A 57,671-nucleotide genomic window follows, 5' to 3' on the forward strand; every position below is an offset into this window, starting at 1 on the left:
GCGCAGCTGGCTGGCGTCGAAGACATGGGTCTGATTGCCAAACAGTGCATTAATGGTTTCATGCACGCCAATGTAGCCCAGCGAAATCGACGCCCGGCCATTTTTGAAGATGCCGGAAATATCGTCGTCGGCTTTCAGACGTACGCCGCACGCCCCTTCCATATACAGAATCGGCGCGACGCGGGCTTTAATCCCTTCCAGCCGTGCGATGCGGGTCATCAGCGCTTTTTTCGCCAGCAGTAAACGCTCGTCGAGCAGTTTCCAGAACGCGGCTTCATCCTGTTTGGCTTCCAGCGCAATGCGCGGCAGGTTCAGGCTGATCACGCCGATGTTGTTACGGCCTTCGTGGATCATCTCACCGTTTTCTTCGTACACGCCGAGGAAGCTGCGGCAGCCCATCGGCGTTTTGAACGAGCCGGTGACTTTAACTACCTGATCGTAATTCAAAATATCCGGGTACATGCGCTTGCTGGCGCATTCCAGTGCCAGCTGCTTGATGTCGTAGTTGGCGTCACCGGCTTTGTGATTTAGCCCGTCACGAATGGCGAATACCAGTTTCGGGAACACGGCGGTTTTACGATTTTTACCCAGCCCTGCAATGCGGTTGCGCAGAATAGATTGCTGAATTAAACGTGATTCCCACGTGGTGCCGAGACCGAAACCGAAGGTGACGAAAGGCGTCTGGCCGTTAGCGGTGTGCAGCGTGTTGACTTCATATTCCAGCGACTGGAAGGCGTCATAACACTCTTTCTCGGTGCGGCTGTGGGCGAAAGCCTCGACGTCGGCGACCTGCCATTCCTGCGCAATCGCGCGGTGTTTTTCGTAGCTGGACGTGACAAATGGCGCGAGCACTTCATCGATGCGGTTTATGGTGGTGCCGCCGTAAATATGGCTGGCGACCTGCGCGATAATTTGTGCGGTTACGGCGGTGGCGGTGGAAATTGACTTCGGTGTGTCAATTTCGGCATTCCCCATTTTGAAACCGTGATTCAGCATGCCTTTAAGGTCGATCAGCATACAGTTGAACATCGGGAAAAATGGCGAATAGTCGAGGTCATGATAGTGGATTTCACCGCGCTCATGCGCCAGTACCACTTCACGCGGCAAAATATGCTGTTTGGCATAATGCTTGGCGACGATACCGGCCAGCAGATCACGCTGCGTCGGGATCACTTTACTGTCTTTGTTGGCATTCTCGTTGAGCAGCGCCATGTTGCTTTGCTCAACCAGACCGCGAATTTCCTGGTTCAGGCGTCCGCGCATTTCACGTTTGACGTCGCGGTCGTGGCGATATTCGATATAGGCGCGTGCCAATTTTTTATACGGCCCGGCCATCAGCTGGTTTTCTACCGCATCCTGAATTTCGTGAATATCGACGCGCGTCTGGTCTTGCAGATTTTCAGCGACAATGCGCGCAACCTGCCCGCAATACTCCGCGCTGTCGATGCCAGCGGCAATGGCGGCGCGTTGCACCGCTTGTTTGATCAGAACTTCATCGAAAGGGACCTGGCAACCATCCCGCTTGATGACGATGGGCTGCATTTTAGGGGAACGAGCGGGAACGGATCCGAGTCTGTCTGCCTTCACAATGACACTCCTTTTGAGCGCATTCCGCGCCCCACAAGGCCTGCGGGCCTGTTGTGCGGGTTTTGCGTGAAATCGCTATATATTGGGTTGGGTGTGTACTATACACACTACATATAGGAATGGCGCGAGCGTTAATTCTCGTTTTATTGACCGGGGACAAAGAATTTTTTCGTCGGAAGAAACCATGACCAAATGTAAATTCTGGCCCGAATTTTGCCTATTGTTTTTAAAGGAGAGGCATTAAAAACAACCGGGCAGGGCGCCCGGTTGAGAGGAAGATTTTCAGACTATTCAGCCAGTAACCAGGCACATTCGTAAGGACGAAGGCGACCGGAAAGCGGCGCATCGGCATAATTACTCAGCAGCGTTTTAGCGTTAAATTCCGGCAGGCTGAGCGCCTGTTCCTGCGCGCTCAGGTTGGCTACAACGCGCAGTGTATGGCCGTTCGCGGAGCGGGAATAGCACCACAACTGCGGATGTTCCGGCAGCAAATCCTGATAATCGCCGTCGGTCAACACCGGCACGGTCTTGCGCAGCGTGATCAGTTGCTGATAGAGATAAAACACCGAATCCTTATCCGCCAGCGCCTGTTCCGTATTGATCTCTTGTGCATTGTGGCTGACCGAAATCCACGGCGTGCCGGAGGTAAAACCGGCCTGCGGTTCGGCGTTCCACTGCATCGGGGTGCGGCTGTTATCGCGGGATTTGCGCGCTAAAATGCGCAGCAGCTCCTCGTTACTGCGCCCGTCACTTTTCAGTTCGGCAAACATGTTCAGGCTTTCGACATCGCGATACTGCTCGAGATGTTTAAACCCCGGATTGGTCATGCCGATTTCTTCGCCCTGATAAATGTACGGCGTGCCCTGCAACCCGTGCAGCACCATGGCCAGCATCTTGGCGGAGGTGGTGCGCAGCGCGCCTTCATCACCGAAGCGCGACACAATGCGCGGCTGATCGTGATTACACCAGAAAAGCGCATTCCACGCGTGGCCGTGCATTCCCTGCTGCCATTCTCGGAAAATCTGTTTGAGCTGAACGTAGTCCGGTGGCGCGTCAGTCCACTTTTCACCGTTCGGATAATCCACTTTCAGATGATGGAAATTAAACGTCATCGACAGTTCGCTGCCGTCGTTGGCGGCGTAGCGGCGGCAGTGTTCCAGCCTGGTGGAAGACATTTCACCGACGGTCATCAGCCCCAGGGGTTTGAACACGTCGCGGCTAAATTCCTGCAAAAATTCGTGAATGCGCGGGCCGTCGGTGTAAAAACGGCGGCCATCACCGGTCTCGTCAGCGGGGAAATCTTGTTGCTTGGAGACCAGATTGATCACATCCAGTCGCAGCCCGTCGACGCCTTTATCTGCCCAGAACTGACAGACCTGTTTGAGCGCCTCGCGCACCGGCGGGTATTCCCAGTTGAGATCCGCCTGCTCAGTGGCGAACAGATGCAGGTAATATTGCCCGCTCTCTTCGTGCCACTGCCATGCACCGCCGCCGAATTTTGAGCGCCAGTTATTCGGCGGACCACCTTCAGTCGCGCCGTCGCGCCAGATATAAAACGGACGGAACGCACTGCCCGGATCCTGTGACTGGCGGAACCATTCGTGATGTGTGGACGTGTGATTGAACACCATGTCCATCACGATGCGCATCCCCCGCTGGTGGGCTTCGGCGGTCAGGCGCTCGAAGTCTTCCAGCGTGCCGTAAGCCGGGTCGATCGCGCAGTAATCGGCGACGTCGTAGCCGTTATCAATCTGCGGCGACAGGTACATCGGCGTCAGCCACAGCGCGTCAACGCCCAGCGTTTTCAGGTAATCCAGCCGCTGCGTGATGCCGTTGATATCGCCGGTGCCGCTGCCGGTGGTGTCCTGAAAACTCTTCGGGTAAATCTGGTAAATCACGCCGTTTTTCCACCACGGCAATTCGCTGCTCATCGCATTTTCCTTATTCAATTCTTTCATTCATGCACGTTCTTAAAATCTCAAACAATAGCCAGTTCATCGCGGCGTACTTTGCGTTTGTAGACAAACACGGTCAGCACCATCGGGACGACAATCGCCACCAGCATCGCCACCGCGTAGATGCTCCAGAACTGCGGTTTGATGGATAAAATGCCCGGCAGGCCACCGACGCCGATGCCGTTGGCGATCACGCCGCTCAGGCCACAAATCAGGCCTGCTATGGCCGAGCCTGTCATCGCGCACAGCATCGGGAAGCGGTATTTCAGGTTGATCCCGTACATCGCCGGTTCGGTCACGCCGAGAAACGCGGAGATCGCCGCAGGTACGGAAATTTCACGTTCATTGTGTTTTCTGCTGACGATAATCACACCCACCACGGCAGCGGCCTGCGCAATGTTGGAAAGGGCGATCAGCGGCCAGACCGGCGTACCGCCGGTGCTTTGTACCATCTGCATGTCGATGGCCAGCGTGGTCTGATGCACACCGGTGATAACCAGCGGCGCGTAGAGGAAACCAAACAGTGCGGCCCCGATGGGGGCGAGGCTGCCGGTCATGACGAATTTCACTGCGAACGCGACACCGTCGCCGATCATGCGGCCAAAAGGCCCGATCAGCGTATGCGCGAGGAAGACGGCAATCAGCAACGATGTCACCGGTACAATCACCAGATACAGGTAATTCGGCACGATACGTTTGATGGCGTTTTCGATCATTGCCAGCGCCATACCCGCCAGCACGGAAGGGATCACCTGTGCCTGATAACCGACTTTTTCGATGGTGAACCAGCCGAAATTCCACACTTCAGGAATTTGCTGGCCGAGGTTGTAGGAGTTCATCAGTTGCGGGGAAACCAGCGTGATGCCGAGGACGATACCGAGGATTTCAGTGCCGCCCATTTTTTTGACGGTGGACCAGCACACGGCCACCGGCAGGAACATGAAGATCGCTTCACCGAGCAGCCAGAGGAAGTCGTAAATGGACTGCCACATCGGATGCATCTGCGCCAGCGTCTGGCCGCCGCTCATCGGGATATCGCCGATGACGTTGCGGAAGCCCAGGATCAAACCGCCGCTGATAAGCGCCGGTAACAGCGGGAAGAAGATTTCAGCGAAGTGCGAAATCCCGCGCTCGAACCAGCTCATGTTCTGGCGCGCGGCGATTTTGGCCTGCTCTTTACCGGCTTCGCTTTTGCCGGTGCTGGCGATCAGCACTTTATAGTAATCGTCCACTTCCGGGCCGATGACCACCTGAAACTGACCGGCATTGGTGAAGCAACCTTTGACCATCGGCAACGTTTCCAGCCCTTTCGGGTCGGCTTTCGACGGGTCATTGAGGACAAAACGTAGACGCGTAATGCAGTGAGTCACCATCGCGATATTGTCGCTGCCGCCGACGAGGGCGATCAGGCGATCAACATCCTGTTGCTTTACTTTGCTCATGAAAAAACCTTCTTGTTTTTAAATGCCGGTGTAGGGAACGGCTAAAGCATAGCGAAGGCGATGGGAATTTGTCTGGGAACGTTCCCGGTTTTGCCGGGACGATCACAAAGTTTCTGTTTTCCATGCTCAGGGGAGGGGGTTCAGACCGCCAGTTTTCCGGGGACGATCAGCTGTTTTAAGGTCGCGGAGCCGTCGAGTTGCGCCAGCAATTGTGTTGCTGCCGCCTCGCCGCCCGCGCCGTAGCCGAGTTCGACCGAACAAGATTCCGGAAACAGGAAATGCAGAAGCGGGTTATTGCCGATGCCGCACACCTGCACGCCGGTGATCTGCTGCTGTTGCAGGTATTTTTGTGCGCCGATGGCGATGGTATCAGAGGCGCAGATCACCGCTTCAATCCGGCTTTCCAGTAGCTGCGGCAGCAGGTCGAAACCGCTCTGATAGGTCAGCTCGCCGAGCACCAAGTGCGGCGTCAGGCCGTTTTCTTCGCAGAATGCCTGATACGCCTGACTGCGCTTCTGGCCGGTGGTGGTGTCATGGGGGGATACGCCGATAAAGCCGATGGAACGGATGTTTTGTGCCAGCAGCTTTTGCATCAGCAACTGCACCGCACCCGCATCGTCGTAACACACCGAAGATAAGCCCGGCATTTCACGTGCCAGCATCACCAGTTTGTCTTTCCACGGCATCAGTATCTGCGGGGATAAACCGGTAAAACCAAACAGCACCACGCCGTCGATATTGCGCTGCCTGAGCACCTGCAAATGTTCTTTCACGCGCTCGGCGCTGAATTGGCTTTCCAGTACGATCGGGTCATAACCCTGTTGATAAAACAGCGGCAGCATGGCGCGTACCGCCTGATTTTCGGAGGGAGAATCAAGGCGCGAGACGATAATCGCCACGATTTTATCGCTGAAACCGCGCATCGCCCGCGCCGATTTCGACGGGCTGAAATGCTCCTGCTCAATGACCTGCAGCACCCGCTCCCGGGTCTGCGGGCTGACGTTGCCTTCGTTATTTAACACGCGGGAAACGGTGGATTTCCCCACGCCGCTCAGGCGGGCAATATCATTGATGGTCAGGCGATTTTGCATGGTTTGTATAATTATTTTGTATGGTTAAGTTGATCAGGTTTAAAAATGGTTGCAGTTCACAGGCGTATACTCCGCTCAAATATCGAAGTTGCGCAATAGCAAACCGATACCCTAACGGATTTTCCTGCCCGATGCGTATGAATTTCCAAACCGTTCCTTACCGGAGGTGAAAACCCATGGAACCCGACCCCAATTCAGTAGGTCCGTTGTGATCCGGTAAGCACCCGCATTTTTGCTACTGCTTACCGTGACATTAAAAGTTATCAGGTAAGCGGTGGCGCACGTCTTTCGTTCGCGCCGTTTTTGTAAACCCTTTTGCCATGTCTTCGGCAGCTTTGCCGTGGACGCAACAAAGGTGCGAATCATGTTCAAAAATTTCACTTCCCGGCTGCTCAGCGCGCTCAGCCGTAATTTACCGCGCCGCTTAGTCCGCCGTGATCCGATGCTCGAAAATGTGTCAGTCCGCGCCGCACAGGCTGTGCCTGCCGCGATGGCCGCGCATTGTCAGGCCTGCGCACGCGCTACTGAAGACCAGCTGTATCTGCAATTTGGCAGCCATCCCGAAGGGCTGACCGGACCGGAAGCGGACGCCATCCGTGAAGTTTCCGGCCTGAACCAGACCGGCGATCAGCAGCCAGCGCCATGGTGGGTGCATCTGTGGCACTGCTACCGCAATCCTTTCAACCTGCTGCTAACCGTGCTCGGTCTGGTGTCTTACGCCACTGACGATCTGACGGCGGCGCTGGTGATCGGTGCGATGGTGTTTATTTCCACCTTTATGCACTTCATTCAGGAAGCGCGCTCCAACAAAGCCGCCGATGCGCTGAAAGCGATGGTCAGCAACACCGCCACCGTACTGCGCAGCGACGCACAAACCGGGCGCAGCGAAACGGTGGAAATCGCCATCAGCCAGCTGGTGCCGGGTGACCTGATCAAACTCTCGGCGGGGGATATGATCCCGGCGGATCTGCGCATTCTTTCCGCCAAGGATCTGTTTATCAGCCAGGCCGCACTGACCGGTGAATCCCTGCCGGTGGAAAAGCACGCCTGCGAAAAGAAACCCATCGCAAACGATCCGCTGGAACTCAACACGCTGTGCTTTATGGGCACCAACGTGGTCAGCGGTACGGCGATCGCGATGGTGATCGCGACCGGCAGCAAAACCTGGTTCGGCCAGCTTGCCGAGCGTGTGGTGCAGGAAGACACTCAGCCGAACGCCTTTCAGGCCGGGATCAGCAAAGTCAGCTGGCTGCTGATCCGCTTTATGATGGTGATGACGCCGGTGGTGCTGGTGATCAACGGTTACACCAAAGGCGACTGGTGGGAGGCGGCGCTGTTTGCGCTCTCCGTGGCGGTCGGGCTGACGCCGGAAATGTTGCCGATGATCGTCACTTCCACGCTGGCCAAAGGCGCGGTGAAACTGTCGCGTCAGAAAGTGATCGTCAAACGTCTGGACGCCATCCAGAATTTTGGCGCGATGGACATTCTCTGCACCGACAAAACCGGGACGCTGACGCAGGACAAAATCGTGCTGGAACGCCACACCGATGTGCTCGGCGTGACCAGTGACGATGTGCTGCATCTGGCGTGGCTCAACAGCCATTATCAGACCGGGCTTAAAAATCTGCTCGATGTGGCGGTGCTGGATGCAGGCGATATCGCGACCGCGCATAACTCGCTGAAAGTGGATGAGATCCCGTTCGATTTCGATCGCCGCCGCATGTCCGTGGTGGTCGCTGAGAACGATCAAAACCATCGCCTGATTTGCAAAGGCGCGCTGGAAGAGATGCTGTCGATTTGTACGCTGGTGCAGCTCAACGGTGAGATTGTGCCGCTGACCGATGCGCTGCTGACGCGGATCCGCCGCATCACGGACGACCTTAATCAGCAGGGGCTGCGCGTGGTGGCCGTCGCGCACAAAGTGATGCCTGCGCGCACGGTGGGTTACGGCGTGCCCGATGAATCCAGCCTGATTCTGGCCGGATATATCGCGTTCCTCGATCCGCCAAAAGAGAGCACCGCTCCGGCGCTGGCAGCGTTACAGCGTAAAGGCGTGACCGTCAAAATTCTCACCGGCGATAACCCGCTGGTGGCGCGTAAAGTGTGCAAAGACGTTGGCCTTAAAGTCGATACGGTGCTGACGGGCAGTGATATTGATGAACTGGATGACGTGCAGCTGTTGCGCGTCGCCCGCGAAACCACCGTGTTCGCCAAACTGACCCCGATGCACAAAGAGCGCATCGTACGCGTGCTGCGTGGCGAAGGCCACGTGGTTGGATTTATGGGGGATGGCATCAACGACGCGCCTGCGCTACGAGCGGCGGATATCGGGATTTCGGTCGATTCGGCGGTGGATATCGCCAAAGAAGCGGCGGACATTATCCTGCTGGAAAAAAGCCTGATGGTATTGGAGCAGGGCGTGACAGAAGGGCGCAGAACCTTCGCCAATATGCTGAAATACATCAAAATGACTGCCAGTTCCAACTTTGGTAACGTGTTCAGCGTGCTGGTTGCCAGCGCCTTTCTGCCGTTCCTGCCAATGTTGCCGCTGCATCTGTTAATTCAGAACCTGATTTACGATGTCTCTCAGGTGGCGATCCCGTTTGATAACGTCGATGAAGAGCAGCTGGCGAAACCGCAGCGCTGGAACGCCGGTGATATCGGCCGCTTTATGGTGTTCTTTGGTCCGATCAGCTCCGTATTCGACATTCTCACCTTCAGCCTGATGTGGTGGGTCTTTAAAGCCAATACCGTTGAAGCGCAGACGCTGTTCCAGTCCGGCTGGTTCATTGAAGGGCTGCTGTCGCAGACGCTGATTGTCCACATGATCCGCACCCGTAAAGTGCCGTTCATCCAGAGCCGCGCCTCATGGCCGCTGTGCATCATGACGCTGATGGTGGTGGTCACCGGCATCGCGTTGATCTACTCGCCGGTTGCCGGATTCCTGCAACTGCAGGCGCTGCCGCTGAGCTATTTCCCGTGGCTGATCGCGATTCTGGCGGGCTACATGGTGCTGACTCAGTGTGTCAAAGGCTGGTTCGTGCGCCGCTACGGCTGGCAGTAACCACTGCGATGTCACAGAAAGACGGTGATTGTTAACTCAGTCACCGTCTTTTTTTTCACCACCGGCTATAGTTATTCCTTTGTATTTCATTCATCTACGATGCTTGTCTTAATCTGAGGAATTTCACCGATGTTATTGCCTTTCCGCCGTACCCTTCTTGCAACGTCGCTTTTTCTCACCGCGTCCGCTCTGGCTGCACCGGCCGGAAATTTACCGCTGATGCCGTGGCCGCAGCAGGTGGAGGTCACCTCCCCGGCGGGCAAATTTGTGCTGACGGATGCTTTGCAGATCCAGGTCAGCGGCGACCAGTTGATGCCCGAAGTAAACCGCTGGCGCGAACGGCTTGCCCGGCAAACCGGCTGGTATTTATTGCCTCAGGCCCAGGAAAACGCGGGCGGACAGGCCGCCGTTAACATCATCATCAAACAAAAAGTGGCTGAACAGCCTGAACCGGACAGCGATGAAAGTTATCAGCTGACCGTGACGCCGCAGGGCGCGACGCTTACCGCTAATACCCGTTTCGGCGCAATGCGCGGCATGGAAACGCTGTTGCAGCTGGTGCAGAACGACGGCGAGAATACTTTTATTCCGCTGGTCAGCATTCATGACCTGCCGCGTTTTGCGTGGCGCGGCGTTCTGCTCGATTCCGCCCGTCACTTCCTGCCAGTCCCCGATATCAAACGCCAGCTCGACGGTATGGCGGCAGCGAAACTTAACGTCCTGCACTGGCATCTGAGCGACGATCAGGGCTGGCGCTTTGAATCGCAGAAATATCCCAAATTGCAGGCGCTGGCGAGTGACGGACAGTTTTACACCGTTGCGCAGATGAAAGAGGTGGTGGCTTACGCCACGAAGCTTGGGATCCGCGTGGTGCCGGAAATCGATATGCCGGGCCACGCTTCGGCGATTGCGGTGGCGTATCCCGAACTGCTGAGTGCGCCGGGACCTTACAAAATGGAACGATCCTGGGGCGTGCATGAACCGACGCTCGATCCGGGCAATGAAAAAGTCTACGCCTTTGCCGATGCGCTGGTCGGCGAGCTGACGCAGATCTTCCCTGATCCGTACCTGCACATTGGCGGCGATGAAGTGGATGCGACGCAGTGGAAAAATTCGCAGCCGATTCAGGCGTTCATGAAAGAGAAGGGCATTGCCGATACGCACGCGTTGCAGGCCTATTTCAACACCCGGTTACAGGCGATCCTTCATCAGCATCAGCGCAAAATGGTCGGCTGGGACGAGATCTTCCACCCGGATCTGCCGCACGACATTGTGATCCAGTCATGGCAGGGGCCGGACTCCCTCGGCGCCAGTGCGCAGAAGGGCTATCAGGGGATTTTGTCTACCGGCTTCTATCTCGATCAACCGCACAGTTCGGCCTATCACTATCGCAACGAAATTCTGCCGCAGCCGCTCGGTGTCGATCAGAACGTCGCCGACGGCGAGAAAGCGCAAAGCTGGACATTCACCATGCCGCGCCTGAAAGGTAAACCGGTGGACGGCAGTTTCACGCTGATTGAAGGTAAAAACGGCTGGCGCGGGTTTATTGATTTCAAAGGAAAAACCCGCCGCGCGGTGCGTGATGTGGTGGTGAAAGACGACGGCAATGTCCGGTTTGCGGTCGATACCTGGATGGGCGATACGCAACCGGTGCTGACGCTCAAAGACGGCAAACTCGGCGGCTATTTCATCATCGGCAATGCGCGGTATCCGGTCACCGGCAGCCCGCTCAGCGCCGTGCCTGACGGCCAGCCGCCGGTCGTGCCGGATGTGGCAGGAATGAAGAATATCCTCGGCGGTGAAGCAGCGCTGTGGCAGGAAAACATCACCTCGCAGATTCTGGACATTAAACTCTGGCCGCGCGGTTTTGTGGTGGCTGAACGGTTGTGGTCGGCGCAGGACGTCAAAGATACGGGCAACATGTATCAGCGGCTGGCAAAAATCGACGCCTGGTCAGTGGTATCGGCAGGGCTGCAACAGCACGCCGAAACCGCGCGGCTGATGACGCGCTTGTCAAACAGCGCTGATATCGCGCCGCTTCTGAGCTTCTCCACCGCACTCGAACCGGCGCAGTATTACACCCGTCAGCACATCAAATTCCAGGCGGGACATTACACCCAGGCCGAACCGCTGAACCGTCTGGCCGATGCGCTACCGGCGGAAAGCAACGCGGTGCGTGAATTGGGTACTCACGTCAGCGCGCTGGTGCAGGATCCGCAAAATGCACAGGCGGCGCAGGCCGTGCGCTCTCAGCTTGAAAGCTGGCAGCGCAGCGCGGAGCAGGTGAAACCGGTGCTGGCGCAAAATTACGTGCTGAAACCGTTGCAGCCGGTAGCGCAGCAGCTCGGCGCATTGTCGGCAAATGGCCTGATCTGGCTGGAGAAACTGCAAAAAGGCGAAACGCTGAACGCGCAGGAACGCCAGCAGGCGCAGTCGCAACTCGACGACGCAGCCAAAGTGCAGGACGAAGTGGTGCTCGTGGTGGTGTATCCGCTGGAGAAATTACTGGCGGGTGTGAAGTAACGTGGTTGCGTAAAACAAAAAAGCGCGACCGGTGAAGCGGCCGCGCTTTTTATTCAATCTGTCGTTACGAATGACCGGCTTTCTGACGATCGTTGCGACGGTTCACCCAGGTATTAATGAGCAGGGTGACGATCAGAATCGTAGCGATCACGCCAAGCGACACGCCCACCGGAATGTGGAACACGTCGAGCAGCAGCATCTTGATACCGATGAAAATTAAGATCACTGCCAGACCGTATTTCAGCATCGAGAAACGTTCTGCCACGCCCGCCAACAGGAAGTACATCGCACGCAGGCCGAGGATCGCAAACAGGTTCGACGTCAGCACGATGAACGGGTCAGTGGTCACGGCGAAGATCGCCGGAATGCTGTCGACTGCGAAAATCACGTCACTCAGCTCGACCATAATCAGCACCAGCAGCAACGGTGTCGCAAACAAAATACCGTTGCGGCGCACGAAGAATTTCTCGCCATGCAATTCATCGGTCATACGCATTTTACTGCGCAGCCAGCGGATCATCGGTTTCTCACCGACCTCGCCGTCGTCTTCTTTGGTCAGCGCCATCTTGATGCCGGTAAACAGCAGGAACGCGCCGAAGACGTACAGGATCCAACTAAACTGACCGACCAGCCAGCTGCCGGCGAAAATCATACCGGTACGCAGAACAATGGCGCCGAGCACGCCGTAAATCAGTACGCGGCGTTGCAGGTTTGCCGGGATGGAGAAATAACTGAACAGGATCAGCCAGACGAAGACGTTATCCACCGCCAGCGCTTTTTCCAGCAGATAACCGGTCAGGAACATGGTCGCCTGCGCGTCCGCCACTTCGCGACCGACTTCGCCGTTGAGATACCACCAGAAGCCGAAGTTAAACAGCAGCGACAGTCCAATCCACACCAGCGACCAGATGGCCGCACTTTTCATGGTCATGACCTGCGCACCTTTGCGCCCCTGCAACAGCAGGTCGAAGGCGAGCATAATCACCACCACCACAGCAAACGCGCCCCACAACATCGGGTTGCCCACTGAATTCATCATTACGTTGTCCTCCGAAAAAACATCAAAAAAAAACGGCCAGCGTCGGAAGACGTTAGCCGCTCTCTCTGAGCTATAAGCAACCTCGCCTTCCGGCAAGGTCTCACTTACAAAAAATCCTCTTTTAAAAAGATTTTTTGCCCCGGTAACCGGGTGACTGAGACGGCGTTTTAACGCGGGTCCAGACACCGTAATGACGATTATCCGACGAAGAAGTTACTCCCCTTTGCAGGTTGAAAATTAATTCAAAGTGTTACTGCTGTCAACATTTTGACATATCTTTGCACATTAACCCGCCAGCGCCTGACGCTTACCCAGCGCGCCGACGAAGGCCAGCAGTAATCCCTGACTGAGCGGTGTTTCGCTAAGTTGCTGAGCCTGATGGGTAAAGTCCACGCTGTCGTCTTCGGCAATGGAGCCGAGCCACGACAGATAGGTTTTCATCACCGCCAGACTGAATTCAGGATGGAACTGCGTGCTGATAGCATTCGGGCCGTAGCGCAAGATCTGATGCGGATCGTGCAGCGTTTTCGCCAGAACCGTCGCCCTCGCCGGGGGCGTCACCACGGTTTGCAGATGGATAAGATTCGCGGCGAACTGCGCCGGCAGCTGCGACACCAGCGGATCGAGATGCCCGGCGGGCGTCAGCGTGACCTCGTGGGTACCGACTTCAATGCCCTGCGGATGGTAATCCACCTCGCCGCCCAGCGCGTAGGCCATCAGCTGGTGTCCGTAGCAGGCGCCAAACATCGGCAATTCCTGCAACATGCCCAGACGTACCCAGTCTGCAGCCTCCTCGCTCCACGCCAGATGCTCGGTCACCATGCTGCGCGAACCGGTAATAATCGCACCGCAATACTGGTCTGGCGGCAGCGGGCGTTCACCAGCCTGTAAATCGACAATCACCACCTGCTGCGGATCGATATCGCCCTGACGAATAAACATCTGCGGGAAATTATCGTGCGCACGACGGATAGGCTCCGGTGCGTGACCGGTTTGCAAAATCAACAACGGCTTCGGACTGGATGCAGTCATCGGTGACTCCCGAATTGCGACAAAGGTTAAGGCTGATGGTCAGCAGGGAATACCACACCGGTCTGACGGCGGATCTCCGTCAATACTTTGGCGGTGATGCGCGACACTTCCAGCCCCGGATGGGCGACAAACTGGTTATCCACCAGAATTGCAAAAGTTTCCGCTTCATACAGCATGGTATTGATGTGCTGCGGCTGCGTCAGATCCAGCTTCTGGCTGCCGCGCGGCGTCAGGCTGAGCGTCTGGCATTCGGACAGTTTTTCCATCTGCAAGGTGCCTTCTTCGCCCTGAATTTCGCTCGGCAGATGGGAATCGCTGATTTTGGAATGGTTGATAACCACTTCGAAGTCGTCGGCATACGCCAGGATCACCGTGCCCTGACCGTCCACGCCGCTTTCCAGCAGGGTCGCCGTGGCAGTGACCGACTCCGGCTCGCCAAACAGCGCGATGGTACTGGCCAGACAGTAATAGCCGATATCCATGATTGATCCGTTGGAAAACGCCGGATTAAAGGTATTCGGGTTCTCACCGGCCAGATAACGCGGATAACGTGACGAATATTGGCAGTAGTTGAAAATAGCTTTACGCAGCTTACCAATGCGGTTCAGCGCGCCCTTCATGTGCAGGAAATTTGGCAGATAGGCCGTTTTAAACGCTTCGAACAGCACGACGTTATTTTCTTTCGCGCAGGCTATCAGGCTTTCAGCCTCGGCCAGATTGGAGGCCAGCGGCTTTTCACAAATCACGTGTTTTTTATGGCGCAGGAACAACAGCGACTGCTGGCAGTGCAGGGAATTCGGGCTTGCGATATACACGGCGTCAATGACATCAGAGGCGGCCATTTCGTCCAGTGAATCAAAGAAGTGCCCGACCGGATAATCCTCACCCAGCTTTTTGGCACCTTCCAGCGTACGTGAATAAATCGCCGTCAGTTTCATCTTGCCGCTTTCGTGCGCAGCATCAATAAAGCGTTGGGTGATCCAATTAGTTCCGACTACCGCAAACCGAATCATGAGAAATCCCTATAGTTGGTAGTGAATTATTATTGGTACAACTTACCGAATATTTCCAGATGCGTCAGGTACATGCGCGTATCGAATTCTAACTGATGATAGTCTGGCGTCATATGACAGCACAGGCTGTAGAATGCTTTGTTGTGATCTTTTTCTTTCAGATGTGCCAGTTCGTGCACCACGATCATCTTCAGAAAGGCTTCCGGCGCGCTTTTAAAGACGGTCGCGACGCGGATTTCCGCTTTGGCTTTCAGCTTACCGCCCTGGATGCGCGATATGGCGGTGTGCAGCCCCAGCGCGTGTTTCATCACGTGGATTTTGTTGTCGTAGGCCACTTTACTTAACGGCGATGAACTGCGCAGAAACTGGTTCTTCAGGTCCAGCGTATACTGATAGAGCGATTTATCGGTGGTCAGCTCGTGCGGTTGCGGATATCGCGTCAGTAATACTTTACCTAAACGTTCCTGGTCGATTAACTGACGCACCTGAGCCTGAAGATGCTCGGGATAGCCTTGCAGATAGGTCAATTCAGGCATAACTGGTTGCTTTGTCTCTTATTGACGGGAAAAAGGTGCCGCAGCGATAAGCATGGATTTTGGCGCGATCGCAGGGATCCGGCAGATAAACCCCTTTTTAACTGAAAAAACATTTTACTGATAGCCCAATTTAGGGGATAAACAGCGCAAATTGAATATTGAGGAGGGCCAATGAGCCAATTCGAAACCGAAGTAGGTGGTCAGTTGCTGCAACTGAGTCTGGAACGTTATCCGCAGGACGAAGCGGCAACGCAGTTGCAGGCCTGGGAAGCGGCCGATGAGTATCTGCTGCAAACCCTGAACACCGCTGAGCTCAATGGCCGTCCGCTGCTGATTTTCAACGATGCGTTTGGTGCGCTGGCCTGTGCGTTACAGGAGTTCAATCCAACCAGCATCAATGACTCTTTCATGAGCCAGCTGGCGACGCGCCATAACCTGCGTCTGAACGGGTTTGATGAAGACGCCGTGGCCGCGCAAAGCAGCCTGGTGCCGTTGCCGATCAATCCGGGTCTGGTCATCATCAAAGTGCCAAAAACGCTGGCGCTGCTGGAACAGCAACTGCTGGCCCTGCGCGAAGTTGTAACGCCTGAGACGCAGATCATCGCCGCGGCGAAAGCCCGTGATATCCACACCTCGACGCTACAATTGTTCGAGAAAATTCTTGGCCCGACCAAAACCAGTCTGGCGTGGAAAAAAGCGCGTCTGATCCACTGTGAAGCGACGCTGCCTGCGCAGGCAGCCGAACCGGTGATCGCAGAGTGGGCGCTGGATGAAACCGAATTCCGCATTTCCAACCACGCGAACGTGTTCTCACGTGGCGGTCTGGATATCGGCGCACGTTTCTTTATGCAACACCTGCCGGAAGGTATTGAAGGGCGTATGGTGGATTTAGGCTGCGGTAACGGCGTGATCGGCATGACTGCGCTGGCACTGAACCCGGATGCCGAAATGCTGTTCGTGGATGAATCCTACATGGCGGTGGAATCGAGCCGCATCAACGTCGAAAACAATTTGCCGCAGGATGTCAGCCGCTGTCATTTCGAAGTGAATAACATGCTGGCCGGTGTTGAGCGCGAAACGCTGGACGCGGTGCTGTGTAACCCGCCATTCCATCAGGGCGCCGTGGTCAGTGATGACACCGCATGGCGTATGTTCTGTGATGCCAAACGTTGCCTGCAAACCGGCGGTGAACTGCGTATCGTCGGCAACCGTCATCTTGATTACTACCAGAAACTGCGCCGGTTGTTCGGTAACTGCACCACCATCGCCACCAACCAGAAGTTCGTGATTCTGCGTGCGGTGAAGACGGCGTCGCAGCATTGATTTGAATGACATTCTCAATAAAAAAGCCGCTCACGCGGCTTTTTTTTCGTCTGTACTTTCTCAGATTGCCAGCGCCAGCCGGGTGCCTTGTTCTATGGCCCGGCGGGCATCAAGTTCGAGCGCAACGTCGGCCCCGCCAATCAGGTGCACGGTTTTTCCGGCTTCCTGCAAAGGCTGATACAGCGCGCGCTGCGGTTCCTGTCCGGCACAAATGATGATGTTATCCACCGCCAGACACACCCGTTCGCCATTCATGATCAGATGCAATCCGGCATCGTCAATGCGCTCGTAGCTGACGCCATTTTGCATTTTCACGCCGCGCTGCAACAGGCTGGCGCGGTGGATCCAACCGGTGGTTTTACCGAGTCCTGCGCCGACTTTGGTGGTTTTGCGTTGCAGCAGCACGATATCCCGCGCTGCCGGTTCCGGCTGCGGGCCTTGTGGCGCAAGGCCGCCGCGCTGCGTGAGCGACTGATCGATTCCCCATTCATGACTGAACGCGCGGCTGCTGAGGCTTGATGACGGGCCGTTGTGGATCAGGTATTCGGCGGTATCAAAACCAATCCCGCCTGCACCGATAATCGCCACGCGGCTGCCGACCGGTTTTTTATCGCGCAGCACGTCGAGATAGGTCAGCACGCTCGGGTGATCGATACCAGGAATGTCTGGCAAACGCGGCGAGATCCCGCAGGCGAGGATCACCTCGTCATAGCCGATGAGCTTGTTGCCGCTGACGGTTTCGCCAAGGCGCACCGTCACACCGAGTAACGCCAGCTGGCGTGAGTAATAGCGCAGGGTCTGGTAAAACTCTTCTTTGCCGGGAATTTGTTTAGCAATGTTAAACTGACCGCCAATTTCACGGTGAGCCTCGAACAGCGTGACCTGATGTCCGCGGCTGGCGGCAGTCGTTGCGAAAGCCAGACCGGCAGGGCCGGAGCCGACCACGGCGAGGCGTTTAGGCGCTGCCGCGCGGGTCACCGGCATCTGCGTTTCATGGCAGGCGCGCGGATTAACCAGGCAGGACGTCACTTCGCCGACGAAAATCTGATCCAGACACGCCTGATTGCAGCCTATGCAGGTATTAATTTCATCCGCCCGACCCTGTGCGGCTTTCTCGACAAACGCCGGATCGGCGAGAAACGGGCGCGCCATCGAAACCATATCGGCGCAGCCTTCGGCGAGGATTTTCTCCGCCACATCAGGATCGTTAATGCGGTTGGTGGTGATGAGCGGAATGCCGACTTTGCCCATCAGCTTTTGCGTTACCCAACTGAATGCGGCACGTGGCACCATGGTGGCGATGGTGGGAATACGCGCTTCGTGCCAGCCGATACCGGTATTAATGATGCTCGCACCGGACTGCTCAATGCGTTGCGCCAGCATTTCGACTTCCTGCCAGTCCGACCCTTCCTCCACCAGATCCAGCATCGACAGGCGGTAAATGATGATGAATTCCAGCCCGCACGCTTCGCGCACGCGGCGCACCGCTTCTGTCGCAAAGCGCATGCGATTTTCCGCGCTGCCGCCCCAGCGATCGGTGCGCTGGTTGGTTCTGGCAGCCAGAAACTGATTAATCAGATAGCCTTCCGAGCCCATGATTTCAACACCGTCATAGCCAGACTCTTTAGCCAGCAGAGCGCAGCGGGCGAAATCTTTCAGCGTGGTGTCGATCTCTTCTTCGGTCAGCGCATGAGGCGTAAAGCGGTTAATCGGTGCCTGAAGGGCAGAAGGCGCAACCGGATTGGGCTGATAGCTGTAGCGACCAGCATGCAGAATTTGCAGCGCAATTTTGCCCCCGGCGGCATGCACCGCGCGAGTCACCATGCGGTGATGTGTGATGTGCTCCTGTTCGGCCAGAATCGAACCGCCCTGATAGACAACGCCCTGCGCATTGGGCGAAATGCCGCCAGTGACGATAAGCCCGACCCCCGCCGCCGCGCGCTCGGCATAAAACGCCGCCAGCCGCTCCGGCCCGTCCTCAAGTTCTTCAAGACCGGTGTGCATGGAACCCATCAGCACGCGGTTTTTCAGCTGCGTAAAACCTAAATCCAGCGGCGCCAGCAGGTGCGGATAAAACGGCGAAGCGCGTTCAGTCATGGAATTCTCTTAAGTGGTCGGAGGAGATGAATTCAATTTAGCGGGTGGCGGAAGAATTGGAAAGCGGCTGCGCAATGATTGTGACGCATATCACTCTGGCTAAAATCGGGAAGGTTTATTTACGCTTCCTCATATTATTAATCGGGTTTATTTAATTAAAAAGAATATTACTGAGGAGGCGAATTATTACGTTGTAGCAGAGAAATTGATTCTTTCACTGTTTTTACACAACATTGATTAGATGCAGGTTGTTTATTTTTAACATTTTTTTCCTGACTCATGCTCGTTAGGAATAATCTTATAAAAACAACTGGAATCGATTCAGTTCGGGTTAGAGCTGGACTAGGCTGGAGCTGCTTCACCCTAAATTTCAATTCTAACCTGGATATATACTATGAATCTTATTGACCATACAGCCTGCCGTCCGTTTACCGAAGCCGGGCATTTGTCGCAAATTGCTGCCTATTATGAAGAAGGCCGTAATGTCATGTGGATGATGCTCAGGTCTTATCCACGTCCTTGTTTTAATCAGGAGCTTATCGAAGACATCATGACGCTCACCTACGCCGCGAAAGCGTCCGGGCTGCGTTTCGATTTTTGGGTAACCGGTTCGTTGGTGCCCAACATGTATAACGTGGGAGGTGATCTCAGCTTCTTTGTGGATTCTATCGTCAATAATAAGCGCGAAGCGTTGCGTGCCTACGCCAGAGCCTGTGTGGACTGCGTACACGCCGCTGCGCGCGGATTTGATGTCGGTGCTATCAGTTTATCGATGATCGAGGGAACCGCGCTTGGCGGCGGGTTTGAAGCGGCGCTGGCGCACCATTACGTGCTGGCGCAGAACACGGCCCGCATGGGGTTCCCGGAAATCGCGTTTAACCTGTTCCCCGGCATGGGCGGTTATTCACTGGTGTCACGAAAAGCCGGCATGCGGCTCGCGGAGGAGCTGATTACCACCGGCGAATCGCATACGGCGGAGTGGTTTGAAAGCCGGGGGCTAGTCGATATCTTGTTCCAGCCCGGTGAGGCATTCAACGCCACCCGTACCTTTATGGATACGTTGCGGCCCAAGCTCAACGGGATCAGGGCGATGATCCGGGCGCGTCAGCGTGTGTTGCAGCTATCGCGCTCGGAACTGATGGATATCACGGAGGACTGGGTGGATGCCGCATTTACGCTGGAGGAGAAGGATCTGAGTTACATGGAGCGGCTGGTCATGCTGCAAAACCGGCATACGGCGTCCTTGCGTAAAACCGGCTAGCAGCAGGCAGAAAAAGCCCGTCACTGGCGCTATTTCTGTTTTGCTTTATGTTTAAAAACATTGGGTGAAGCAACGTTTTTATCATCAAGCCAGTGCTCCAGCTCAATCGCGGGCATTGGCTTGGCGTAAAGAAAGCCCTGTTTGCTGTCTACCCCGATTTCATCGATAAGCTTCTCTTCTTCCGCTGTTTCCACGCCTTCTGCCACGACGGTCAGTTGCAATGTTTTTGCCACCGCCACAATCGCCCGAACCAGCGCCTGCGAAACCGGATCGTCATTGATCCCACGAACAAAGCTCTGATCCAGCTTGATGCAGTCCAGCGGAATACGCGCCAGCTGTGACAGTGAAGAGTACCCGGTTCCGAAATCATCCAGATGCACCTGCGCACCCAGCTTGTGCAGCTGATTGATCATCGCCACGGCTGCATTTTCATCTTCTACCAGACAGCTTTCTGTCAGCTCAAAATCCATCAGGCAGCCCTTCATGCCCGAGGCTTTCATCGCTTCGGCGAGCGTGGTGATAAAGGAGCCGTTATTAAGCTGACGGCCTGAAAGATTCACCGCCACCCGCAGATTGAGGCCTTTTTTCTGCCATTCCGTTGCCTGACGTGTTGCGGTTTCGATCACCCATTTGCCGAGCGGTGTGATAAGCCCGGATTCTTCGGCGTAAGGGATAAAGCTTTGCGGCTGAATCAGCCCGCGTTCCGGTGACTGCCAGCGCAGCAGAGCCTCGACACTGTTGACCGCCCCGTACAGCGAGACTTTCGGCTGGTAATAGAGCACCAGCTGATCTTTATCGGCCAGCGCCTTTCGCAAATGTGTGTCAAGCCACATATATTCGGCGGCTTTCTGATTCATTTCCGGCGAGAAAACGCAGTAAGAGTTTTTGCCTTTTTCCTTCGCCACGTACATGGCGGTGTCTGCGTTTTGCAGCAGAGTATCGCCGTCGATGCCGTGTTCCGGGCAGAGGGCGATCCCGCCGGAACAGCCGGTATACACTTCGATAAGTCCGATGCGAAACGGCATACTCAGACGATGTAAAACCCGCTGGCTCAGCGATTCCAGCGTTTTGATTTCAGCGTGGGTACTGAGAATAATAAATTCATCGCCCCCGAGCCGGGCAAGCTTATCGTTGGTTGAGAGGCAATCCTGTATGGCATCGGATACCGCGCGCAGCAGGTGGTCACCAAACATGTGCCCGTAAGCATCGTTCACTTTTTTGAAGTTATCGAGATCAAGATAAATCAGCCCGACTTTATTCTCCCCCCGGTCTTTCAGCGCGGTGGCCAGAGATTCCTGCAACGCGTTGCGGTTGGCGAAGCCGGTGACAAGATCGGTATTGGCGAGAACGCGTAACCGTTCCTGCGCTTTACGTTCGTCGGTAATGTCAGACCCCGAGCAGATCAGATATTTTTGCTGCTTGCCGCTGCCACTGTGGACGAATTTATTGCGGAACAGAAACAGACGCTGGCCCTTAACGGTGTTGATCCAGCGTTCTACTTCATAGGATTGCTGATGCTGAAAGAAGCTGGTGATGTTCTGGCGTGAGGCCAGACCTTCTTCCATCGACATGAATAAATCGTATGCGCTGCGCCCGATGACATCGACTTCGCGCAGGCCGGTGTACTCTTCGCTCAGCCGGTTAAAACGGTGGATTTTGCCTTCCTGATCGATAATCACGATTACGGAATTCGCCTCAGAAACCACCTGTTCGGCAAACGTCAGCCCGACTTCTAAATCATGTGCGACGGATTCGGTGTCCTGATATGCCGATGCGGTGCCCGCCCAGACCTGACTGTCAATTTTGCGGCCCACCAGATACAGGCGAACGGAGGATCCGAACAGCGTAATGTCCAGCGTGAAACTTGAGGTGATCCCGGTCAGTTGTCGGATCTTTCCTGCCTGCCATTGCGTCAGGGAGATGGCGACGTTGACGATGCCTTTCTCAGCAGATAACTCCAGTGCATTGCTGTCTGAACCCAGTCGCCAGTATGGGCGGGGCGTACCGAAATGCAGGTACAGGATGGAGGCATCTTGTGAGTCGACCATGAATGTTTCTCCGCAAAGAACGCAAAACGCCGGCTTTGTGCGAACCTGGCGACAGTCAGCACAGACGGAGCTTACTCTGTTGAGCCCACTCGCAACGCTCCGCATCCGGCGGATAAAGGCAAAAGGGCATAACACATTGAAATTAAGGTTAGCAACTGTCCGTTATATATCCAGTCTGCGGACAGAAATTGCCATTGAGCACAGGGGCGCGAATTACCGTACGCCGTCAGTGCTCAACGGGCTTTTGACCGATTTCCGGGCCTGGGTTCCGACCCGGAAATCACTTTCGATAAATTACTTCAGCAGGAAACTGGTTTGCTTAACGTTCTGTGAATCCAGACCAATGAACACGTTGAATTTGCCGGGATCAGATGCCCATTTCAGCTGTTCGTTGTAGTAACGCAAATCCGGTTCATTGATAGTAAACGTCACGACTTTTTCCTCACCCGGTTGCAGTTCAACCTTTTCGAAGTTCTTCAGCTGTTTCACCGGACGGCTGATAGACGCGGTGACATCCTGCAAATACAGCTGCACGATGGTCGCTCCGCTGCGTTTACCGGTGTTTTTCACCGTCACGCTGGCGGTCAGCGGATGTTTGGCATCCATGGTGGTGGTCGACAGACTTACGTCAGAGACGCTGAAGTCGGTATAGCTCAGACCATAACCAAACGGGAACAGCGGGCCATTGGTGATATCGAAATAGCGGGTGGTGTATTTATCCGGGTGCTGCGGATTAAACGGACGGCCGGTATTAAGGAAGCTGTAATACAACGGGATCTGGCCGACTTCGCGCGGGAAGGTCATTGGCAGTTTGCCTGACGGGTTGTAATCGCCAAACAACACATCGGCAATTGCATGGCCGCCTTCGGTGCCGCTGAACCAGGTTTCGAGCATCGCGTCAGAAATTTCGTTTTCCCACGTCAGGGTCAGCGGACGGCCATTCATCAGAACGATGACCAGCGGTTTGCCGGTCGCTTTCAGCGCTTTCAGCAGGTCACGCTGACTTTGCGGAATGTTCAGTTCAGAACGGCTGGACGCTTCGTGCGCCATACCTTGCGCTTCACCCACGACGGCGACGACAACGTCTGATTTCTCAGCCGTTTTCACCGCTTCGTCAATCATGTCCTGCGGCTTACGCGTGTCGTTGATGACCTGTTTGTCGTAAGAGTTGAGGAAATCCACCATGGCCTGATCGTCGGTGACGTTAGCGCCGCGTGCGTACAGCACGTTGCCTTTATCGCCGAGGACGTCTTTCATGCCCTGCAGGACGGTCACGGCCTGCGCGGCTTTACCCGCCGCCGACCAGCTGCCCATTACGTCACGTTTGCTGTCAGCCAGCGGGCCAATCACCGCGATGGTGCCTGATTTGTGCAACGGCAAGGTTTGGTTGTTGTTTTTCAGCAGCACCAGCGAGGTACGCGCCACTTCACGCGCTTCGGTGCGATGCAGACGACTTTCGGCATTGGTATCCGCCGGGTCGCTGGAGGCCGGGCCTAAATGACGGTACTCATCCACAAACAGGCCCATGTCCCATTTGGCCGCGAGTACATCACGCACGGCACGGTCGATGTCATTCTGGCTGACCAGCCCGTCGGCGAGTAATCCTTTCAGATACTTACCGTACATGTTGTCGGCCATGTCCATATCGACACCGGCTTTCAGCGCCATGGCCGCTGCCTGACGATCGTCTTCTGCCACGCCGTGTTTGACCAGGCCGCCGATCGCGCCGTGATCGCTGACGGTCAGACCTTTGAATTGCCAGTCGTCACGCAGAATATCTTTCAGCAGCCAGGTATTGGAGGTCGCCGGTACGCCGTTAACGCTGTTGAGCGCAATCATCACGCCGCCCGCGCCCGCATCCACTGCGGCTTTGTACGGTGGCATATAGTCGTTGAACATGCGGGTCAGGCTCATGTCCACGGTGTTGTATTCGCGGCCGCCTTCAACAGCGCCATACAGCGCGTAGTGTTTGACGTTGGCCATCACGGCGTCTGGCCCTGACGGGTCTTTGCCCTGATAACCGGTGACCATCTCATGTGCAAGGCGCGACGTCAGATAGGTGTCTTCACCGAAACCTTCAGAAACGCGCCCCCAGCGTGGATCACGGGTGACATCCACCATCGGTGAGAAGGTCATGTTCAGGCCATCGGCGGCGGTCTCTTTGGCAGAAATCCTGGCGCTGGTGGCGACGGCGCTCATATCCCAACTGGCGGCGAGGCCGAGGCTAATCGGGAAAATCGTGCGCTGACCGTGAACGACGTCATAGGCATAAAAAGGTGGGATCTTCAGACGGCTGTTTTTCACTTCATCCTGAAGCCGACGGATATCGGGTTTGGTGACGGTGTTAAACACGCCCCCGACTTTGCCCGCGCGGATATCTGCCATGATGGCTTCTTTCGGATAATCCGTCCCGACGGTCACCAGATTCAACTGCCCGATTTTTTCATCGAGGGTCATTTTTTTCATCAGATCGGCAATGAACGCATTGCGCTCTTTGACCTGATTTTGGGGGATACCTGCCGTTTCAACCGCCAGTGCAGAAGCAGAGCTTACCAGTAATACAAACGCGCCAAGCATGTGATGCGTATTCATCGGAATTCCTTCAGCCATAAGCAGGGATGCCAAAACATTGAAAATTCAGCAGCCTGAAGCAAACAAATCAATGATCATTCTAAGAAAAGTATAGTGTGAGAATCTAATACGACCGTTCAACTATTAGCAATCAATAGTTTTGACCGGCCACACATTATCTTTTACTCGTGGAGACAGATCGCAATTTACAGGTAATCGGGCAGATGGCTACAAAAAGACGCTCGATATACCGCGCAATTTCAAACAATTAGGATTTGATGAAGATGCGGTGCTGGAATGAGCGATTAAATCGCGCAGGTGATAGGCTTTTTTGCACAGTGAACCGGGCAGAACACGGGGTTCTGCCCGAAAATAAGACGGGCGAAAGCGGGATTAATACAAAACGGAATTAATAGTAGAAAGGCATATCCGTCGGGGTTTTACTCATCACGTCAAAAAATACGTCCTTGGTCATTGACCAGAATTGCGCGATGGCGGCGGCGTTGTAGGTCATGCCCATCAGGCTCATGACAAAGAAACAGGTCACGGTCAGGCCGAGACCACTACAAACGAAAGCCATCGTATTGCGGCTCGACTGGCGGCAAACGATATTGAGCTGGCTGGTGCAGAACATCAGAAAAGCGCTCAGTAATTCCCAGCGCATCATGACGATGCCGGCGGTTAATGTACCCATAGATAAAATCCTTACTCACTACAGCCGGTTGCGCGACGCCAACATCAGCCGAAACGGCTGCAAAAACAGGAGGGCAATGGGCTTATCGAGGTATTAATTAAGTTGAATAGTGTGACTTGGGTCACATTATATCATTGGATTTTATTTATGAGCAGAGGGAATGAGCAGAAATTGTTCGCTAATACGTTTTATGTATAACGCACCGCCAAATCATGGCCGTGCGTTATCAAAGAACTGCATTTAAGAAAGTATTACGCGCCGTAGCCCATGACCTGCAGCAGATGCTGGGCCTGCTGGACCGCTTCCTGCCGGTGCGCGACGCCAAGTTTTTGATACAAATTTCGGATATGCGTTTTGATGGTGGTAGAGGCGACGTCCAGCTCACCGGCTATCTGATCGTTGCTGTAGCCGGAATAAATCAGGCCGAGCACCTGCCACTCGCGCTGGGTCAGCGGGCTGGTGCGGATAAGCTCTGGCACCTGCGGATGAGTCAGCAGTTTATTCACAAAACCTTCGTCGAAATGCGCAAACTTGTGGCGGTGATGCTGATTAATTTCGCGCAAAATCTGCTGCGCCCGGCGCTGTTCCAGCTCGGGCAACAAGTTGAGTTGAATCAGCTGACGCAGCTGTTGCGCCATCATTTCCCCTTCGATAACGAAATGGCTGACAAAGCCGGTGCGGTTCGCCAGCCCCAGCGCTTCAATCAGCACACGTTGTGCGTCGTTCTTACGGCCGGTGTGCCAGTAAAGCAGATTGCTCAGCAGCAGATTGCGGTTCAGATCGCTGGTCAGGCGCAGCTGGCGTGCGTTCTGATTGAGCTCGTCGAGCACCACTTCCGCTTCGTCAAATTTCTCCAACAGAATCTGCATCCGGGCAATATTACGCCACTGTCCCTGTTGGAAATGGTTATCCGCCATGTCCGGTTTTCGCGCCTGTTGCAGCCACTGGCGGGCTGCGGCTTTATCACCAATCATCTGCCAGTAAATCACGCGAGGTTTGTCGGTATTGGTCAGCCAGTCGATATGATACTGGCCAGTTTTGAGCAGGGTTTCACAGCGCTGTAAATGGTGATGGGCGTTGTCGAGCTGACCGCGCGCCAGCGAGCATTTCGCCAGCATCGCCAGACACTGTAATTGCTGCTGCGGCTGGAAATTGGTCAGCACGTCGAGGCCTTTTCGCGCGGCGTCTTCGGCATCATCAAGGCGCGACCATGACCACAACAGCTGTGAACGCAGGCGCAGCAGGAATTCATGCATTGGCAACTGTTCGAGATGCTGCTCGCGCACCAGTTCGAACGCGCGATCCTGCATCTCGTAGGCTGCCTGTAAAAAGCCCTGCGCAATCAGGATTTCGCTCTGTTGCAGCAGCGCCCATAAGGCATAGTGATAGGCTTCGTAGCGCCGTGCGATTTGTTCGGTTTGCTGCATCAGCGGCAGCGCGCGGGTTAAATCGCCTTTGCAGTGCTGAATTTCGCCGGTCACTGAGGTGGCGACGATGCGGCTGTAATAGCTTTCATAGGGCAGGAAACGCAGGGCGTCGGCGGCCAGTTTTTCCGCTTCATCCTGACGCCCATCGTTGATCGCCACCTGCGCGCGCAGGGCATCAAATTCGGCGGTCATATCCTGTTCCATTACGATATTGCGCTGCTGCATCTCGCTTTCGGCGCGCACCAGCAGGGCTTCGACTTCGGCATAGCGATGCTGACTCTGCGCCAGCCACGCCTGCAACAGTACCAGTTTAGGATTCTGTATCAGGCGTTCGTACGGCAGCGCGTTCAGGCACTCTTCAAGCAGCGCCAGTTCGCTTTGATTAAACAGCGCCCAGGCGTGCTGCAACAGAATATCGCGCAATAAATCAATGTCTTCCGCGCCCAGCGCGTGATGAATCGCTTCCGCCGGGAACCCCTGTGCCAGCCAGCCTTCAGCGGCGGCACGGTGAATTTCCGGCAGTTGTGCGGCCAGTTCCCACTGGCAACGCTGGCGCAGGAAAGTCGCGAATAACGGGTGGAAATTAAACCATTCGCCGGTGTCATCCATTCTGTGGATGAATAACCCCTGACGCTCTAATTCTTCAAGACGTTGCTGACCGTTTTCGCCGCCGGTCAGGCGCACGATCAGCGCATCATTCATCGAACGCAGTAATGAACAGCGCAGCAGAAAATCACGGGTCGGGGCATCCACACGATCCAATACTTCATCCACCAGATATTCCGACAGATGGCTGGCATTGAGCCCGGCGAGTTTACGCGCCGACTGCTGGGTGGATTGCTGTGTCGAGGTGGTGGACTGGCGTGCTGAGAGCGCGATCAGTTGCAGCGCGGTGGCCCATCCGGCGACGTCGTCACACAAACGGCTGCTGTCGGCATGATCGATCGGGTCTTTCAGACGGTTGTCGAAAAACTGCTGCGTTTCAGGGTGGGTAAATGCCAGATGCGAGGCATTGAGCTCGAGTAACTGGTCGCGCACGCGTAGATTGGCGATGCCCAGCGGCGGCAGAGTGCGTGAGAGCACCACCAGCGAAATATTTTCCGGCTGATGGCGCAGGAAAAAGCGCATGCCTTCATGGATGGCGTCGTTAGAAATCAAATGGTAATCGTCAATCACCAGCAGCAGCGGCCGGTGCCAGTCGGAAAGCTCCACGAACAGTTGCCCGAACAGCGCGGACAAACTGGCGTACTGATGCTTCTGGCTCAGCCCCTCACTTTTCACGCAGTGGCCGCCGCAGGCCTGCTGTACGGCAGCAATCAGATAGCTGGCAAAACGCTCCGGCTGGTTGTCGCTTTCATCAAGAGAATACCAGCCCAGATCGCTTTTCCCCGCCGCCCAGTGCGCCACCAGCGTCGTCTTGCCGTAGCCTGCCGGACTGGCGACCAGCGTAAGACGGTAATTAGGCGCAGTCGTGAGCTTCGTCAGCAAACGATCGCGAACCACTGTGTTTTGCTGCCGCACCGGGCGGCTGAGTTTTGACGGGATCAGCATTTTTTTCGATTCTTTTGACGGTAAGCAGAGGGGCGGTTTAATTATTTCACAGCGCGTAATTAATCACTTTTTCTAAAGTCCTCCTTTGAAACATTGATTGCAAGAATGTTACGTTTTTACATGCCGTTAAGTTGCTCTGTATCACAAATTTCAATCAGACTTTTCGTACGGCTACCCTGAGAGCCCGTCTCCTCCGACTACGCCCCGTTTCTCCTCCCTGTCTAATCTTTGGCGGGATGATGCTGCTCACAGACACAAGCGTCAGCATAGTGATTATCAATATTGTACTTCCCTACAAATTCCCGAATATAAAGAGGCATGTGATGCAGGTGACTTTGGATAAGACACAATTTTTGGCCGCACTAAAACGCCAGTGGCAGGGATTCGGTTTGCAGCAGGCACAGGACATGACGCCACATCAGTGGTGGCAGGCGACCAGTGGCGCGCTCTCCGAGCAGCTGAGCGCGCAGCCTGCGCCGGTGGCCGGGAAAACGCCACAGCGCCACGTTAACTATATTTCGATGGAGTTTCTGATTGGCCGGCTTACCGCCAATAACCTGATCAATCTCGGCTGGTACGACACCGTGCAGCAGGCGCTTAAGGAGCAGGGCGTAGAGCTTGCGGATGTGCTGGAGCAGGAAACCGACCCGGCGCTGGGCAACGGCGGTTTGGGGCGTCTGGCAGCCTGTTTCCTTGATTCAATGGCGACCGTCGGACAACCGGCGACCGGTTATGGTCTGAATTATCAGTACGGTCTGTTCCGCCAGTCGTTTAGCGAAGGCAAGCAACAGGAAGCGCCGGACAACTGGCATCGCGAAAGCTATCCGTGGTTCAGCCACAACAGTTCGCTGTCAGTGGACGTGGCGTTTGGCGGCAAGCTGACGAAGAACGATGCGGGCGCGGAACAGTGGCATCCGGCGTTCACCCTGCGTGGCGAAGCCTGGGATCTGCCGGTGGTGGGTTATAAAAATGGCGTCACTCAGCCGCTGCGTTTATGGCAGGCGACCGACGTGCATCCGTTTGATTTGACGTTGTTCAATGACGGTGAATTCCTCAAGGCCGAGCAGAAAGGGATTGATGCTGCGAAGCTCACCAAAGTGCTCTATCCGAACGACAATCATGAGGCCGGAAAACGCCTGCGCCTGATGCAGCAGTATTTCCAGTGCGCCTGTTCGGTTGCCGATATTCTGCGCCGCCACCATTCCTTGGCCGCAAAATTCAGGATCTGCCGAAGTTCGAAGTGATCCAGCTTAATGATACCCATCCGACCATCGCCATCCCGGAGCTGCTGCGTATTTTGATCGACGAGCATCAGCTGGACTGGGACGCCGCATGGGCGATCACCAGCCAGACGTTCGCCTACACCAACCACACGCTGATGCCGGAAGCGCTGGAGTGCTGGGATGAAAAACTGGTTCGCAGCCTGTTGCCGCGCCACTTCTCATTGATTAAAGCGATTAACGCCCGCTTTAAAAAAGTGGTCGAAAAACAGTGGCCGGGCGACAAAGCGGTGTGGGAAAAACTTTCCGTCCATCAGAACAAACAGGTGCGTATGGCGAACCTGTGCGTGGTCAGCGGCTTTGCGGTGAACGGCGTCGCGGCGCTGCACTCCGAGCTGGTGGTCAAAGATCTGTTCCCGGAATATCACCTGCTGTGGCCAAACAAATTCCATAACGTCACCAACGGCATCACGCCGCGTCGCTGGCTGAAACAGTGCAATCCGGCGCTGTCATCGCTTATCGACGAGACGCTGAAAACCGAGTGGGTGAACGATCTTGATGCGCTGAAAGGGCTGGAAAGCTACGCCGACGATAAGAAATTCTGTCAGCGTTATCAGGCGATTAAGCGCGAGAACAAAATCAAACTGGCGGACTATGTTCAGCACACAATGGGTCTGACGCTGAACCCGGACGCGATTTTCGATGTGCAGATCAAACGCCTGCACGAATACAAACGTCAGCATCTGAATCTGCTGCATATTCTGTCGCTGTACCGTCAGCTGCGTGATAACCCGGAAATGGACATGGTGCCGCGCGTGTTCCTGTTCGGCGCGAAAGCGGCCCCTGGCTATTACCTGGCGAAAAATATTATCTACGCCATCAACCAGGTCGCTGAAAAAGTGAATAACGATCCGCTGGTGCGCGATCGCCTGAAGGTGGTGTTTATTCCGGATTACCGCGTGTCAGTGGCGGAACTGATGATTCCGGCGGCGGATGTTTCCGAGCAGATTTCCACCGCCGGTAAAGAGGCGTCAGGCACCGGCAACATGAAGCTGGCGCTTAACGGCGCGCTGACCGTCGGCACGCTCGACGGGGCGAATGTCGAAATCGCCGAACAGGTCGGCGAGGACAATATCTTTATCTTTGGCAATACCGTCGATCAGGTCAAAGCATTGCTGGCTAAAGGCTACGATCCGCTCAAACTGCGTAAGAAAGACAAGCATCTGGATAAGATCCTCAAAGAACTGGAAAGCGGCTTCTTTAGCAACGGTGACAAACAGGCGTTCAGCCTGATGTTGGACAGTTTGCTGGACGGCGGCGATCCTTATCTGGTACTGGCTGACTTCGCGGATTACTGCGCAGCACAACAGAAAATCGATGTTCTGTATCGCGATCAGCAGGAGTGGACGCGTAAAACCATTCTCAACACTGCCCGCGTCGGGATGTTCAGTTCCGACCGTTCGATCCGTGATTATCAGCAGCGGATCTGGCAGGCGAAACGTTAAGGAGCCCCCATGGAAAATAAAGCACTGGAGCAGGCCGCCAGGGAGGCGGGGATTTCCTCTGGTTTTATTAATGCGCACGGCAAACAGCAGGCCATCGCGCCGGAAACCAAACGTGAGCTGTTGTCGGCGATGGGCTGGGTGGCACAATCCCGCCCGGCCATCACGCCGGTGCCAGCGGTTAAAGTGTTCGTCACCGGCAGCCGGCTGGCGCTGCCGGTCGGCGGTGACGGCGAATATGGCTGGACGCTGCGTCTGGAAAATGGCGGTACCACACAGGGTCGCGTCAGCGGCAAAATGACACTGGCGTTGCCGGGGAAAATTCCCACCGGTTATCACCAGCTGACGCTGACGCAGGACGCGCAGGAGTGGGCGTGCCGGATCATTGTCGCGCCGAAACGCTGCTATGAACCTGACGCGTTGCTGGCCGGAAAAAAACTCTGGGGCGCGTGCGTGCAACTGTATACGCTGCGCTCGGAGAACAACTGGGGCATCGGTGATTTCGGTGATCTCAACGTTTTGCTGAAAAACGTGGCTGAACGCGGCGGGGCGTTTGTCGGCCTCAATCCAATCCACGCGCTCTATCCGGCCAATCCGGTGGCCGCCAGCCCTTACAGCCCGTCTTCGCGACGCTGGCTGAACGTCATTTATATCGACGTAGCGGCAGTGGACGATTTTAAGCGAAGTGAAGAAGCGCAGATCTGGTGGCACAGGCCGTTGACGCAGCAGCGTTTGCAGGCGGCACGCGCCAGCGAGTGGGTGGATTACGCCGAAGTGATGCCGCTCAAACTGGAAGGTTTACGTCTCGCTTATGCCCATTTCCTGGGCCGTAAGGCGCAGGATGCGCAGGTGAAATCGCTGGCGAATTTTGTGAAGCAGGGCGGCGAAAGCCTGTATTTACAGGCGGCGTTCGACGCGCTTTACGAGCATCTGGCGAAAGAAACTGACGTGGCACTCGGCTGGAACCGCTGGCCGGAAAAATATCACGATGCACGCGGCAGGGCGGTTCGGGCATTCTGCGAGCAACATGCGCAAGACGTGGAATTTTATCTGTGGCTGCAATGGCTGGCGGAAACGCAGTTTGCCAGTTGTTATCACACCAGCCAGCAGCAAGATATGCCGATGGGCCTGTACCGCGATCTGGCGGTCGGCGTGGTTGAAGGCGGTTCTGAAACCTGGGGAGACGGTGAACTGTATTGCCTGAAAGCCTCGGTCGGTGCGCCGCCGGATATCCTCGGCCCGCTCGGCCAGAACTGGGATCTGCGCCCGATGGATCCGCATGTCATGGTCCGGCGTGGTTATCAGCCATTTATCGATCTTCTGCGTTCTAACATGACCAGCTGCGGCGCGTTGCGTATCGATCACGTCATGACGCTGCTGCGCCTGTGGTGGATCCCTGCCGGAGAAACGGCGGATAAAGGCGCTTACGTGCAATATCCTGTGGACGACCTGCTGGCGATTTTAGCGCTGGAAAGCCAGCGTCACCGCTGCATGGTGATCGGCGAAGATCTGGGCACCGTACCGGTGGAGATCGTCAGCAAGCTGCGCGAGAGCGGCGTTTATTCCTATAAAGTGCTGTACTTCGAGCGCGACGAAGAAAATAACTTCCGTGCGCCGCAGTCGTATCCGGTTCAGGCGATGGCGACCATCACCACGCACGATCTGCCCACGCTGCGCGGATACTGGCAAAGCGACGATCTGGCGCTCGGAAAAACCCTTGGTCTGTACCGTGACGAAGAGGTTTTACAGGCGCTGTACGCCGACCGCGCGCGTGCGCGACAAGGTCTGCTCGACGGTTTGCATCACTACGACTGCATTCCGAAGAAAACCGGACGCAAAGCGGCGCTGATGGAAATGACGCCGGTTCTAAATCGTGGGCTTCAACGCTACGTCGCCGACAGCGCCTGTGCGTTGCTTGGCCTGCAGCCGGAAGACTGGCTCGACATGGACGCGCCGGTAAACGTCCCCGGTACCAGTGACGAATACCCAAACTGGCGACGTAAGCTTTCTCATACGCTGGAAGAAATGTTCGGCGATGAGCAGGTGAATAAGCTGATTAAAGACCTCGATAAACGCCGCAGGAAAGTGTCAGTGAGCTGAAGTTGATGAAGGAAGTGAGAGAAGGGGCTCTGTCTGAAGGCAGAGCCCCTTTTTTATGCGTGAAGGGTGTGAACAGGCTGCTGCGTAAAGGGCGCATAAGACGATGATGTAAAGCTCATACCGCCGTTATGGGGTCGGGATAAAGCGATAATCCACCCGGTGTACGCCGTGCTGTTGCAAGACCTCGGTGCTCTGTGATGCGAGTTGCCGAAGCCGTCTTCATTGAATCTTTCAGAATGCAGGGCTCAGCGGATAAAAAAAAGGCGGCTTATTAAGCCGCCCAAGACACAGGGAATCAAACAAGTAGAACACCCATTGCTGGGATTAAGCGCATTAGCTTTTACATCAGTTACCCTTTCACTCCCCCCGCCGTCAGGCCACCGACCAGCCAGCGTTGAGCAATCAGGAAGACCGCCGTAATCGGTATGGCGGACAGAATCGCTGCCGCCGCGAAATCGCCCCACAGGTAGTTTTGCGGGTTGAGATATTGCTGCATGCCGACCGCCAGGGTGTAGCTGTTGACATCACGCAGCAGCAGGGAGGCGACCGGGACTTCAGTGATTGCAGCAATAAACGAAAGAATGAAGACGACGGCCAGAATCGGTACCGACAGCGGCAGGAGCACCAGCCGGAAAGCCTGCCACGGGCTGGCGCCGTCCAGCGCAGCCGCTTCTTCCAGCGAGCTGTCGATGGTTTCGAAGTAGCCTTTGATCGTCCAGACGTGCAGCGCGATGCCGCCCATGTATGCAAAAATCACACCACCGTGGGTGTTCAGTCCGAGGAACGGCACGTACATGCCGAGGCGGTCGAAGAGGGCGTATAACGCCACCAGTGACAGTACCGCCGGGAACATCTGGAAGATCAGCATCCCTTTAAGCAGCGAGCTTTTTCCGCGGAACTTCATGCGGGCAAAGGCGTAAGCGCAGGTGGTGGACAGGGCGACGATCCCGACGGCGGTGATCGCGGCGATTTTGATTGAGTTCCACAACCACAGCATCACCGGGAATGGCGGCGGCGTGATGCTGCCGTCACTGTTGGTGACGGCGATCCCCAGCGCCAGTTTCCAGTGATCCCATGAGACCTGATCCGGGATCAGGCTGCCGGTGGCGAAGTTACCGGGGCGCAGCGAAATGGCGAACACCATCAGCAGCGGGAACAGGATCAGTGCCAGAAAGCACAGCAGCAACAGGTGCGTCACCAGTAATCTGACTTTTTGCGACTTAGGTTTAACCATTGGCATTGTTTGTTTCTCCTCAGTCGAATTTCATGCGTGAAGCTTTCAGATTCACGATAGCCAGCGCGCCCACCAACAGGAAGATGAGCGTGGCAATCGCTGCCGCCAGCCCGAAGTCCTGCCCGCCGCCGCCTTCAAAGGCGATGCGATAGGTGTAACTGACCAGCAAATCGGTATGTCCGGCCGGTGTGGTGGTGCCGAGCATGTCCGGCCCGCCGTTGGTCAGCAGCTGGATGAGCACAAAGTTATTAAAGTTGAATGCGAAGCTGGCGATCATCAGCGGCGTCAGAGGTTTGATGAGCAAAGGCAGCGTGATACGAAAGAAGTTCTGCATCGGCGTGGCGCCGTCCATTGCTGACGCTTCGTAGAGATCGTCCGGGATTGCCTTCAGCAGACCCATACACAGGATCATCATGTACGGGTAACCCAGCCAGGTATTGACGATAATGATCATACTTTTGGCGGTCCACGGATCGCTGAACCACGCCGGTTTTATGCCAAACAGCGCGCTGAGCATCAGGTTAATTTCACCGAAGCTCTGGTTGAATAAGCCTTTGAAGATCAGAATCGAAATAAAGGCCGGTACCGCATAAGGCAGGATCAGCAGGATGCGGTATGCCGCTTTGCCTTTCAGCTCCTCCCACTGCACCACGCAAGCCAGCACCATGCCGACGGCGACGGTCAGCACCACGGTCAGTAGCGCGAAAACAATTGTCCAGACGAAGATCGACAGGAACGGTTTCTGAATGCCTTCATCGTGGAAGACGCGCAGGAAATTCTGCCAGCCAATGCCAACGGTAAATCCGGGGCTGAGTTTTTCAGCCTGCCATTCGCCCTGGGCGTTCACTGCCTGATAAAAACCGGTGTCCATGTTCGGGCGGTAGATTGTGCCGGTTTGCGCGTTGGTCAGCTGTTTGCCGTCGTCAGCCCGTTTGTACAGCGGCTGGGTGCCGGAGAACTGGCGCAGGGAACTCATGCGCAGGGTTTCGCCGTCGGGCAGTCTGGCAGCCAGTTGGCCGAGCGCCAGACGGTTTTGCGTCACCACGCGTAATCCGGCTTTGTCACCGGCGGGAACGGCCTGCGGCGTCATTTCCAGCGTTTGTGGCGCGGAGGCGTCGAAGGCAAACGGCGGGGATACCAGTGATTCGCTGCTGTCTGCGGATGTCAGCGCCAGCTGCCATTTCTCACCCGCAGGGAAGAGTGCAAAATTCAGTGCTTTTCCACCCTGAAATTCGCGGCCCATTAACACCGACTGCGCACGTTCAAAAGTCAGCTGGTTGGTGCTGCTGTAGTTAGTAAAGGCAATCGCGATGGTACACACCAGCGGGAACAGCACAAATAACGACATCCCGGCCAGACCGGGATAGACGTAGCGCCACGAATAGGCACGGCGGTTGCCATAAATATAGAGGCCGAGGCTGGAGAGGATCAGCGCCAGAACGGCAAAGAGGTATTCACCCTGCGCATACATCAGCACGATCAGGTAACCGGATAAGCAGGCGAGCAGGCCGATGGCCAGCCATTTTAACGCGTTGCCGAGCGGTCGTTTTTTGGCTACTGGCATAGGGAAATCCTTTTAGTAACGGTGCGGACTTCATCAGGCCGCACCGTTTATTTCATTACCTTAACTTCATTAACGACATCACAATCATTACTTGGTAATGCGTGTTTCTACGTCTTTCAGTGCCTGCGGAACGGTCTGACGGCCATTCACTGCGTTGATGATTGCGCTGCGTTCTGCGTACCAGAAGGCGCTCATCTGCGGAATGTTAGGCATGATTTCGCCGTTCTTGGAGTTCTCCATGGTGGCGGCGATACGCGGGTCTTTTTCCAGCTGTTCCTGATAAGACTTCAGCGCCACTGCACCCAGTGGTTTGTCTTTATTCACTACCGCCAGACCGTCGTCGGTGATCAGGTAGTTTTCGAGGAACTCTTTCGCCAGTTCTTTGTTCGGGCTGGCGGCGTTAATCCCGGCAGTCAGCACGCCGACGAACGGTTTAGACGGTTTGCCATGGAAGGTCGGCAGCAGCGTCACGCCGTAGTTGATTTTGCTCTTGTCGAGGTTTGACCATGCCCACGGGCCGTCGATGGTCATCGCGGTCTGGCCTTTGTTGAAGGCGGCTTCGGCGATGGAGTAATCGGTGTCGGCGTTGATGTGCTTGTTCTTCACCAGATCGATGATGAATTGCAGGCCTGCCTGAGAACCCGCGTTGTTCACGCCGGTGTCTTTAATGTTGTATTTGCCGTTTTCAAACTTGAAGGCATAACCGCCATCCGCGGCAATGATTGGCCAGGTGAAATACGGTTCTTGCAGGTTCCACATGATGGCGCTTTTGCCTTTAGCACGCAGCTCCTTGTCCAGCGCCGGGATTTCTTCCCAGGTTTTTGGCGCTTCTTTGATAATGTCTTTGTTGTAAATCAGCGACAGCGCTTCGACCGCGACCGGGTAGCCGATAAGCTTGCCGTTAAAGGTCACGGCGTCCCAGGTGAACGGGAACAGTTTGTCTTTGAAGGTTTGATCCGGGCTGATTTCAGCCAGCAAACCAGACTGTGCGTAGCCGCCAAAACGATCGTGCGCCCAGAAGATGATGTCAGGGCCGCCGCCGGTGGCTGCAACCTGCGGGTATTTTTCTTCCAGCTTGTCCGGATGTTCTACCGTGACTTTAATGCCTGTGTCTTTCTCAAATTTCTTGCCGACTTCCGCCAGGCCGTTATAGCCCTTGTCACCGTTGATCCAGATGACCAGCTTTCCTTCTTCTATTTTGGCAAAAGCGGAAGATGACAACACCAGCGTCGCCAGCGCTGAGAGTGCCAGTGTGTGTTTCACGACTTTCTTAATGAAAGGAACCTTAATGCTGAGGGTCATAATCCAATCCTTTTTATTCCTGTAGGGAGTCGGTTTTTCTAACGTCATAGACGGAAAAGACAGGGTACGACGCCAGTGTGGATTCAACCCGCCGGGGGTTCATCATCCCCCCCTCTACGCCCCCGCCTCTCAGAATGTGATCCCGCCGACACTCTCAGGCGTTATGTGGTTCATCACTCAAAAATATGGTTCGATTTTTGCCATTCAGATCACGAATTTGATTTTTGATGTGAACTTTCATCCGGTTGCGCGAACTCGTCATCCTCCCTGCTCCTCCCCCATGAAAAACTTTGTTACGGATGATTACGCTTTACGCCTAATCCTTCACTCTTCGTTGCATTGAGTTTCATCGCTGGCAGCAAGTACAGGAGTTCAGGATGGCGAGCGTTTCCCTTAACAGCGTGTACAAAGCCTTTGGCGACACCGTGATTTCCAGTGACATCAACCTGGACATCGACGAAGGCGAATTCGTGGTGTTTGTCGGCCCGTCGGGCTGTGGTAAATCGACGCTGCTGCGCATGATTGCCGGCCTGGAAGACATTACTTCCGGCGAGCTGAAGATTGGCGATAAACGTATGAATGAAGTGCCGCCCGCTGAACGTGGCATCGGCATGGTGTTCCAGTCTTATGCGTTGTACCCGCACCTTTCCGTGGCAGAGAACATGTCCTTTGGCCTGAAGCTCGCCGGTGCGAAGAAAGCCGAAATCAATCAGCGCGTGAATCAGGTTTCTGAAGTATTGCAGCTGGCGCATCTGCTGGACCGACGTCCAAAAGCGCTTTCTGGCGGACAGCGTCAGCGCGTGGCGATTGGCCGTACGCTGGTTGCCGAGCCGACGGTGTTCCTGCTCGATGAACCGCTGTCCAACTTAGATGCCGCGCTGCGTGTACAGATGCGTATCGAGATTTCACGTCTGCATAAGCGCCTGAAACGCACCATGATTTACGTGACCCACGATCAGGTCGAAGCGATGACGCTGGCCGACAAAATCGTGGTGCTCGACGCCGGACATATCGCGCAGGTCGGTAAGCCGCTCGAGTTGTATCACTATCCTGCCAACCGCTTTGTCGCCGGTTTTATCGGCTCACCCAAAATGAATTTCCTGCCGGTGAAAGTCACCGGTGCCGAAGCTTCACGCGTGCAGGTCGAATTGCCGAACCGCCAGCAGGTCTGGCTGCCGGTGGAAGGCGGCAACGTGAAAGTCGGCAGCAATCTGTCGCTGGGGATCCGCCCGGAACACCTTCTGCCAAGTGACGTCGCCGAAGTGACGCTCTCCGGCGAGGTACAGGTTGTCGAGCAGTTGGGCAACGAAACACAGATTCACATCCAAATTCCGGCAATTCGTCAAAACCTGGTGTACCGCCAGAACGACGTGGTGCTGGTAGAAGAAGGTGCAACATTCGCCATCGGTTTGCCGCCACACCGCTGCCACCTGTTCCACGAGGATGGAACAGCCTGTCGCCGGTTACACCCCGAACCTGGTGTTTGAAAGCACGCGATCCCCTACAGGAGAAAATGATGATCACAATGCGTAGTTCTTCCCTGGCGCTGGCAGTGGCTGCTGGCATCCTTTCTACACAAGCAATGGCAGTGGATTTCACCGGTTATGCCCGTTCGGGCATTGGCTGGACTGGCAGCGGCGGCGAGCAGCAATGTTTTAAAGCCACCGGTGCTGACAGCAAATATCGTCTGGGTAACGAGTGCGAAACTTATGCCGAGTTAAAACTGGGCCAGGAAGTGTGGAAAGAAGGGGATAAGAGCTTCTACTTCGATACCAACGTCGCGTATTCCGTTTCACAGCAGAACGACTGGGAGTCAACCGATCCGGCTTTCCGCGAAGCAAACGTGAAGGGTAAGAACCTGATCGAATGGCTGCCGGGCTCTACCATCTGGGCTGGTAAGCGTTTCTACCAACGTCATGACGTTCACATGATCGACTTCTACTACTGGGATATTTCAGGTCCGGGTGCCGGTCTGGAAGATGTGGATCTGGGCTTCGGCAAGCTGTCTCTGGCTGCGACCCGTAACACTGAAAGCGGCGGTTCCTACGGGTATATCGCCGATCAGCGTAACGAAGTACCGACCTCCAACGACGTGTTCGACGTCCGTCTGGCCGGTCTGAACCTGAACCCAGGCGGCGTGCTGGAACTGGGTGTGGATTACGGTCGTGCCAATGCGCGTGACGGTTACTCACTGGATAAAAACTCTGCCAAAGACGGCGTGTTGCTGACTGCAGAACATACGCAAAGTATTTACAACGGCTACAACAAGTTCGTCCTGCAATACGCGACGGATTCCATGACGGATCCAAATACCGGCGCAGCGACGGGGCACTCTAACGGCGGCAACATAAACAGCAACGGCCACATGGTTCGCGTTCTGGATCACGGTGCGATTGACTTCAACGACACCTGGAGCCTGATGTACGTGGCGATGTATCAGGACGTTGACCGCGACAACAACAACGGTGCGACCTGGTACACCGTGGGTGTGCGCCCGATGTACAAATGGACGCCAATCATGAGTACCCTGCTGGAAGTCGGTTACGACAACGTGAAATCTCAGCGTACCAGCGACACCAACGGTCAGTACAAAGTCACTCTGGCACAACAGTGGCAGGCAGGCGACAGCATCTGGTCACGTCCGGCCATCCGTGTGTTCGCCACCTATGCGAACTGGGATGAGAAATGGGGTTACGACACCGACAGCGGCGCAAACAATGGCTTAGCGATGAATGACACCAGCACCCGTACGTTCAGCCGTGGTAACGACGATGAAGTGACATTCGGTGCCCAGATGGAAATCTGGTGGTAAATTTTTCCTTCCTCCTTCGCGCTGCCGATGCGTTGGCTGCGCGTCCTCGCCCCGGTCACGTAGTTGTCTGCGCATCCGGGGACCAGGACGCTTGCTGCCTTCCGGCAACCCGAAAGAGTGTGGAAAAATGGCAATGTAAGCTTTAAAAAAAATCGCAGTAAAGAAGATGTGCTGGCTGGCGGAATGCCAACGGTAGCCGCCAGCCTTCATGGTGATTCAAAAGGAAATAACAATGAGAAAAAATCTGCTGTCACTGTGTCTGTCTCTGAGCCTGATGGGTGCTGTTCCTGCGGTGGCCTATGCCGCGCAAAATGATGCGAATACGGCACCGGCGATTTCCAGCCAGACCTTACGCAACCTTTCATGGACGCCGCTGGTTCCGCCAGTGACGCAGGATGTGACGCTCGGAACCTCCAGCGTACAGATTAATCAGGGTGATATTCAGGGTGCCGTCGGGGCGTATTCTTTGCCTGCCGATCGCGGATCCCTTGAGATCACGCTGACCAGTATTGCCACCGGCAAAACCCTTTATGCGCCGAACGTGTTAGTGCTCGATGAGCAAATGCGCCCGGCAGCGTTTTACCCTTCCAGCTATTTCCCGTACCAGAAGCCGGGGATCGTCTCCAGCGATCGTCTGGAAGGCACTCTGAAACTGACGCCAGCGCTGGGTCAAAAACAAATTTATCTGCTGGTGTACACCACGCGTCAGGATCTGGCGGGCACCACCCAGATGACTAACCCGGCCAAAGCCTTTGCGGCTGGCGTGGGTAACGCCGTGCCGGATATCCCGGATCCGATCGCCCGTCATACCCCAACGGGTACCCTGAGCCTGAAAGTCAGCGCCGAACAGAGAACGGGCAACGTGATGATCGGCCAGATCTTCCCGTCTTCCACAGCGCCTGCGGCCACGCCAGTGGTCGTCGGTAATACCCAGCCTGCCGCCGCTGCACCTGCTGCTGCACCGGCGAAGCCGAGCGAACCAATGCTCAGCGATTCAGAAAGCTATTTCAATGATGCTATCAAGAAAGCCGTGAAAGCGGGCGACGTGGATAAAGCGCTGAAATTGCTGGATGAAGCCGAACGTCTGGGCTCAAAAACAGCCCGTAAAACCTTTATCGAAAGCGTTAAGCGGTAACTCCTTCTCTTGCGAACGGGAGGGGTGGGGTATTCATAGCATCTCAGTCACCCGTTAAACGCCTCCCCTTCGCGGGGGAGGCGTTTAATCACGCCCTGTTTTATTCATCTCTCCCGTTTGTTACCCTGTTGTTAATTCATTCAGCGGGGAATGTATGGCATCTGCAAACTGGGTCAATTTCTCGAAAGATACAGACAGCGGGATCGAGACGATCCATGCCCATTTCGAAGGTCACGCTTACGATCCGCACTGGCACGACAGTTATCTGGTCGGCGTTACCCAGCAGGGATTGCAGCAGTTCAGCTGTCGCCGCCAGAAACATCAGAGCCTGCCGGGCAAAGTCTTTATGCTCGAACCGGGGGAAATCCACGACGGTGACGCCATCCAACCCGGCGGTTTTACTTATCACATGTTGTATCTCGATCCGCAGTGGCTCAGCCGCGAGCTGGCCGCGCGGCGCGACACTCTTTCTTGCGCGGGTGACCCGAGTTTTGAAAATACCTTAGCGCAGGATCCGCAGCTGGCGCTGGCCACCTCGCGGGCGTTTCAGGCGCTGCACGGCAAAGAGTTACGCATAGTGCGCCAGACCGCGCTCGACGGATTACTCGGCGCACTGGGCGGACACCTGACGTGGCAGCCGTCGCCGTCACAGCCTTCTGTCCCCTGGTCGCGGGTGGCGCATCAGGCGCGGGAATATCTGCACGCGCATCAGCATGAAGACATCGGCCTCGACCAGCTGGCCGCCGCCACCGGTGAAAGTCGTTTTGTGGTCAGCCGCGCTTTTAAAGCTGAGTTCGGTCTGCCGCCGCACGCCTATCTCATCCAGCTAAAACTGACCCGTGCCCGCGACGGGCTGGCCGCAGGAGGCACGCCTGCCACAGTGGCGGCTGATTTAGGTTTCGCCGATCAAAGCCATCTCGGGCGCTGGTTCCGCCGCGCTTATCAGCTCACCCCGGCACATTACCGACGTCTGTGCACAAATCTTCCAGATTGAGAAAACGCGACAGGCTAAGCTCGGGTTTCAACTCAACCGGAGCCCATAACAATGACTACCCCTGCAACCCTGCTTTTATCGCCCCCTGAACGCTGCGTGATTGTCATCAATCAGCAACTCTCCACCGGACATGCCGCCAATGCCGCTGCCGTACTGGCGCTGACGCTCGGGCAACGCCATCCGGTGCTGGTCGGCGCACCGCTCATTGACGCCGATAAACGCCAGCATCCGGGGCTTATTCCGATTGGTATCAGTGTGCTGGTCGCGAACAGCGAACAACTGACGCATCTTCATCAGCATTTATTGAACGACGACGAGATGGACGGCATCATTTTTCCGGTCGAAGGGCAACAGACCACCGATTACGCCGCGTTTCGCGAGGCGGTTTCTGGGGTGCCGACGGCAGATTTGCAACTGCTGGGGATCGCGCTGGCGGGCAATAAAAAAGTCGTCAGAAAGCTCACCGGTAAACTCGGTCTGCTCGGCGCATAGCTGTCATTGAACCGTCACATTTTCTGACTATTCTCCTGATATTCAAACTCATATTAGGAATTTCACCGTGCGTAAGTCCGTCATCGCTTTGCTGCTTTTCACGTTCGGTTCGACCTTCGCCGTTCAGGCTGCGGACGAGGCCAAACCCTTTATCACCAGCCAGGAACTTGATCTGACTAAATACCTGCCGGCACCACCGGCAGATGATTCCGCGCAGACAAAAGCCGAGCTGAAAGAGCTGCTGGAGATCCAGGCCACCCGTACGCCGGAACAGGAAAAGGCTGCGGTCGCTGACGCCGAAGAGAATGTCTGGCGCTTTGCCGATGTGATGGGACCAGACTTTACCGCGGCAAAACTGCCGAAAACCGCCGCGCTGTTTGACCGCGTGATTGCGACCGAAGACGTGGTGGACGATCACGCCAAGAAAGCGTTCAACCGCCCGCGTCCGTACATGCTCGATGAGCAGATCCATCCGCTGCTGAAAAAATCCAAATCCGGTTCCTGGCCTTCCGGGCATTCCACCGTCGGTTATCTGATGGCGACCGTGCTCGGCGATCTGGTGCCGGAAAAACGTAACGCCTTGTTTGCCCGTGCGTCTGTGTATGCCGAAAACCGTCTGGTGGCCGGTTTCCATTACCGTTCAGATACCGTGATGAGCCGCACTGGCGCCGCGCTGATCGCCCAAAAAATGGCAGAGCAGCCGGATTTCCAGGCTGAATTCGACGCGGCAAAAACCGAACTGCGCACGCAGCTCGGGCTGAAGTAACTTCCTCTTAAAACCTACTCCTGAAGCGTTACATTCCTGCATGTAACGCCTTCATTTCCCGAATTTTTTATGGAATACATCCCGCAATTCCCTGTTTTTCCCCTTGGTTCACTTCCGGCATTTCCGCTAAAGTGTCGTTCGCTATATACGCAGAGGGCAGAGCAGATGGAATACAGATTCAAGCGAATAGATTCACCGGTAGGATTACTGACGCTGGCCGCCAAGGGTGACAAGCTGACGGCTATCTTATGGGAATGCGAAATCGATGGGCGAGTGAAACTGGGTGAGATGATCGAAGACCCTGCGTTCCCGGTCTTGCTGAAAACCGAACAACAGCTCAATGAATACTTTGCGGGTAAACGAACCCGTTTTGAGCTGGATCTCGATTTCACCGGTACCGAGTTCCAGAAAGAAGTTTGGGCTGCCTTGCTTGAAATTCCGTTTGGCGAAACGCGCAGTTATAGCGATATTGCCCGCCGCATCGGACGCCCGAAAGCGGTCCGCGCCGTCGGTGCCGCCAATGGCCGCAATCCGATTTCTATTGTTGCACCGTGCCACCGGGTGATCGGTACTTCCGGTAAGCTCACCGGCTTTGCAGGGGGGCTTGCAAATAAAGAGTTATTGCTTCGTCTGGAGGGGCGTAAATTTTAAACCAGGGTGCAGGTTGCGGGAGCGAAAAATTCCTTGATGTTCGTTTGTAAGTCGATGCATAGTCAAAAAATAAGCCGTAAATAATTAAGTCGTAAAAAGCAAAAACAACATCACTTAGAAACGGAGTTTTTAGTCAATGGATCAGATTCAATCCCTCGAACAGTTCTTATCCTCAGTCCAGCAGCGTGACCCACATCAGGTCGAATTCTCTCAGGCGGTACGAGAAGTCATGACGACTCTCTGGCCGTTCCTCGAACAAAATCCTCAGTACCGTCGTTCGGCTTTACTTGAGCGTCTTGTTGAGCCGGAGCGCGTTATTCAGTTCCGTATTGCGTGGGTGGATGATAAAAATCAGGTGCAAGTGAACCGTGGCTGGCGCGTGCAATTCAGCTCGGCCATCGGCCCTTATAAAGGCGGTATGCGTTTTCACCCGTCGGTAAATCTTTCGATCCTCAAGTTCCTTGGTTTCGAGCAGACCTTCAAGAATGCGCTGACTACGCTGCCGATGGGCGGCGGAAAAGGTGGCAGTGACTTCAATCCGAAAGGCAAAAGCGAAGGTGAGATAATGCGCTTCTGTCAGGCGCTGATGCTCGAACTGTATCGTCACCTCGGGCCGGACACTGATGTTCCTGCGGGCGATATCGGTGTCGGGGGGCGAGAAGTCGGTTATATGGCGGGCATGATGAAAAAGCTCTCCAACAACACCGCCAGCGTGTTCACCGGCAAAGGATTGTCATTTGGCGGCAGCCTGATCCGCCCCGAAGCCACTGGATACGGTCTGATCTATTTCACTGAATCGATGCTAAAACGCCACGGTCTGGATTTCGAAGGCATGCGCGTGGCCGTTTCCGGCTCGGGCAACGTCGCGCAATACGCGATTGAGAAAGCCATGTCACTGGGCGCTCGTGTGATCACCGCCTCTGACTCCAACGGCACTGTCGTCGACGAAGCCGGTTTTACCCCTGAAAAATTGGCGCTGCTGACGAACATCAAAGCCAGCCGCGATGGCCGTGTGGCGGATTACGCGCAAAAATTGGGGCTTCAGTATCTCGAAGGCCAACAGCCGTGGAACGTACCTGCAGATATCGCGCTGCCATGTGCCACGCAAAACGAACTGGATGCAGAGGCTGCGCGCACGCTCATCGCCAACGGCGTGAAAGCCGTAGCCGAGGGTGCGAATATGCCAACGACCATTGAAGCAACGGATCTGTTTATCGAGGCAGGTGTGCTGTTTGCGCCGGGTAAGGCCGCGAATGCCGGTGGCGTAGCAACGTCTGGTCTGGAGATGGCACAGAACGCCGCGCGCCTGAGCTGGAAAGCCGAAGAAGTCGATGCGCGCTTACGCCACATCATGCTGGACATCCATCAGTCCTGCGTGGAATACGGCGGAGAAAGTCAGCAGACGCAATATGTGCGCGGCGCGAACATCGCCGGCTTCGTAAAAGTCGCCGATGCTATGCTGGCGCAGGGCGTCTTGTAAATCCGGAGCGACACTTTAGCGCCACGCTGATTAGCCATTAAAAAAGCCACTTCGCGAGAAGTGGCTTAATTATTTGAATCTAAAGCTAAAATTTGGTGGCCCTTGCTGGACTTGAACCAGCGACCAAGCGATTATGAGTCGCGTGCTCTAACCAACTGAGCTAAAGGGCCGAGGTGCGGGATTATACGGTAAACTCTACTTACAGGTCTATATGTGTTCTGTTTGTATGCGCGTTTTGTGCACAGTTGCAGGGTATTGTGATCGCTGCACTTTTTATTGATAACTTCCGTAAATATGTCTCAGGGCAAGATTATGATTACCGATATCATTGATGAGGATCTGACCGTGGTGTTCTGCGGTATCAATCCCGGTTTATCGACGGCGCACCATGGCTATCATTTTGCCAATGCCAACAACCGTTTCTGGAAAGTGATCCATCAGGCGGGTTTTACCGAACGTCTGCTGAAACCCGAAGAAGAGCAGCATTTGCTGGATACCGGTTGTGGCATCACCATGCTGGTGGAGCGTCCGACGGTGGAAGCGACAGAACTGGTACGTGATGAACTGCGCGAGGGCGGGGCGGTGCTGACGGAGAAGATCGAGCGGTATCAGCCAAAGGCGTTGGCCGTACTGGGTAAGCAGGCGTTCAGCAAAGCGTTTGGTATCAGCAAAGTGAACTGGGGACGTCAGGCGCTGAAAATTGGCCGTACTGAGGTCTGGGTATTGCCCAACCCAAGCGGATTGAACAGGGCGAAGCTGGAAGAACTGGTCGCGTCTTATCGCGAGTTGTATGACGCGCTAAATGCCTGAAGAGACGAATTTGCAGAATAAAAAAGCCCCGCCATTTCCAGAGAAAGGCGGGGCTTTTTAATCACCGGGAGCGTCAGGACGACTAGTCGTCGAGGAAGCTGCGCAGCACTTCGGAGCGGCTTGGGTGGCGTAGTTTACGCAACGCTTTGGCTTCGATCTGACGGATACGTTCACGGGTTACGTCGAACTGTTTGCCCACTTCTTCCAGAGTGTGGTCAGTGTTCATATCGATACCGAAACGCATACGCAGAACTTTCGCTTCACGTGCGGTCAGGCCAGCCAGAACGTCGTGCGTTGCAGAACGCAGGCTTTCAGAGGTCGCAGAATCCAGCGGCAGCTCGAGGGTAGTATCCTCGATGAAATCACCCAGATGCGAATCTTCATCGTCGCCGATTGGCGTTTCCATGGAGATTGGCTCTTTAGCAATTTTTAGCACTTTACGGATCTTGTCTTCCGGCATCAGCATGCGTTCAGCCAGCTCTTCCGGCGTCGGCTCACGGCCCATCTCCTGCAACATCTGGCGCGAAATACGGTTGAGTTTGTTGATGGTCTCAATCATATGCACCGGAATACGGATGGTACGTGCCTGGTCGGCGATGGAGCGGGTGATAGCCTGACGGATCCACCAGGTCGCATAAGTAGAGAACTTATAACCACGGCGATATTCAAACTTATCAACGGCTTTCATCAGGCCGATGTTACCTTCCTGAATCAGGTCAAGGAACTGCAAGCCACGGTTGGTGTATTTCTTCGCGATAGAGATAACCAGACGTAAGTTCGCTTCAACCATCTCTTTCTTCGCGCGGCGTGCTTTCGCTTCGCCGATCGACATGCGACGGTTAATGTCTTTTACCTGTTCGATAGTCAGGCCAGTTTCTTCTTCGATCTGGCGCAGTTTCATCAGGCCGCGCTGCACGTCTTCGGTCACTTCTTTCAGCTTCTCAGACCATGGTTTACCCATTGCCAGAGCAGCATCAAACCAGGTACTGCTGGTTTCGTTACCGGCGAACAGATTGACGAAGTTTTTCTTCGGCATTTTGCACTGTTCAACGCACACTTTCATGATCAGACGTTCCTGAGTACGGACGCGATCCATCATGGAGCGCATGCTGTTCACCAGGAAATCGAACTGTTTTGGTACCAGACGGAACTGTTTAAACACATCGGACAACTTCAGAATTTCTTCTGCGGCGCTTTTGTGGCTACGGCCATTCTTCTTAATAACGGCACGGGTCGCTTCATGTTGCTCACGCAGATCGGTGAACTTCTGACGCGCTAGTTCCGGGTCGATGCTGTTGTCGTCTTCAGCATCGTCGTCGTCTTCTTCATCGTCGTCGGTATCATTTTGCTCTTCAGTGGTCAGTTCAGAACCCACGTGAGTCGCAGTCGGCGCGATTTCTTCTTCGGCGTTCGGATCAACAAAACCGGTGATCAAATCAGACAGACGTGCTTCGCCTGCTTCAACACGGTCATATTGCTCTAACAAATAGGTGATAGCTTCAGGATATTCAGCAACGGAGCACTGGACCTGATTGATACCGTCTTCGATACGTTTGGCGATGTCGATTTCGCCTTCACGGGTCAGGAGCTCAACGGTACCCATTTCGCGCATATACATACGCACAGGGTCGGTGGTACGGCCAATTTCAGATTCAACGCTGGAAAGCACCTGAGCCGCTGCTTCTGCAGCATCTTCATCGGTATCAGGGCGGTTTTCGGCCAGCATCAAATCATCGGCGTCCGGCGCTTCTTCAAGAACCTGGATGCCCATGTCGTTAATCATCTGGATGATGTCTTCGATCTGGTCGGAGTCGACGATATCTTCCGGCAGATGGTCATTGACCTCAGCAAAGGTCAGATAGCCTTGCTCCTTACCACGGGTGACAAGTAGCTTAAGCTGTGACTGCGGGTTTTGCTCCATAAGACGGTATCCACACTTCAGAGTATTTGGGTTCGTGTCGGTCGGGTGATATCGCCAACAATAACGTTAGGGGCGTTTATTGTGCCGCGGCCCACCAGGGCGGCTCTGCGCAGGGCCATGCCCCGCTTTATATCGGCACTTAAGCCGTGTTCCTGAGATAACGCTTCAAGCGCTATCTGTATGTTCTTATTTTTTAGTTCTTTCTCGCTAACACCTGATTCAGGGAACTGACTTCTGTGCGTTCCTCCGGGCTCAGGCCGTGCGTCCTGGCTTTGGCAATTAAGGTTTCAAGCCGTTGCTCTAAGATTGAGTCATACAGGCTGGCGAGCGTGGCACGAAATTCCTCTTCGACCATGTCCTCTACGATCATGTGGTTCCATGTCGCCAGAGTTTCAAGCTGTTGGTAGAACTTATTGTCGCGATAAAGTTCAAGTAACTGGCCTGTGGTCAGCCCCGGCTGGGCTAAGCAAGTGGTCACTAACTCACTGAATAAATCCAGTCCAGGTTGCTTCGCTTGCTCCAAACCTTGCAGCGAGGGTATAAGTGTAGCCAGTTGTGGGTTTTGTACCAGTAACCCTATAAGTATACGCATGGTTGTGCGTTTTAGCTGGGGCGCCTGATAGGTATTGCCATTCTCAGCCTGTTTGGGCATCAGCTTTTCGAGCTGGCTGTCATCCAAAATACCGAGCTTGTTCCCTAACTGCTGACGCAAATACATCCGCAACGTTTCACCGGGTACCTGACGGATAAGCGGCAATGCCAGCATGCTGAGTTTGGTTCGCCCGTCGGGGCTGCTCAAATCCACCTGCGGCATCAGTGAATCGAACAGGAATGTGGAAAGCGGCATCGCCTGCTCCATTCTCTGTTCGAAAGCTTCTTTGCCTTCCTGACGCACCAGTGTGTCCGGATCTTCACCATCGGGTAAAAACATAAACCGCAACTGGCGGCCATCATTGAGATACGGCAGCGCCGTCTCCAGCGCACGCCATGCCGCTTCACGTCCCGCGCGGTCGCCGTCATAACAGCAGACGACGTTATCCGTACAGCGGAACATCAACTGAATATGGTCGGCTGTGGTGGAGGTTCCCAGTGACGCGACGGCATAATCAATGCCGAACTGCGCCAATGCCACGACGTCCATATACCCTTCAACCACCAGCAAACGCGTCGGGGTAGGGTGTTTCAACTGCGCTTCATACAGGCCATACAGCTGGCGGCCTTTATGGAAAATTTCAGTTTCCGGTGAGTTGAGGTATTTCGGGGTACCGTCGCCCAAAACCCTGCCACCAAATGCAATCACGCGGCCACGCTTATCGCGGATCGGGAACATAACCCGTTCGCGGAAGCGATCATAGCTGCGTCCGTTGTCATTGGTGACCAACATACCGGCGTCAATCAGTGATGCTTTGTCATCGGCATTTTTACCAAAACGCTTTAGGGCGTTGTCCCAACCCGGCGGGGCGAAACCAATGGCAAAATGTTGGATGACGTCTGCACTTAAACCACGCTGGGCAAGATAATCCCGTGCGGGGGCACCTGCGGGTTGTTTAAGTGACTGTTGATAGAACTCGCTGAGCGGGGCCATCAACTGGTAGAGGCTTTGGCGCTGATGACGCTCCATCTGAGTCGGGCCGGTGCCTGCTTCGTACGGCACTTCCAAACCCTGCATTGTCGCCAGTTCCTCAATGCTTTCGACAAACTCAAGCCTGTCATAGTTCATCAGGAAATCGACGGCATTGCCGTGGGCACCACAGCCGAAACAGTGATAAAACTGCTTATCGCCATTTACGGTAAATGAGGGTGTTTTCTCATGGTGGAAAGGGCAGCACGCGTGATAATTTTTACCTTGTTTCTTGAGCTTTACTCGGGCGTCGATCAAATCGACGATATCGATACGAGCCAGCAAGTCATTGATAAATACGCGCGGAATTCTCCCAGCCATAAGCCCCTTACTCACTAGCCTATAAACGAGAACAAGCCGCGCATCCCTTTCGGAAAGCACGGCCTTCGTATGCTACTACGCAGTCTGCGCGTTCTTAATATTGCAAATCACGCGATTTGGGGTTGCCCCCGAAGATTAATACAGACGAGTGCGACGTGCGTTTTCGCGAGCCAGTTTCTTGGCGTGGCGTTTTACTGCAGATGCTTTAGCGCGTTTACGTTCTGTAGTCGGTTTTTCATAGAACTCACGACGACGAACTTCGGCTAATACACCTGCTTTTTCGCAGGAACGTTTGAAGCGACGCAGAGCTACGTCGAACGGCTCGTTTTCACGTACTTTAATTACAGGCATGTGCCTCTCACCTCGATAAAATCGGTTTGTTTGCTGATGTTGTACCAGCACATTTCAAAATGGTGCGGAATTTTACTCCAATTCGCGTCGCCTTGTAAAGCATAACGGCAAATTGAAACGGGTGCTCTTTGCAACCCTTCTGCAACATTGTACGCTCGCTTTTGCGTCGGGCGGCGATTATATACCAATCAACCCAAATTGCTCGACATTAATTGGTCGTGACGATGATTAGTAAAGTGGCAGGAATTCCAACGCCGGTGCAGCGCCAGCGCGCGCTTGTATGCTAAACTGCGCGCCGCGAGTGAGCGCTAAACAATGACGGAAAGAGTGATGCGAGTACTGGGTATTGAAACGTCCTGCGATGAAACCGGAATTGCAGTTTATGACAGCGAAGCCGGTTTATTAGCTAACCAACTGTATAGTCAGGTAAAACTGCATGCAGATTACGGCGGTGTGGTGCCAGAACTGGCTTCACGCGACCACGTACGTAAAACAATACCCCTGATTCAGGCCGCACTGAAAGAAGCCGGGCTGACCGCACAGGATATCGACGGCGTGGCTTACACCGCCGGTCCCGGTCTGGTCGGCGCGTTGCTGGTGGGTGCTACGATTGGCCGCTCTCTGGCGTTTGCCTGGGATGTTCCTGCGGTACCTGTTCACCACATGGAAGGGCATCTGCTGGCGCCTATGCTGGAAGACAATCCTCCTGATTTCCCGTTTGTCGCGCTGCTGGTTTCCGGCGGTCACACGCAATTAATCAGCGTCACCGGCATCGGTGAATACACTCTGCTCGGCGAATCCATTGATGATGCCGCCGGTGAAGCCTTCGATAAAACAGCCAAATTATTAGGTCTGGATTATCCGGGCGGCCCGTTGCTGTCGAAAATGGCCTCACAAGGCGTGGCAGGGCGGTTTACTTTCCCGCGTCCGATGACCGATCGTCCGGGTCTGGATTTCAGTTTTTCCGGCCTGAAAACTTTTGCGGCGAACACCATTCGCGGCAATGACAGCGACGCGCAAACTCACGCGGACATCGCGCGCGCATTCGAAGATGCGGTCGTGGATACGCTGGCGATTAAGTGCAAACGCGCACTTGATCAGACCGGTTTTAAAAGGCTGGTGATGGCAGGCGGCGTCAGCGCGAACCGCACGTTGCGCGCAAAATTAGCCGAAATGATGACCAAACGCGGCGGGGAAGTTTTCTACGCACGCCCTGAATTTTGCACCGATAATGGCGCAATGATTGCGTATGCGGGCATGGTGCGGCTGAAAACCGGTGCGACCCCTGATCTGGGCGTTACAGTGCGACCAAGATGGCCTCTGGCTGAGCTGCCGCCCGTCTGACCTCACACCTTTCCTGCGTCCTATCAGTCAGGATTGTAGGAATAAAAGACAAAAAAAATGACCTTCAGTAAGGTCATTTTTTGTATCTGAAATGTGAAAATTTTATTCTGCTTTATCTTCTTGCCCGGCTTTACGTTTCTTCTTCAGCTTGTCCCAGATTTTCCCTTCCTGGCCCCGCCACAGACGCTGAATATTGTCATGGTGGCGCAACAAGATAAGGCAGGAAAGCATAGCGACCGGGAAGGTGAATTCAGGTTTGAACCACCACACGTAAAACGGGGCGATGAGCGCGCTGACGATCGCACCCAGCGAAGAGTAGCCGCTGAGAAGTACCGTCAGCAGCCATGTGCCGGTCATCAGGCCAGTTAAGTCCCAGCCGATAGGCGCGATAGCACCGAATGCCGTTGCCACGCCCTTGCCGCCTTTAAAGCGGAAGAAGACCGGGTAGATATGGCCGAGGCAGGCCGCGATGGCGGTGAGGCCAAGGTACATCGGCGGAATGTTGAGACGATAAGCCAGCCAGACCGGCAGCATCCCTTTGAGTACATCAAAGATCAGAACTGCAGCCGCGGCAACACGTCCACCCAGGCGCAACACGTTGGTCGCGCCGGGATTGCATGAACCCGCCGTGCGCGGATCAGGCAAACGGGCTACCCGGCAGACCAGAATCGCACTGGAAATCGAGCCGCAAAGGTAGGCGAAAATAATCATTCCAAGCGCGGTAGCACTCATAAAGCCGTTCCGTCTAATAAGGGTCGTTTTAATCGCAACATACATGGATAATACGCATTTTCTGCTGGAAGTGGTATCCGGCTTGGCCAAAAACAGAGAATCGCGTGATGGATATCGTATTTATTGAGCAACTAAATGTAATCACTACCATTGGTGCCTACGATTGGGAACAGACCATTAAACAGAAACTGGTGTTCGATATCGAACTGGCGTGGGATAACCGCAAGTCGGCTTCCAGCGATGATGTGAATGACTGTTTAAGCTATGCGGATGTCAGTGATGCCGTCATTGGGCACGTCTCCACGCAGAATTTTGCGCTGGTTGAGCGGGTGGCGGAAGAAGTGGCAACGCTGCTTCTGACACGCTTTAACTCGCCATGGGTGCGAATCAAGCTCAGCAAGCCCGGCGCTGTGGCGCAGGCTGTTAACGTTGGGGTGATCATTGAGCGCGGCCAACGTTTTTAATTTCGATAATGGATAGAATTCAGAATCAGCTTGTCTATTGATTGTCATAAAGAAGCATTACAAGTAGAAGCCGGCTCGCCGGTTTCGCTTGATTGAAGCGACTCAGCATGATGTCGCTTTTTTATTGTCTGTTTTGCAGCATATTTTGCCCGCATGCGGGCCACTATTAGGGTTGGGTAAACTAATGATCGCTGAAAGTCATTCTTTGCTGGTTGCCGTAATTATGGGAGTGGTGGAAGGGCTGACCGAGTTTTTACCGGTTTCCTCCACCGGGCATATGATCATCGTGGGTAACCTTTTAGGGTTCACCGGAGATAAAGCCAAATCGTTCGAAGTGATCATCCAGCTGGGCTCCATTCTGGCGGTCGTCGTGATGTTCTGGCGTCGTTTGTTCGGCATGATTGGCCTGCATTTTGGCAAACCACCGGTTCATGAAGGCACGGGAACCCGCCGTCTGAACTTACTGCACATTATTCTGGGCATGATCCCTGCGACAGTGTTGGGTTTGCTGCTGCATTCACAGATAAAATCGCTTTTCGAGCCGAAAAACGTGATGTATGCGCTGGTGGTCGGAGGCTTTTTACTGATCGCCGCCGAGTTGCTTAAACCGAAAAAACCCCGCGCAGAAGGTCTGGATGACATGACCTATACGCAGGCCTTCCTGATTGGTATGTTCCAGTGTCTGGCGTTATGGCCGGGATTCTCGCGTTCCGGGGCAACAATCGGTGGCGGGATGTTGCTGGGCGTCAGCCGTTTTGCTGCGTCTGAATTCTCGTTCCTGCTGGCCGTGCCGATGATGCTGGGTGCCACGGCGCTGGATCTTTATAAAAGTTACAGCTTTTTGAGCATGGCTGATTTGCCGATGTTCGCGACCGGTTTTATCACCGCGTTTATCGTCGCGTTGTTTGCTATCAAAACCTTCCTGGCTGTGATTAAGCGTATCTCGTTTATTCCGTTCGCGATTTACCGCTTCTTCGTCGCGCTGGCAGTGTACTTCGTCTTTATTGCCTGATTTTCAGCCGTTTAAAACTAAAAAAAGCCCCGACGGGAAACCGTGCGGGGCTTTTTTTAGAATACGTCCTGATCAGAGATCGGGTTCCTGCGTTTTCTTCCATTCAGCCAAAACCTGCGTGCGGCGTTTTTTCAGCTCGTCGCGGATTTCTATCCCCTGAAAACCGTCATCCAGCACTTCTTTGTTGGAAATACTGCTGGCGATAGCAAAGGCTTCACGCAGGAAATCTCCCTGCGGATAGGGATTATCTTCAAACGTCGTGCGTCCGCGCGCATCGGCTTCGCTGGTCATGATCATTTGCTCAAGGCGCTGAGGTTTACGCCAGACATCAATGGTATCGAACAGCTTGAGCAGGGTTTCCGGGCGCAATTTATTCACGGTGTGGATAAGGTCATGGAATTCTGCCACCAGTTTCGCCAGGTCACGAATATGCGTCGGGACTTTCAGCCGCTGGCAGATATTTTCCACCAGTCTGACGCCGGCCGGGCCGTGACCGTGATGGTGTGGCCAATACTGCGGCGGCGTCAGGCCTTTGCCTAAATCATGGCACAGTGCCGAGAAACGCACGTCAACGTCCGGAGAGAGCAGGCTGGCGATTTTCAGCGTCATCAGCGTGTGAATGCCGGTATCGATTTCCGGATGCCATTTTTCTGGCGCGGGGACGCCAAACAGCGCATCAACTTCCGGGAACAACACTTTCAGCGCGCCACAGTCGCGCAGCACCTGGAAGTACACCTGCGGATCCTGAGTTTGCAACGCCTTCTCGGTTTCTTTCCACACGCGTTCTGGCGTCAGCGCCTGCAGTTCGCCGCTTTCCGCCATCTGCTGCATGAGCGTCTGCGTTTCTGCTGCGACGGTGAAACCCAGATGCGCAAAGCGTGCGGCAAAACGCGCAACGCGCAGAACGCGCAGCGGATCTTCACCAAAGGCATCAGATACGTGGCGCAACTGGCGTTTTTCGAGATCGCGCTGTCCGTGATAAGGATCGATTAACTGGCCATCCGCACTTTTGGCAATGGCGTTGATGGTCAGATCACGACGCATCAGATCTTGCTCTAACGTGACGTCCGGCGCGGCGTAACAGGTAAAACCGTTATAGCCGGAGCCTGATTTGCGTTCCGTTCTTGCCAGCGCATATTCATCACGGCTGACCGGATGCAGGAAGACCGGGAAATCTTTACCGACCTGCTGATAACCGTTTTCCAGCATATATTCAGGCGTCGCGCCCACGACCACCCAATCGTATTCAGACACAGGCAGGTTTAATAAACTGTCTCGGACTGCGCCGCCGACCAGGTAAATCTCCACGCGATAACTCCTGAAATAAGGCTCGTAAAGCGCACCGTGGCGCCCAAAGCAGGGATGGGTTCTGTCTTCATCATAGCAAAGTTGCGCTACGGATTTCCTGATTGATGCAAACACGAAAAGGCACCGAAGTGCCTTTGGGTTAACATCCAAACAGGAAATGTGTGACGGCGTAAACCGGTCAGCTCATCCAGCGGTCTTTTTTCTTACGACGTGGGATGAGGTGCGGAAGCAACAGGCCGAGAACCAGACCCACACCCGCGACACCGCCACCGTACATAAACCACTGTAAAATAATGGTGCGCTGTTTGTCGTCAAGCTGGACGTTTACCGCGTTAACTTTCTTCTCCGCGATAATCTTCTGGTTTTTCAACTCCTGATTCTCTTTCTTCAGGGCGTTGATAATGCTGTCACTGGAGGCGACTTTGCTCTGCATTTCCGCTGTGCGCTGGTTCCAGCTGGAATCAATGTTCGTCAGCTTGTCGGTCAGCGTTTTCACTTGCTTCTCGAGATCGGGAACGCGGGTACGGATACTCGGTAAATTACTCAACTGGTCGAGAGGGATCCAGGCGGTTTTCCCTTTCGAGTCAATAATTTCACCGTATTTAGTGCTGTCGTTGACGCTGCGCAGGGTGACTTCATCACCGGCATTGAGGGTGCCAACAATGCGATACTGGTTACCCGGACCGCTATGGATGTAGGTGATCAAATCGTCGGAAATGTAGCGCTTCTCATCGGCATGAGCGCCCCAAGTGATGCTTAAGCCAAGCAAAGCGAAACCAATCAGGCGTAATTTATGCATTATTTCATCGTTTCTTTGTGAATTTAGGGAACGTGAAGTGTGGATCCGTTTTATCGGGATACGTCTTCCAGCGACCGCGGTCTTAGGCGCTCGCGTTAATTTGGTGACCGATAGTAAGGGCAACAGTGTGACGACGCAATGCATAAACCGGAATGAGAACTATCTTACAATCCCGCAACATGCGGCTTGCTCGCTGTGCTTATGGTAGAATTCTGGCGACGCGTTTATCCCTTTTGGCAGCAAAGAATCGGTGTGAAGACCCTTATGACCGTAGAAATAGAATTAAAATTTATCGCCACCCCGGCCGCGATTGCCGAATTACCGGCACAACTCGCTCGATTTAACAGCGAGCACACCGCGCTTTCGAAACTGACCAACATCTATTTTGAGACTGCGGAAAACTATTTACGTTCGCACGACATCGGTCTGCGTATCCGTGGTTTTGACGATCAGTACGAAATGACCATTAAAACCGGCGGCAAAGTGTTGGCTGGTTTGCACCAGCGTCCGGAATATAACGTTGAGCTGAAAAAGCCGGTGCTTAAGCTCAGCGCGTTCCCGAAAGACATCTGGCCGGAAGGCTGCAAAGTCGCGGCGCTGCAAAAAGCCTTAGTGCCGTTATTTCGCACCGATTTCACCCGTGAAAAGTGGGTGATCACTTACGGCGAAAGTGAGATCGAACTGGTGCTGGATCAGGGCGAAGTGGTGGCTGGTGAGTTGTCTGAGCCGCTCTCTGAAATCGAACTGGAGCTGAAAAAAGGCAACACCGTGGATTTGCTGGCGCTGGCCGCTGAAATCGGCGAGCACGGCGGTTTGCGTCAGGGCGGATTCAGCAAAGCTGCCCGCGGTTACCATCTTGCGAAAGGTAACCCGCTGCGTGAAACCAAACCGTTGCCGGTCTATAAAGCCCAGCCAAAAGCCACGGTTGAACAGGCGATGACCGGAATGTTTGAGCTGGCGCTCGATCACTGGCAGTACCATGAAGAACTGTGGGTGCGCGGTGACAAACTGGCGCGCCCGGTGGTCTTACAGGCAGTGGAAACTGTGCGTCAGATTCTGGTGCTGTTTGGCGGGCTGGTGCCGCGTAAAGCGTCCTCTGAACTGCGTACGCTGCTGACCGATCTGGTGCCGGTGCTGGAACAGAAATCTGCCGATGCGCAGGACGTCTGCTTCAGCGCGACCTATTTGAAAAGTAAGTTAGTGCTCACGTCATGGCTGACCACGTCGGGCTGGACGCCGTTCATCGATGACAAATCGGCGAAGAAGCTGGAAGGCTCCTTCAAGCGCTTCTCTGACATCATGCTTGGCCGTACCGCTGCCGATCTGAAAGAAGCCTTTGCACAGCCGCTAACCGAAGAAGGTTACCGCGATCAGCTGGCGCGCCTGAAGCGTCAGATCATCACCTTCCATTTACTCTCGGGTGCCTATCCTGAACGCGACGTCGCCGACTATCTGGCGGGCTGGACGGAGCTGCAACAGGCG

The 57,671-nt window shown here is 54.8% G+C and carries 40 protein-coding genes, 1 tRNA gene and 1 pseudogene (2 of these 42 only partly in view); 19 read left to right on the forward strand and 23 right to left on the reverse strand.

What is annotated here, in order from left to right; translation table 11 throughout:
• The 4 genes from nrdD to treR form a co-directional block, all read right to left on the reverse strand.
• Positions 1–1,542 carry the 5' portion of an anaerobic ribonucleoside-triphosphate reductase gene (gene nrdD / locus TU92_RS03700; protein WP_112164612.1) on the reverse strand. 597 nt of this gene lie to the left of the window's left edge, so the window shows 1,542 of its 2,139 coding nt (coding positions 1–1,542); it begins with the start codon at positions 1,540–1,542; the stop codon falls past the left edge of the window.
• Positions 1,543–1,874: 332 nt separating this feature from the next.
• Complete coding sequence (treC, locus tag TU92_RS03705) at positions 1,875–3,518, reverse strand: alpha,alpha-phosphotrehalase (RefSeq protein ID WP_112164613.1); 1,644 nt, start codon at positions 3,516–3,518, stop codon at positions 1,875–1,877.
• 47 nt (positions 3,519–3,565) lie between these two features.
• Entirely contained in the window at positions 3,566–4,984 is a 1,419-nt protein-coding gene (treB, locus tag TU92_RS03710; protein WP_112164614.1) for a PTS trehalose transporter subunit IIBC, read from the reverse strand.
• Between the two features lie 140 nt (positions 4,985–5,124).
• Positions 5,125–6,075 carry a trehalose operon repressor TreR gene (gene treR / locus TU92_RS03715; RefSeq protein ID WP_112164615.1) on the reverse strand — a complete coding sequence of 317 codons (951 nt, stop codon included), beginning with the start codon at positions 6,073–6,075 and terminating at the stop codon, positions 5,125–5,127.
• A gap of 361 nt (positions 6,076–6,436) precedes the next feature.
• Between treR and mgtA the strand changes: the two genes are divergently transcribed.
• The gene (gene mgtA / locus TU92_RS03720) at positions 6,437–9,139 is read left to right on the forward strand and encodes a magnesium-translocating P-type ATPase (protein WP_414063933.1); all 2,703 of its coding nucleotides are present in this window, start codon (positions 6,437–6,439) and stop codon (positions 9,137–9,139) included.
• A gap of 129 nt (positions 9,140–9,268) precedes the next feature.
• Complete coding sequence (locus tag TU92_RS03725; RefSeq protein ID WP_112164617.1) at positions 9,269–11,662, forward strand: beta-N-acetylhexosaminidase; 2,394 nt, start codon at positions 9,269–9,271, stop codon at positions 11,660–11,662.
• Positions 11,663–11,726: 64 nt separating this feature from the next.
• Here the strand turns inward: TU92_RS03725 and TU92_RS03730 are convergent, their stop codons facing one another.
• From TU92_RS03730 to TU92_RS03745, 4 genes are all read right to left on the reverse strand, one after another.
• Positions 11,727–12,701, reverse strand: coding sequence for a TerC family protein (locus TU92_RS03730; protein ID WP_112164618.1), 975 nt, complete (start codon positions 12,699–12,701; stop codon positions 11,727–11,729).
• A 285-nt stretch (positions 12,702–12,986) separates the two neighbouring features.
• Complete coding sequence (locus tag TU92_RS03735) at positions 12,987–13,733, reverse strand: glutamine amidotransferase (RefSeq protein ID WP_112164619.1); 747 nt, start codon at positions 13,731–13,733, stop codon at positions 12,987–12,989.
• Between the two features lie 26 nt (positions 13,734–13,759).
• Entirely contained in the window at positions 13,760–14,746 is a 987-nt protein-coding gene (locus TU92_RS03740) for a Gfo/Idh/MocA family protein (protein WP_112164620.1), read from the reverse strand.
• Positions 14,747–14,775: 29 nt separating this feature from the next.
• The gene (locus tag TU92_RS03745) at positions 14,776–15,282 is read right to left on the reverse strand and encodes a M48 metallopeptidase family protein (RefSeq protein WP_056782395.1); all 507 of its coding nucleotides are present in this window, start codon (positions 15,280–15,282) and stop codon (positions 14,776–14,778) included.
• A gap of 171 nt (positions 15,283–15,453) precedes the next feature.
• On the opposite strand from TU92_RS03745, the gene rlmG reads away from it, so the two are divergent.
• Positions 15,454–16,605, forward strand: a complete 1,152-nt coding sequence (gene rlmG, locus TU92_RS03750) for a 23S rRNA (guanine(1835)-N(2))-methyltransferase RlmG (protein ID WP_112164621.1) — start codon at positions 15,454–15,456, stop codon at positions 16,603–16,605.
• Between the two features lie 60 nt (positions 16,606–16,665).
• On the opposite strand, the gene TU92_RS03755 is transcribed toward rlmG, so the two are convergent.
• Entirely contained in the window at positions 16,666–18,702 is a 2,037-nt protein-coding gene (locus TU92_RS03755) for an NADPH-dependent 2,4-dienoyl-CoA reductase (protein ID WP_112164622.1), read from the reverse strand.
• Between the two features lie 394 nt (positions 18,703–19,096).
• Between TU92_RS03755 and TU92_RS03760 the strand changes: the two genes are divergently transcribed.
• Entirely contained in the window at positions 19,097–19,963 is an 867-nt protein-coding gene (locus TU92_RS03760; protein WP_112164623.1) for a crotonase/enoyl-CoA hydratase family protein, read from the forward strand.
• A 29-nt stretch (positions 19,964–19,992) separates the two neighbouring features.
• On the opposite strand, the gene pdeR is transcribed toward TU92_RS03760, so the two are convergent.
• The 4 genes from pdeR to malT all read right to left on the reverse strand — a co-directional run bounded on the left by pdeR (position 19,993) and on the right by malT (position 28,254).
• The gene (pdeR, locus tag TU92_RS03765; protein ID WP_112164624.1) at positions 19,993–22,011 is read right to left on the reverse strand and encodes a cyclic di-GMP phosphodiesterase; all 2,019 of its coding nucleotides are present in this window, start codon (positions 22,009–22,011) and stop codon (positions 19,993–19,995) included.
• A 294-nt stretch (positions 22,012–22,305) separates the two neighbouring features.
• Entirely contained in the window at positions 22,306–24,603 is a 2,298-nt protein-coding gene (gene bglX, locus TU92_RS03770; RefSeq protein WP_112164625.1) for a beta-glucosidase BglX, read from the reverse strand.
• 388 nt (positions 24,604–24,991) lie between these two features.
• The gene (locus TU92_RS03775; RefSeq protein ID WP_112164626.1) at positions 24,992–25,276 is read right to left on the reverse strand and encodes a YjcB family protein; all 285 of its coding nucleotides are present in this window, start codon (positions 25,274–25,276) and stop codon (positions 24,992–24,994) included.
• Positions 25,277–25,527: 251 nt separating this feature from the next.
• The gene (gene malT / locus TU92_RS03780) at positions 25,528–28,254 is read right to left on the reverse strand and encodes an HTH-type transcriptional regulator MalT (RefSeq protein WP_112164627.1); all 2,727 of its coding nucleotides are present in this window, start codon (positions 28,252–28,254) and stop codon (positions 25,528–25,530) included.
• Positions 28,255–28,577: 323 nt separating this feature from the next.
• On the opposite strand from malT, the pseudogene malP reads away from it, so the two are divergent.
• Together malP and malQ are read left to right on the forward strand one after the other, a co-directional pair.
• Positions 28,578–30,979: pseudogene (gene malP, locus TU92_RS03785) on the forward strand (maltodextrin phosphorylase).
• Between the two features lie 9 nt (positions 30,980–30,988).
• Positions 30,989–33,076 carry a 4-alpha-glucanotransferase gene (gene malQ, locus TU92_RS03790; protein WP_112164628.1) on the forward strand — a complete coding sequence of 696 codons (2,088 nt, stop codon included), beginning with the start codon at positions 30,989–30,991 and terminating at the stop codon, positions 33,074–33,076.
• A gap of 349 nt (positions 33,077–33,425) precedes the next feature.
• On the opposite strand, the gene malG is transcribed toward malQ, so the two are convergent.
• The 3 genes from malG to malE form a co-directional block, all read right to left on the reverse strand.
• Positions 33,426–34,316, reverse strand: a complete 891-nt coding sequence (malG, locus tag TU92_RS03795) for a maltose ABC transporter permease MalG (protein WP_112164629.1) — start codon at positions 34,314–34,316, stop codon at positions 33,426–33,428.
• Positions 34,317–34,329: 13 nt separating this feature from the next.
• Entirely contained in the window at positions 34,330–35,874 is a 1,545-nt protein-coding gene (gene malF, locus TU92_RS03800) for a maltose ABC transporter permease MalF (RefSeq protein ID WP_112164630.1), read from the reverse strand.
• An 87-nt stretch (positions 35,875–35,961) separates the two neighbouring features.
• A complete protein-coding gene (gene malE, locus TU92_RS03805; protein ID WP_112164631.1) occupies positions 35,962–37,176 on the reverse strand; it encodes a maltose/maltodextrin ABC transporter substrate-binding protein MalE in 1,215 nt (404 codons plus the stop codon).
• 377 nt (positions 37,177–37,553) lie between these two features.
• Here malE and malK point away from each other — a divergent pair, with 377 nt between their 5' ends.
• From malK to gdhA, 8 genes are all read left to right on the forward strand, one after another.
• Positions 37,554–38,663 carry a maltose/maltodextrin ABC transporter ATP-binding protein MalK gene (gene malK / locus TU92_RS03810; RefSeq protein WP_112164632.1) on the forward strand — a complete coding sequence of 370 codons (1,110 nt, stop codon included), beginning with the start codon at positions 37,554–37,556 and terminating at the stop codon, positions 38,661–38,663.
• A 26-nt stretch (positions 38,664–38,689) separates the two neighbouring features.
• Complete coding sequence (locus tag TU92_RS03815) at positions 38,690–39,988, forward strand: maltoporin (protein WP_167457506.1); 1,299 nt, start codon at positions 38,690–38,692, stop codon at positions 39,986–39,988.
• A 232-nt stretch (positions 39,989–40,220) separates the two neighbouring features.
• On the forward strand, positions 40,221–41,123 hold the full coding sequence (malM, locus tag TU92_RS03820) for a maltose operon protein MalM (RefSeq protein WP_112164634.1): 903 nt from the start codon (positions 40,221–40,223) through the stop codon (positions 41,121–41,123).
• Positions 41,124–41,277: 154 nt separating this feature from the next.
• Entirely contained in the window at positions 41,278–42,117 is an 840-nt protein-coding gene (locus tag TU92_RS03825; RefSeq protein WP_112164635.1) for an AraC family transcriptional regulator, read from the forward strand.
• A gap of 51 nt (positions 42,118–42,168) precedes the next feature.
• Positions 42,169–42,609 (forward strand): DUF2000 domain-containing protein, encoded by a 441-nt coding sequence (locus TU92_RS03830; protein WP_112164636.1) that lies wholly within the window; start codon positions 42,169–42,171, stop codon positions 42,607–42,609.
• Between the two features lie 67 nt (positions 42,610–42,676).
• Entirely contained in the window at positions 42,677–43,375 is a 699-nt protein-coding gene (locus TU92_RS03835; protein ID WP_112164637.1) for an acid phosphatase, read from the forward strand.
• Between the two features lie 165 nt (positions 43,376–43,540).
• Positions 43,541–44,026, forward strand: a complete 486-nt coding sequence (locus tag TU92_RS03840) for a methylated-DNA--[protein]-cysteine S-methyltransferase (RefSeq protein ID WP_112164638.1) — start codon at positions 43,541–43,543, stop codon at positions 44,024–44,026.
• Between the two features lie 136 nt (positions 44,027–44,162).
• A complete protein-coding gene (gene gdhA, locus TU92_RS03845) occupies positions 44,163–45,506 on the forward strand; it encodes an NADP-specific glutamate dehydrogenase (RefSeq protein ID WP_112164639.1) in 1,344 nt (447 codons plus the stop codon).
• Positions 45,507–45,599: 93 nt separating this feature from the next.
• Here the strand turns inward: gdhA and TU92_RS03850 are convergent.
• A tRNA-Ile gene (locus TU92_RS03850) sits at positions 45,600–45,676 on the reverse strand.
• 142 nt (positions 45,677–45,818) lie between these two features.
• Here TU92_RS03850 and mug point away from each other — a divergent pair.
• On the forward strand, positions 45,819–46,316 hold the full coding sequence (gene mug / locus TU92_RS03855; protein WP_112164640.1) for a G/U mismatch-specific DNA glycosylase: 498 nt from the start codon (positions 45,819–45,821) through the stop codon (positions 46,314–46,316).
• 82 nt (positions 46,317–46,398) lie between these two features.
• Here the strand turns inward: mug and rpoD are convergent, their stop codons facing one another.
• The 3 genes from rpoD to rpsU form a co-directional block, all read right to left on the reverse strand.
• On the reverse strand, positions 46,399–48,237 hold the full coding sequence (gene rpoD / locus TU92_RS03860) for an RNA polymerase sigma factor RpoD (protein ID WP_112164641.1): 1,839 nt from the start codon (positions 48,235–48,237) through the stop codon (positions 46,399–46,401).
• A 193-nt stretch (positions 48,238–48,430) separates the two neighbouring features.
• Positions 48,431–50,179: a DNA primase gene (gene dnaG / locus TU92_RS03865; RefSeq protein ID WP_112164642.1), complete on the reverse strand. Its 1,749-nt coding sequence runs from the start codon at positions 50,177–50,179 to the stop codon at positions 48,431–48,433.
• Positions 50,180–50,314: 135 nt separating this feature from the next.
• Entirely contained in the window at positions 50,315–50,530 is a 216-nt protein-coding gene (gene rpsU / locus TU92_RS03870) for a 30S ribosomal protein S21 (RefSeq protein WP_001144069.1), read from the reverse strand.
• 330 nt (positions 50,531–50,860) lie between these two features.
• On the opposite strand from rpsU, the gene tsaD reads away from it, so the two are divergent.
• The gene (gene tsaD, locus TU92_RS03875; RefSeq protein WP_112164643.1) at positions 50,861–51,874 is read left to right on the forward strand and encodes a tRNA (adenosine(37)-N6)-threonylcarbamoyltransferase complex transferase subunit TsaD; all 1,014 of its coding nucleotides are present in this window, start codon (positions 50,861–50,863) and stop codon (positions 51,872–51,874) included.
• 102 nt (positions 51,875–51,976) lie between these two features.
• Here tsaD and plsY read toward each other — a convergent pair whose 3' ends face one another.
• Positions 51,977–52,606 (reverse strand): glycerol-3-phosphate 1-O-acyltransferase PlsY, encoded by a 630-nt coding sequence (gene plsY / locus TU92_RS03880; RefSeq protein WP_112164644.1) that lies wholly within the window; start codon positions 52,604–52,606, stop codon positions 51,977–51,979.
• A 107-nt stretch (positions 52,607–52,713) separates the two neighbouring features.
• Between plsY and folB the strand changes: the two genes are divergently transcribed.
• Together folB and bacA are read left to right on the forward strand one after the other, a co-directional pair.
• Positions 52,714–53,070, forward strand: coding sequence for a bifunctional dihydroneopterin aldolase/7,8-dihydroneopterin epimerase (folB, locus tag TU92_RS03885; RefSeq protein ID WP_112164645.1), 357 nt, complete (start codon positions 52,714–52,716; stop codon positions 53,068–53,070).
• Positions 53,071–53,257: 187 nt separating this feature from the next.
• Positions 53,258–54,082 carry an undecaprenyl-diphosphate phosphatase gene (gene bacA, locus TU92_RS03890; RefSeq protein ID WP_112164715.1) on the forward strand — a complete coding sequence of 275 codons (825 nt, stop codon included), beginning with the start codon at positions 53,258–53,260 and terminating at the stop codon, positions 54,080–54,082.
• Between the two features lie 72 nt (positions 54,083–54,154).
• On the opposite strand, the gene TU92_RS03895 is transcribed toward bacA, so the two are convergent.
• The gene (locus TU92_RS03895) at positions 54,155–55,390 is read right to left on the reverse strand and encodes a multifunctional CCA addition/repair protein (protein WP_112164646.1); all 1,236 of its coding nucleotides are present in this window, start codon (positions 55,388–55,390) and stop codon (positions 54,155–54,157) included.
• A 178-nt stretch (positions 55,391–55,568) separates the two neighbouring features.
• The gene (locus tag TU92_RS03900; RefSeq protein ID WP_112164647.1) at positions 55,569–56,189 is read right to left on the reverse strand and encodes a TIGR04211 family SH3 domain-containing protein; all 621 of its coding nucleotides are present in this window, start codon (positions 56,187–56,189) and stop codon (positions 55,569–55,571) included.
• A 264-nt stretch (positions 56,190–56,453) separates the two neighbouring features.
• Between TU92_RS03900 and TU92_RS03905 the strand changes: the two genes are divergently transcribed.
• Positions 56,454–57,671 carry the 5' portion of a CYTH domain-containing protein gene (locus TU92_RS03905; protein WP_112164648.1) on the forward strand. 90 nt of this gene lie beyond the right edge of the window, so 1,218 of the gene's 1,308 nt are visible here — the first part of the coding sequence; its start codon is at positions 56,454–56,456; its stop codon lies off the right edge, out of view.

Origin of the sequence: Rahnella inusitata (assembly GCF_003263515.1) — a bacterium.
Lineage (GTDB): Bacteria > Pseudomonadota > Gammaproteobacteria > Enterobacterales > Enterobacteriaceae > Rahnella > Rahnella inusitata.

Coding starts and splice junctions, on each gene's coding strand:
- treC (WP_112164613.1), bottom strand. CDS start 3,518: ATGAGCAGCGAATTGCCGTGGTGGAAAAACGGCGTGATTTACCAGATT.
- treB (WP_112164614.1), bottom strand. CDS start 4,984: ATGAGCAAAGTAAAGCAACAGGATGTTGATCGCCTGATCGCCCTCGTC.
- treR (WP_112164615.1), bottom strand. CDS start 6,075: ATGCAAAATCGCCTGACCATCAATGATATTGCCCGCCTGAGCGGCGTG.
- TU92_RS03725 (WP_112164617.1), top strand. CDS start 9,269: ATGTTATTGCCTTTCCGCCGTACCCTTCTTGCAACGTCGCTTTTTCTC.
- TU92_RS03730 (WP_112164618.1), bottom strand. CDS start 12,701: ATGATGAATTCAGTGGGCAACCCGATGTTGTGGGGCGCGTTTGCTGTG.
- TU92_RS03735 (WP_112164619.1), bottom strand. CDS start 13,733: ATGACTGCATCCAGTCCGAAGCCGTTGTTGATTTTGCAAACCGGTCAC.
- TU92_RS03740 (WP_112164620.1), bottom strand. CDS start 14,746: ATGATTCGGTTTGCGGTAGTCGGAACTAATTGGATCACCCAACGCTTT.
- TU92_RS03745 (WP_056782395.1), bottom strand. CDS start 15,282: ATGCCTGAATTGACCTATCTGCAAGGCTATCCCGAGCATCTTCAGGCT.
- rlmG (WP_112164621.1), top strand. CDS start 15,454: ATGAGCCAATTCGAAACCGAAGTAGGTGGTCAGTTGCTGCAACTGAGT.
- TU92_RS03755 (WP_112164622.1), bottom strand. CDS start 18,702: ATGACTGAACGCGCTTCGCCGTTTTATCCGCACCTGCTGGCGCCGCTG.
- TU92_RS03760 (WP_112164623.1), top strand. CDS start 19,097: ATGAATCTTATTGACCATACAGCCTGCCGTCCGTTTACCGAAGCCGGG.
- pdeR (WP_112164624.1), bottom strand. CDS start 22,011: ATGGTCGACTCACAAGATGCCTCCATCCTGTACCTGCATTTCGGTACG.
- bglX (WP_112164625.1), bottom strand. CDS start 24,603: ATGAATACGCATCACATGCTTGGCGCGTTTGTATTACTGGTAAGCTCT.
- TU92_RS03775 (WP_112164626.1), bottom strand. CDS start 25,276: ATGGGTACATTAACCGCCGGCATCGTCATGATGCGCTGGGAATTACTG.
- malT (WP_112164627.1), bottom strand. CDS start 28,254: ATGCTGATCCCGTCAAAACTCAGCCGCCCGGTGCGGCAGCAAAACACA.
- malQ (WP_112164628.1), top strand. CDS start 30,989: ATGGAAAATAAAGCACTGGAGCAGGCCGCCAGGGAGGCGGGGATTTCC.
- malG (WP_112164629.1), bottom strand. CDS start 34,316: ATGCCAATGGTTAAACCTAAGTCGCAAAAAGTCAGATTACTGGTGACG.
- malF (WP_112164630.1), bottom strand. CDS start 35,874: ATGCCAGTAGCCAAAAAACGACCGCTCGGCAACGCGTTAAAATGGCTG.
- malE (WP_112164631.1), bottom strand. CDS start 37,176: ATGACCCTCAGCATTAAGGTTCCTTTCATTAAGAAAGTCGTGAAACAC.
- malK (WP_112164632.1), top strand. CDS start 37,554: ATGGCGAGCGTTTCCCTTAACAGCGTGTACAAAGCCTTTGGCGACACC.
- TU92_RS03815 (WP_167457506.1), top strand. CDS start 38,690: ATGATGATCACAATGCGTAGTTCTTCCCTGGCGCTGGCAGTGGCTGCT.
- malM (WP_112164634.1), top strand. CDS start 40,221: ATGAGAAAAAATCTGCTGTCACTGTGTCTGTCTCTGAGCCTGATGGGT.
- TU92_RS03825 (WP_112164635.1), top strand. CDS start 41,278: ATGGCATCTGCAAACTGGGTCAATTTCTCGAAAGATACAGACAGCGGG.
- TU92_RS03830 (WP_112164636.1), top strand. CDS start 42,169: ATGACTACCCCTGCAACCCTGCTTTTATCGCCCCCTGAACGCTGCGTG.
- TU92_RS03840 (WP_112164638.1), top strand. CDS start 43,541: ATGGAATACAGATTCAAGCGAATAGATTCACCGGTAGGATTACTGACG.
- gdhA (WP_112164639.1), top strand. CDS start 44,163: ATGGATCAGATTCAATCCCTCGAACAGTTCTTATCCTCAGTCCAGCAG.
- mug (WP_112164640.1), top strand. CDS start 45,819: ATGATTACCGATATCATTGATGAGGATCTGACCGTGGTGTTCTGCGGT.
- rpoD (WP_112164641.1), bottom strand. CDS start 48,237: ATGGAGCAAAACCCGCAGTCACAGCTTAAGCTACTTGTCACCCGTGGT.
- dnaG (WP_112164642.1), bottom strand. CDS start 50,179: ATGGCTGGGAGAATTCCGCGCGTATTTATCAATGACTTGCTGGCTCGT.
- rpsU (WP_001144069.1), bottom strand. CDS start 50,530: ATGCCTGTAATTAAAGTACGTGAAAACGAGCCGTTCGACGTAGCTCTG.
- tsaD (WP_112164643.1), top strand. CDS start 50,861: ATGCGAGTACTGGGTATTGAAACGTCCTGCGATGAAACCGGAATTGCA.
- plsY (WP_112164644.1), bottom strand. CDS start 52,606: ATGAGTGCTACCGCGCTTGGAATGATTATTTTCGCCTACCTTTGCGGC.
- folB (WP_112164645.1), top strand. CDS start 52,714: ATGGATATCGTATTTATTGAGCAACTAAATGTAATCACTACCATTGGT.
- TU92_RS03900 (WP_112164647.1), bottom strand. CDS start 56,189: ATGCATAAATTACGCCTGATTGGTTTCGCTTTGCTTGGCTTAAGCATC.